This is a genomic window from Geodermatophilus arenarius (assembly GCF_042654585.1).
In the GTDB taxonomy this organism is placed as follows: domain Bacteria; phylum Actinomycetota; class Actinomycetes; order Mycobacteriales; family Geodermatophilaceae; genus Geodermatophilus; species Geodermatophilus arenarius.
This window is the reverse complement of record NZ_JBHSGR010000007.1, coordinates 88,733-144,362: the sequence shown is the minus strand read 5'-3', so window position 1 is coordinate 144,362 and position 55,630 is coordinate 88,733. Positions and strand designations below refer to the sequence as shown.

The window sequence follows — 55,630 nt, the reverse complement described above, 5'->3', positions numbered from 1 at the left end:
TCGGCACCCCACTCGCCCGGCGCCTCGAGCAGGGTGAGCGCCAGGACGTCGGCGGCGACGACGACGGCCGCGCCGGCGGCGTGCGCGGCGTCGGCCAGCGCCCGGTGGTCGCGGACCGCGCCGCTGGCGCCCGGGTAGGACACCAGCACGCCGAACGCGCCGGCCTCGGGCAGGTCGGCCGGCCAGCCGGCGGACAGGTCGGCGACGTGCAGCCGGATGCCCAGCGGCTCGGCGCGGGTCTGCAGCACCGCGAGGGTCTGCGGCAGCGTGTCGGCGTCGACGACGAACACCGCGTCGGGCTTCGCGCGCCCGGCGCGGCGCACCAGCGTCATCGCCTCGGCCGCGGCGGTGGCCTCGTCCAGCATCGACGCGCCGGCGACGGGCAGGCCGGTGAGGTCGGCGACCATCGTCTGGAAGTTCAGCAGCGCCTCGAGCCGGCCCTGGCTGATCTCGGGCTGGTAGGGCGTGTAGGCGGTGTACCAGGCGGGGTTCTCCAGCACGTTGCGCTGGATGACCGCCGGGGTGACCGTGCCGGAGTAGCCCAGCCCGATCATCGGGACGGTGACCTGGTTGGCCGCGGCCCGCTCGCGCAGCTCGGCGAGCACGGTGGCCTCGTCGGCGGCCGGGGGCAGCGAGAGCTCGTCGCGGTCGCGCACCGCCTCGGGGACGGTGGCGTCGACCAGCGACTGCAGCGAGTCGTGGCCGACGGCCTCGAGCATCGCGGCGGTCTCGTCCGCCCGGGGGCCGATGTGCCGGCCGGCGAAGGAACCCGCGGGGCTCAGGGAGCGCAACGACGGGAGGGAGTGAGCAGCGTCCGCCACTGCCACGACGCTACCAGCGCCTCCCGCGCGGGAACGGCGGACCGCCCACGGCCGCCGGGCGGGGCGTTCCCCCGGACGCGCGGGAGGGGCGTCCCGCGGGGTGTGGGACGCCCCTCCCGGACGTGCGGGTCGGCTACGCGGTCTGGGCGCGGCGACGGCGGCGCAGGGCCAGCTCGTCGTCGGCCGCGTGCAGCGGCGCGCCGTCCAGCCGCTCCGCGGGCAGCTCGGCCAGCTCGCCGGACAGCTCGCGCAGCGCGCCGGACACCGCGATGCCGAAGACGCCCTGCCCGCCGGCGAGCAGGTCGACGACCTCCTCGGCCGAGGTGCACTCGTAGACCGTCGCCCCGTCGGAGAACAGCGTGACGTTGGCGAGGTCCTTGATCCCGCGGTTGCGCAGGTGGTCGACGGCCTTGCGGATGTTCTGCAGCGACACCCCCGTGTCGAGCAGCCGCTTGACCACCTTCAGCACCAGGATGTCGCGGAACGAGTACAGCCGCTGTGTCCCCGACCCGGTGGCGCTGCGCACCGAGGGGGCGACCAGACCGGTACGGGCCCAGTAGTCCAGCTGGCGGTAGGTGATCCCGGCGGCGGCACACGCCGTCGGGCCGCGGTACCCGACGAGGTCGGTGTCGACCTCGTCGTAGTCCGTCGCCCCCACGGCGGCGTCGCTGAAGAGCTGACCCTGGGAGCCCTCGCTCTGGTCGCTCACGTCAGCGTCCTCCTTCGAGTCCCGCCACGGGCGCGGCGGAGCGTCCCGGAGTGCTCCCGCTTCCCCACGGGTCACACCGGTGTTGTCCGCGACCGTAAGCCGGGCCCCCAGGGCGGTCAACTGACGCGGGCGGCGTGTCGCCCCACTCACCCCGAGAGAGTGGTATCGGCAGCTCCGCGCCGGACTCCAGCGTTCTGTGACTGGTGTGACGAGCGAGGCACACGGGGTCCCACCCGTCCCGTGGGTGCACGCGCGGCAGCCGGGACGCCGCTCCCCGGCGGCGTCCCGCGCCCACCGGGCGTCAGGCGCCGCCGGAGCCGGAACCGGCGCCGAAGTCCTCGGGCGAGATCTGGTCGAGGAACTCGCGGAACTTCTCGACCTCGTCCTCCTGCTCGTCGGGGATCTCGATCCCGACCTCGTCGAGCAGCTCCTCGGCGCCGTAGATAGGGGCGCCGGTGCGCACGGCCAGGGCGACGGCGTCCGACGGGCGGGCGCTGACCACCCGGTCGTCACCGAAGTCCAGCTCGGCGATGTAGATGCCGTCGCGCATCTCGGTGATGTTGACCGCCTCGAGCGTGGCGCCGAGGGTGCGCACGACCTCGCGGAGCAGGTCGTGGGTCATCGGCCGCGCGGGCCGCACGCCCTGCTGCTCGAACGCGATGGCGGCGGCCTCGACCGCGCCGATCCAGATCGGCAGGTACCGCTCCCCCTGCGTCTCCTTCAGCAGCAGGATCGGCTGGTTGCCGGGCAGCTCGACCCGGACCCCGACGACTCTGAGTTCCTGCACGGTGTTGCTCCTCAGCTGCGGCGGTACGGGGAGGCGCCGGTGCGCGGTGACGGACGGCCGGTCCGGCGGCTGGGTCCACCGTACGCCGGACTCACGGGCGCAACAGGTCGCGCAGTCGCGCCTCCAGCAGCGCCCGGTGCAACTGCGCCGACAGCGCCGCGAGCTCGGCCAGCTGCTCGGTGGCGCGGGCCCGCGCGTCCTCCGAGCGGGAGCGCAGCACCGGCGCGAGCAGCTGCTCGACCAGGGCGGCCTCCCGTTCCGCGCCGGTGCGGAACACCCGCAGGTGGCGCGGCTCGATGCCGTGCCGGGCCAGCCCCGCGGCCGCCCGCGCGACCGGCAGGTCGCCGGCCGGGTGCCGCCCGTCGGCGTCGGGGACGAGCAGCCCGAACTGGACGCAGTCGCCCAGCTGGGCCGGTGTCAGCCCGGCCGCCGCGGCGAACGCGGCGGCCTCCATCGGCCCGGACGCCGCCGCGGCGTCCCCGTCCGGCCGGAGCTCCTCCGGCACGGCCGGGGCGGCCGGGTCCGGCACCGGCTCCCCGCGGTCCAGCGCGTCCAGGTGCTCCTTGATGACCCGCAGCGGGAGGTAGTGGTCCCGCTGGGCGGTGAGCACGTACCGCAGCCGGTCGACGTCGGCCCGGGAGAACTTCCGGTACCCCGACGGCGTCCGCTGCGGGGAGACCAGGCCCTCGGCCTCGAGGAACCGGATCTTGCTGATGGTCACGTCGGGGAAGTCGTCGCGCAGGGCGCCCAGCACCGCCCCGATGGTCAGGCGGGGGGTGCGGGCGTCGGGCGCGCCGTCCCCGGACGCGCCGGCGGGCGCGGAACGCAAGGGATCAGCGCCCCGCTGTCAGCGGGCGGCGGGCTCGCCGGTGCGCGGGCCGGTCAGGTAGACGAGGCGGAACTTGCCGATCTGCACCTCGTCGCCGCCGGACAGGGTCGCGACGTCGACCGGCTCCCGGTTGACGTAGGTGCCGTTGAGGCTGCCGACGTCGTGCACCGAGAAGCCGCCGCCCTCGCGGTGGAACTCCACGTGCCGGCGGCTGACGGTCACGTCGTCGAGGAAGATGTCGCTGTCGGGGTGCCGGCCGGCGGTGGTGACGTCCTGGTCGAGCAGGAAGCGGCTGCCGGCGTTGGGACCGCGCTTGACCACGAGCAGCGCCGACCCGGCGGGCAGGGACTCGACCGCCCCGGCGTGCGCGTCGGCCGAGGGCTCCGCGGCCTCCGGGACGTCGCCGGTGTCCTCGCCGCCGACCTTGGGGATGACGCTCGTCGACTCCCCGACGCGCTCCTGGGAGAGGGCGGCGCCGCACTGCGCGCAGAAGCGACTGCCCTCGGGGTTGTCGTGGCCACAACGAGTGCAGTGCACGTCTGTCTCCTCCGGTGCAGGGGGCACCGCCGCGGGCATGGGGTCCTGCCGCGGGCGGCCGGCGGACGACGGCACCGGACGGTGTCGTCGCGGGTCGGCCGCCGTGCGGGGCACGGCGGGCCGTTGGTCATGGAACCAGCGGTGGTCCCGAGGGTCAACCGGACGCCGGGGAGGTGTCACAGCTGTCCCACGGGGCCGTCGAGGGCCCGTTCCCAGGGGCAGCATAGTGATCGTCCCCGGGCGCCCGGGCGGCCCGGGGGGTGGTCAGGACGCGTCGACCAGCGCCTGGTAGGCGGCCGCGTCGAGCAGGTCGGCGGTGGGGTCGCCGCCGTCGCCGGCCACGGTGATCTCGACCAGCCAGCCGGTGCCGTAGGGGTCGGCGTTGATGGTCTCCGGGGCGTCGCCGAGGGCCTCGTTGACCGCCGAGACGGTCCCGGCCACGGGCGAGTAGACGTCGGACACCGACTTGGTCGACTCGACCTCGCCGATCGGGTTGCCGGGGCCGACCTCCTCCCCCACCTCGGGCAGCTGCACGAACACGATGTCGCCGAGCGCGTCCTGCGCGTGGTCGGTGATGCCGACCCGGACGACCGTGCCCGCCTCCCCGCTGCCCTGCACGAGCGCCCACTCGTGCTGGTCGGTGTAGCGGCGGTCGTCGGGCGTGCTCATGCGGTGTCGTCTCCAGGTCGGTCCGTGGCCCTCCTGCAGGGGCCCGCGCCGAGCGCCAGCGAGGCGTGGGGGGCAGGAGGGTCCTCAGTCGGTGTCGGGCTGAGCGTATTGAGGCTCGTCGAGCGGCCGCAACGCGTCCACCACGACGCGGTCGCGCTGCTCGATGTCGACGCTGCCGCCCTGCCGGCCGACCCGGTCCACGACGCCGCCGGGGATGCTCATCGCCGTCTGCAGGTCCTGCGGGGAGCCGATGACGACGACCTCGTAGGGGGCGCTCACCGCCCGTCCGTCGACCTGGAGGGCGCCCGGCACGCCGGTGACGGCGGTGGAGACGCCGACCCGCACGCCGTCGATCTGCATGGTCTCCGCCCCGGCGCCGCGCAGCTCCTGGATCGCGTCGAGCAGGTCGGCGACCCGCACCTGCGCCTCGGGGTCGCGGATGGTCATGACCAGGCCCGGCCCCTCGGCGGCGACGGTGCCGTTGAGGACGGCCAGGGCGTCGGCGCGCTCGTTGGCGTCCTCGAGGGCGGCGGCCGAGCGGCTGTCGGTGTCGGACAGGTCGCGCAGCGCGCTGCGCTGGTCGGCGATCTGGGCGCGCAGCCGCTCCTCCTCGAGGTCGAGGTCGTCGAGGATCGCGACGAGCTCCTCCTCGCGGGCGCCCTCGAGCGCCTGGCCGGTGTCGGTGCTGCGCACCTGCACCGCGATCGCGAAGCCGAGCAGCAGGGTGAGGACGCCGATCAGCAGGCCGGCGACCAGGCGCTGCCGGGGGCGCCGCGGGGCGGCCGGGGCCCGCTCCGGGGTGGCGGCGTCCTCCCCCGCAGGCGGCTCCCCCGCGGTCGGCTCCCCGGCGGGCCGCGCGGCGGGCTCGGGGAGGTCGTCGGCGGGCTCGGGGACCTCGCCGGCCGCGGCGGTCCCCGCGGCCGGGGCCTCGGCGGGGCCGGCGTCGGCGACCTCCGGCCCGGCGTCGGCCGGGCCGGGCGGGCGGGGGTCGTCCCCGGCGGGACGCGGGGTGCCGCTCATGCCCGGAACAGGTGCCGGCGGATGGCCGCGGCGTTGCCGAAGATGCGGATGCCGAGGACGACGACGACCGCCGTGGACAGCTGGGCGCCGACGCCGAGCTGGTCGCCGAGGAAGACGATCAGCCCGGCGACGACGACGTTCGACACGAACGAGATGACGAACACCTTGGCGTCGAAGATGCCGTCGAGGCGGGCGCGGGCGCCGCCGAACACCGCGTCGAGCGCGGCGACCACCGCGATCGGCAGGTAGGGCTGCAGCCACAGCGGGACGGTGGGGTCGAGGACGAGGCCGAGCGCGATGCCGACGGCCAGGCCGATGACGGGGATCACCGCTCAGTCCCCCGTGCCGCCGGCGGCGGCCTCGGCCGGGGTGCCGGCGAAGGGCACGGCGGAACGCAGCTCGGGGACTCCCCCGGCGGGAACGGACAGCTCGTCCTCCTGGGCGAACTCGAAACGCAGGCCGTAGGTCTCCGAGATGACCGCCAGGGCGTTGACCTCGGGACTGGCCAGGAACCGGGCCCGGAGCTCGTCCGGGTCCCCGATGGCGCTGACGCGGTAGGGGTTGGTGACCGGGCGGAAGTCCACGAGGACCGCCTCCCCGGCGAAGCGGATGGCGGTGGTCGGGCCCAGCCGCTGGCCGTTGATCGACACCGCCTCGGCGCCGGCGGACCACAGGGCGTTGACCACCAGCTGCAGGTCGCCGTCGCGGACGTCGCCGCTGCCGTCGTCGTCGGTGCCGCCGACCGGGTCGGCGTCGGCGTCGGGCTCGGCGTCGGCCAGGGTGACCAGCAGGCCGGGGCCGGTCACCGCGTCGAGGCCGGCGGCGAGCTCGGCGGCCTCGAGGGCGTCGATGGCCCGCCGGCCGACGGTGCTGGCGGCCAGCGCGTCGTCGCGGGCGTCGGCGACCCGGCCGCGCAGGTCCTCCAGCTCGGCGGCGAGGTCGTCGGTGCTGGCGGACTGGGTGCCGATCTCCTCGACCAGCCGGGCGCGGACCTCGTCCTGCCCGGCGGCCCGCGCGGCGGCCTGGTGGTAGGTCACCGAGAACAGCAGCCCGGCCAGCGCCATCGTCACCGCGACCGCCAGCGCGCCCAGCCGGCGGCGGCGCGGCGGCGCGTCCCCCGGGCCGGCGGCGCGGGCCCCCGCAGCGCGGGCCTCGGCAGCACGGGCAGCACGGGCCTCGGCAGCGCGGGCGTAGGCGGGGTCGAGGGTCTCGGCGAGCACCTGGTCCAGCAGCGAGGCGCCCATGGAGCGCACCCCGCCGCGGGCCGGCGGGGCCGGCCGGGGAGTCGGTCGGGTCGCGGTCACGGCGCCGGGTGGGCCGGCGCGCCCGCCCCGGACCGGGCCGTCCCCCGCGACAGCGCCCGCTCGGCGCGGACGATCCCGGCCACCTGGACGACGTAGAGCACCCCGGCCAGCACGTAGAGCACGCCGCCCCAGATGGTGAACGCGTAGGCGAACGGCTGGACCCAGGCCAGCCAGGCGCCGGTGGCGTCGTCGGCCAGCAGCAGCAGCGGGAAGGCGTAGAGCAGGTTGAACGTGGCCGCCTTGCCCAGGTAGTGCACCTGCAGCGGCTCGTAGCCGTGGGAGCGCAGGACCAGCAGCATCAGCCCGAGCACCACCTCGCGGCCGACGAGCACGGCGACCACCCACAGCGGGACGACGTCGCGGAACACGAAGGCGACGAGCGTGGCGACGATGTAGAGCCGGTCGGCGGCCGGGTCGAGCAGCGCGCCGAGGCGGCTGGACTGGCCGAGCACCCGGGCGAGCTTGCCGTCGGCCCAGTCGGTGACGCCGGAGACCATGAGCACGACCACGGCCCAGCCGTCCTCGTGCGGGCCCAGCAGCAGCCAGAGGAACAGCGGCACGCCGAGCAGCCGCAGCACCGACAGGGCGTTGGGGACGGTCCACACCCGGTCGGGCAGCTCGTTGCGGTCGGGCACCCGGCCCACACCCGCGTCCGGCCCCACGACCGCGCCCGCCATCGACCCCGGTCCCGGGGACGCCGGGACGGCCGACGACCCCTGCGACGACGTCACTGCTCCTCCACCCCGCTGCACACCGTGCCCGAGGCTAGTCGACGGACCCCGCTCGTCCCCGCCACGCGCAGGCTCGTGGCGGGGACGTCCGGCCGGGGGCCGGCGGCTACGCCGGGACGGCGACCAGCGAGGCGGGAGCCGGTTCGTGGCCCAGCGGGCGCCGGCTGAAGGAGCCGGTGCCGTGGCTGACCGAGCGCAGCGCGCCGGCGTAGCCGAGCAGCTCCACCTCGGGCACCTCGGCGCGGACGGTGGTGCGGTCCCGGTCGGGGTCGGCGTCGCTGCCGGTGACCCGGGCCCGGCGGGAGGACAGGTCGCTCATCACCGCGCCGACGTGCTCGCCGGGCACGACCACCTCGACCTCGCACCACGGCTCGAGCACCTTGGTGCCCGCGGCGGCCGTGAGCTCGCGGACCGCCAGCGCCCCGGCGGACTGGAAGGCCGCGTCGGAGGAGTCGACCGAGTGCGCCTTGCCGTCGACGAGGACGAAGGCGACGTCGACCAGCGGCCGGTCGTCGTGGACGCCCTTGGCGCACTGCGCGCGGATGCCCTTCTCGACGCTGCCGTGGTACTGGCTGGGCACCGCCCCGCCGACCACCCGCTGCTCGAAGGTGATGCCCGACCCCGGCGGCCCGGGCTCGGCCTCCACCACGACGACGGCGTACTGGCCGTGGCCGCCGGACTGCTTGACCAGCCGCCCGGTGGCCTTCGCCGGCGCGGCGAGGGTCTCGACCATCGGCACCCGCACCGGGACGGTGGTCACCGCGACGCCGTGCCGGGTGCGCAGCCGCTCCAGCAGCACCTCGCCGTGGGCCTCTCCCACGCACCACAGCAGCAGCTGCCCGGTGTCGCGGGAGCGCTCGACGCGCACCGTCGGGTCCTCGGCGGCCAGCCGGGCCAGCGCGGGCCCGAGCCGGTCCTCGTCGGCGCGGGAGGCGGCCTCGACCGCGACCGGGTGCTGCGGCACCGGCAGGTCCCAGGGCGGCACCAGCCGCGGGTCGCCGGGCGCGGACAGGGTGTCGCCGGTCTCGGCGGTGTTCAGCCGGGCGACGGCGCAGACGTCGCCGGCCGGGCAGGCGGCGACCGGGCGCAGCGCCGACCCGAGCGGGGAGGACACCGCGCCGATGCGCTCGTCGGCGTCGTGGTCGGGGTGGCCGCGGTCGGCGCCGCCGTGCCCGGAGACGTGCACCGGGGTGTCCGGGGTGAGGGTGCCGGAGAAGACCCGCAGCAGGGAGACCCGGCCGAGGTAGGGGTCGGTCGTCGTCTTGACCACCTCGGCGACCAGCGGGCCGTCGGGGTCACAGGCCAGCGCCGGGGCCTTCGAGCCGTCGGGGCGGGTGACCGGCGGGCAGCCGTGCTCCGCGGGGCTCGGGAAGCCGTGCACGATCAGGTAGAGCAGGGCGTCGAGGCCGATGCCCTGCAGCGGGGCGGCGCAGAGCACCGGGTGGAAGTGGCCGCGGGCGACCGCGGTGCCGAGGTCGGTCATCAGGTCGCCCTGGACCAGCTCGTCACCGGCGAGGTAGCGCTCCATGAGCGCCTCGTCCTCGCTCTCGCCGATGATCCCCTCGATCAGCTCGCTGCGGAGCCGCTCGGCGTCGGGGGCCTGCGCGCCGGGTTCGAGCAGGTTGACCACGCCGCGCACGGTCCCGTCGGGCGCCCGGTCGACGAGGTGGACCGGGTACACCCCCTCCCCGAGCGCCGTACGGCACAGCCGCACGGTCTCCTCGACGTCGGCCCGGGCGCGGTCGAGCTGGGTGACGACGACGGCGCGCGGCATGCCGACCGCGGCGCACTCCTCCCACAGCTGCACGGTGGTCGCGTCGACGCCGCCGACGGCGGAGACGACGAACAGCGCGGCGTCGGCGGCGCGCAGCCCGGCGCGCAGCTCGCCGACGAAGTCGGGGCTGCCGGGGGTGTCGAGCAGGGTGATCCGGGTGCCGTCGTGCTCGACGGTGGCCACGCCGAGGGTCACCGAGCGCTGCTGGCGGACCTCGACGTCGTCGCTGTCGAGGCAGGTGGTGCCGTCCTCGACCCGGCCGGCGCGCACGAGGGCGCCGGTGGCCACGAGCAGCGCCTCGGCGAGGGTCGTCTTGCCGGCGCCGGCGTGGCCGACGAGGGCCACGTTGCGCACCCGGGCCGCCTCGCGCGGCTCCGGCGCCGGGACGACGTCCCTACCCACGGCGGCCGCCGGGCCGGTCGTTGTCCTGGAGGGGGATGCGCACGGGGACCTCCCGGGCTCACGGGATGTGGTGTGCACCACACCCTGCCCCCGGACGCGCGGGCCGGGCAAGCCCCTGCCGGGCCTCAGTCGGCGGCGGTCCCGGTCGCGGTCCCGGCGGCCGCACCGACGGTGACCTGGACGGTGCACCCGGCCCACCCGGCGGGGGTGACGTCGGCGACGGCGGCGGTCACGTCGTCGCGGGTGCCCGCCGCCAGCGCGGCCATGACCAGCCGGGAGGCGGCGGCCGCGGGGCGCCGCTCGGCGGCGAGGACGCGCTGCAGGGTGGCGGCCGGGACGACGCCGGACAGCCCGTCGGAGCACAGCAGCAGCCGGTCGCCGGGCTCGGCGCGGACGGCGATCAGGTCGGCCCGGCCGGGGTCGGCCGAGCCGCCGAGGGCGCGCAGCAGCACCGAGCGCATCGGCGAGGCGGCGGCCTCCTCGGGGGTCATGTCGCCGGAGTCGACCAGCGCCTGCACCAGCGAGTGGTCGGTGGTGAGGCGGGTGAGGACGCCGGCGCGCATCAGGTGGGCGCGGCTGTCGCCGACGTGCGCGACCACCAGCCGGCCGTCGCGGGTGAGCTCGGCCGCGGTGCAGGTGGTGGCCATGCCGGTCAGCGCGGGGTCGGCCGCGGCGGCCGCGCGCACCGCGGCGGCGGCGGCGGCGAGGGCGGCGGCCAGGCCGGCGTCCGGGGCGGCCCCGGTGCGGTCGGCGCGGGCGGCGGCCGCGCGGGCGACCACCTCCTCGACGACCAGGCGGGCCGCGGTGGCCCCGCCCCGCCCGCCGCCCACGCCGCCGGCGACCGCGAGCAGCGCGGGACCGGCGGACCCGGCGTCCTGGTCGGCGCCGCGGGGGCCGGCCAGGGAGACCGCGGCGGGGTCGAGGACCAGCCGGTCCTGCCCGGCCCCGTCCGGCGGCGGGACCCGGCGCCCGCCCGGCGCCTCGGCCGCGGGGAACCACGGCAGCGGCGTCGAGGGGGCGGTCACGGGCGACAGCATGGACTGCCGTGCCCGGTTTCCGGAGGGGAACGGCGCGCGCCGCCCCCGGTGCCGGCCGGCCCCGACCCCGTCCCGCGGTGCCCGGCCCCACCCCGCAGCGCGAGGCCGGGCACCGCGAGGCGGGGCCGGGCCGGGAGACTGGGGCGGTGACGAGCGCGACGGGCGGGCACGCGGCCGGGCGGGACCAGGAGAGCAGCCGGGCGCACGCGGTGCCGCGGGAGGCCGCCGACGGGCCGCCGCCGTGGGTGGCCGCGTGCGGGACGCCGGTCGCCGTCGTCCAGGGGGCGTGGGACGGCCGGCGCGGGCTCGGCTCCGACGACGTCTGCCCGGAGTGCCGCCGGCTGGTCCCCGCCTGAGGCGTCCTGGCTCACCGCCGCGCGTCCCGGCTCACGGTCGGCGCCGAGCCAGGACGCAGCACGATCAGGCCGGCTGGTCATGCGCGGACGCCGCCGGCTCCCTCGAGCGCGTCGTCGTCCTCGAACTCGGTGACGGTGGCGCCGGGCAGCCGCACCGTGAACACCGTCCGCCCGGGCCGGCCGGCCACGCCGACGGTGCCGCCGTGCCCGGCCACCACGGCCGCGACGATCGCCAGCCCGAGGCCGGTGCTGCCGGAGGCCCGCGAGCGCGCGGAGTCGCCGCGGGCGAACCGCTCGAAGACCCCGGCCCGCAGGTCGGCGGGCACGCCCGGGCCGTCGTCGGCGACCTCGAGCACCGCGGTGCCGTCCTCGGCGCGCAGCCGGGTGGTCGCCGTCGTCCCGGCCGGGGTGTGCGTGCGGACGTTGGCCAGCAGGTTGGCCAGCACCTGGTGCAGCCGGGCGGCGTCGCCGGGGACGAGCACGGCCGCGCCGGGCAGGTCCACCCGCCAGCGGTGCCCGGGGCCGGCGGCGTGCGCGTCGCTGACGGCGTCCACGACCAGCCCGGTGAGGTCCACGGTGCCGACGGTGAGCTCGCGGCCGGCGTCGAGGCGGGCGAGCAGCAGCAGGTCGTCGACCAGGCCGGACATGCGCACCGCCTCGGCCTCCACCCGGCGCAGCGAGGCGTCGGCGTCCTCGGGCAGCCCGCCGCGGCGGCGCACCAGCTCGGTGTAGCCGCGGATGGAGGTGACCGGGGTGCGCAGCTCGTGGCCGGCGTCGGCGACGAACCGGCGCAGCCGGGTCTCCGACGCCTGCCGCGCGGCGATGCCCGACTCCACCGAGTCCAGCAGCCGGTTGAGCGCCGCGCCCACCCGGCCGACCTCGGTGCGCGGGTCGGTGTCGGCGGCCGGCACCCGGTCGGGCAGCCGCACCTCGCCGCTGGACAGCGGCAGCGCGGCGACCCGCCCGGCGGTGGCGGCGACCCGGTGCAGGGGGCGCAGCGTGCGGCCCACCACCAGCGCCCCGGCGACGCCGGCGGCGAGCAGACCCAGCAGCCCGGCGACCACCTCGACGGCGACCAGCCGGACCAGCGCGGCCTCGGCCGAGGCCAGCGGCAGGCCGGTGACCAGCACCTCGCCGTCGCCGGCGGGCGAGGCGACCACCCGGTAGTCCCCCAGCGGGCCGAGGCCGACGGTGCGCGCGGCCCCGTCGGCCGGGACGCCGGCCAGCGCGGCGGCCTCCGCGGCGGTCAGCGCCTCGCCGTCGCCCTCCCTGCCGATGACGGCGGCCTCGGTCACCGCGCCGTCGACGACGCGTGCGCCGAGCGTGCCGTCGCCCTGGCCGGGGACGAGCAGGAAGTCCGGCCCGCCCCCCGGATCGCCGTACCCGGGCGCGCTCGGGCCGCCGTCCGCGTGCGCCGAGCGGGTCACGGCGGCGGCCAGCCGGTCGTCGACCTGACCGAGCAGCTCACCGCGGACCGCGGCGGTCGCCGCCACCCCCACCACGACGAGCACGAGGGCCAGCGGGACGAGGAAGACCCACAGCAGCCGCGCCCGCAGCGAGCGGGGCCGGGCTCGCCCGGGGAGGGCACGCGTCGTCACGGCGACCACGGTCCGCGCCGCGGCTGCGCGTTGCCTGGACGCCGGGCGGGAGTCGGCTGTGCCCGGCGCGCCACGCCGTGCCGCCCGCCGTCCCGCCTGTCACAGTCGGGGGCGATGACGACGGGGACCACGGGCCTGACCCCTCCCGCGGCGCCGGTGGGCCTGACCGCCGCCGAGGCCCGCGCCCGGCACCGGCGCGGTGAGGGCAACGTCGCGGTCAGCGCGTCCTCGCGCAGCTACGCGGTCATCCTGCGCACCAACGTCTTCTCCTTCTTCAACGTCATCCTGTTCACCATCGGCGCGGCGCTGCTGGCGCTGGGCCGGTACAGCGACGCGTTCACCAGCGTCGGCCTCGGGCTGGTCAACGCCGCGATCAGCGCGGTGCAGGAGATCCGCGCCAAGCGCAAGCTCGACCGGCTGCAGCTGCTCGCGCGGGGCACGGTGACGGTGGTCCGCGACGGCGCCGACACCGAGGTGCCGCCGGAGGAGGTCGTGCTCGGCGACGTGCTGCGGCTGCGCCCGGGCGGGCAGGTCGTCGTCGACGGGCCGGTGCTCGCCGGGCGGCTGGAGGTGGACGAGTCGCTGCTGACCGGCGAGTCCGAGGCGCTGCCGAAGGAGCCCGGGGACGACCTGCTGTCGGGCTCGTTCGTCGTCGGCGGCGAGGGCGCGCAGCTGGCCCGCGAGGTCGGCGCGGCGTCCTACGCCGGCCGGCTGACCGCCGAGGCGCGCCGGGTCTCCACCGACCGGACGCCGCTGCAGCGGCGGATCGACTTCGTCGTCCGGCTGGTCATGCTCCTGGTGCTGCTGATGAGCGTGACGATCCTGGCGCAGGCCGCGCTGGAGGGCTTCACCCTGGTGCGGACCGTGCAGACCACCGCGGTGCTGTCCGGGCTGGTGCCCTACGGGCTGTTCTTCCTCGTCGCGGTCGCCTACACCGTCGGCGCGGCCAGGAGCGCCGGCCGCGGCGCGCTGGTGCAGCAGGTGAACGCCGTGGAGTCGGTGAGCAACGTCGACGTCGTCTGCACCGACAAGACCGGCACGCTCACCACCGGCCGGCTGTCGCTGGCCGGGGTGCGGCCGGTCGGGCCGCTGCCGGCCGGCGAGGTGGAGCGGCTACTGGGGTCGATGGCCCGCAGCACCGCCGCGGGCAACCTGACGACGGCGGCACTGGCTCAGGCGCTGCCCGGCGACCCGGTGCCCGTCGCCGAGGAGGTGCCGTTCTCCTCCGCGCTGCGGTGGAGCGCGCTGCGCACCGCCGACGGCGTGCTGGTGCTCGGCGCCCCGGACACGCTGGCGCCGCGGCTGACCGGCGAGCCGCTGGGCGTCCCCGTGCGGGAGCTGACCGGGCGCGGGCTGCGGGTGCTGGTGCTCGCCCGCGCCGACCGGGACGCACCGCTGCGCGACGGCGCCGGCCGGTCGCGGCTGCCCGCCCTGGAGCCGCTGGCCGTCGTCGCGCTGGCCGACGAGCTGCGCCCCGGCGTCGTCGACACCCTCGCCCGGCTCACCGCGGACGGCATCACGGTCAAGGTGGTCTCCGGCGACGACCCGGCCACGGTGGCGGCGCTGGCGCGGCAGGCCGGCCTGGAGCCCGGCGAGCCGGTGGCCGGCCCGGCACTGGAGGGCCTGTCGGAGGCGCAGCTCGACGAGGTCGTCGCGCGGACGACGGTGTTCGGGCGGATCGCCCCGGAGCAGAAGGAGCGGCTGGTCGACGCGCTGCGCCGGGCCGGGCACCACGTGGCGATGGTCGGCGACGGCGTCAACGACGCCCGCGCGCTGAAGCGGGCGCACGTCGGCGTGGCGATGGCCGGCGGCAGCGCGGTCACCCGTGACGTCGCCGACATCGTGCTTACCGGCGACTCGCTGGCCGCGCTGCTGCCGGCGGCGCACGAGGGCCGCCGGATCATCACCGGGATCAGCACGTCGATGCAGGTGTTCCTGGCCCGCGTCGGCACCCAGGGGCTGGTCATCCTCGCCGTCACCATGCTCGGGCTCGGCTTCCCCTACTCCCCGGCCAACGTGGGGCTGACCCTGCTCACCGTCGGCGTCCCGACGCTGTTCCTCACCGCGTGGGCCCGCCCGACCCCGCCCGACCCGCACCTGCTCACCACGCTGTGGCGGTTCGTCGTGCCGGCGGTGCTGGTGACCGCGGCCGGCGGGGTCGCCGTCTACGCCCGGCACTACACCGACCTGCTGCAGGGGTTCACCGACGACGCCGTCCCCTCGTTCGTCGTCGACGCCTTCGAGGACTACACCGGGGTGTCCTCCGACGACGTCGGCTTCGCCGAGGCCGCCGCGACCATCGGCGCGCAGACGGCGCTGTCGACGTTCGTCTCCTACGCGGCGTTCCTGCTGATCCTGTTCCTCAAGCCGCCCACCCGGTGGTTCGCCGCCTGGACCCGTCCCGACGGCGACCGCCGCCCCGCGTGGCTGGTCCTCGCGCTGGTGGTCGTGTTCTCCGCCGGGCTGTTCTGGCCGGCGTTCACCACCTACTTCGGGCTCACCGAGGCCGCCGACCCGGTCTTCGAGACCGTGGTGCCGGCGCTGCTGCTCTGGTTCGCGGCGCTGACCGCGGCCTACCGGTTCCGGCTGCTCGAGCGGGCGCTGGGCCTGACCGGGGTGGTCAGCCCGCTGCAGCCGCCGGGGTCACGGGACCCAGGAGCCCGGCGAAGGTGAGCGCGGCGGCCCGCGGCCGGTCGACGACGAGGACCTCGCCGGGCGCCGGGTCCGCGGCGCGGTAGCGGTCCCAGCGGCCGGCGTGCCGGCGCATCCGGCCCTCGGGGATGCGGCGGCCGCGGGCACGCTGGCCCTCGGCGGCGTCGTCGGCGGAGACGTCGAGCAGCACCAGCCGGACCGCGCGCCCGGCCCGGCGGGCCGCCCGCAGCACCACCGGGCGCCACCAGCGGCTGGTCCACGGGTCGGTGAGGACGACGACCGGCGCCGGACCGGCGAGCACGCGGAGGACGCGCAGCCGGTGCGCGGTGTGCACCAGCGGGCGCACCAGGCGGTAGGGCACCCGGGAGCCGGTGCGCCACCGGGCGGCGACGTCCTCGGAGTCCACCGCGGCGACGCCCGGGACGCCGTCGCCGAGCACGCGCCGCACCAGCGTGGTCTTGCCGCTGCCGGGCAGGCCGCCGACGACGACGAGCGTGCGGGCCGGCGCCGGGGGGCGGCCGTCGGGCCGCGCCGACGGCAGCGTGGTGGTCACGGGTCTCCTCCTCGGGGCGCCGCCGTCGCGGGGTGTGCACTCCGGCGGAGCGGCGGACGGTACCGGTGCGGCGTGCCGCGGAGCGGCCCGCGTGCGCGGGGACCGGCGTGCGCGGGGACCGGGGTGCAGTGCGGCGCCGCCCTCCCCAACGGAGGACGGCGCCGCGAGGTGCCGGGACGGTCAGTCGCCCTCGTCGTCGGGGCCGCCGCGGCCGCCCCACCAGGGTCCGTCCCCGTCGGCGGACTGCACGAACTCGGTGACCCCCGCCTCCAGGTCGGCCAGCCGCTCGTCGGCCTCCTCCTGGGTGAGGTGGCCCTCCTCGACGGCGGTGGCGATGCGTTCCTCCGCCGCCGCGACGAGCGCGGCGACGAGGTCCTCGACGGCGACGCCGCGGTCCTCGGCGACCGAGGCGAGGGTGGCGCCGTCGGCCTCCAGGGCGGTGCGCAGCTCCTCCTCGGACAGGCCCAGGGTCTCGGCGACGACCGGGAAGCCGCCGCCCCAGCCACCGCCCCAGCCACCGTGCCAGCCACCCCGGCCACCGTGCCAGACCCCGGCGTCGCCGAGGGTGGCGGCGACCTCGTCGGCCTGTTCCTGGGTGATCGACCCGTCGTCGACCAGGCCGGACAGGGCGTCGCGGATGCGCTCCTCGGCCGAGGTGACCGAGTCCGTGGTGGTCGTGTCGTCGTCGGCCACGGCCGGGACGGCGAAGGCCAGGCCGCCCACGGCCAGGGCACCGGCCGCGGTGGCGAGCAGGATCTTCTTCCGCACGGGCACACTCCTCGCTCGGGTGACCGGTCGATCCGGCCCTGGTCCCGAGGATCGGGCACGAAGCTGTGACCCGGCTGTCAACCGCCCGTGCCGCGACTGTGGACCGCTGCGTCCGGGTCCGCCGCCGGGCCCGACGGGCCGGTCGGGGTGGGTCCGGACCCGTCTGACCTGCACCGCGTCGCCGGCCGGTCCGGCAGGGGAAACACGGACGTTCCCCGCACGACCCCGATCGGGTCCACCCTGTGCCCGTGCGCGCCGTCCGCCCCTCGCCCGGACGCCCGCGCCGGGGCCCGCTGGAGCGGCTGGTCCTCGGCGCGCTCACGATCGTGCTCGCGTCGGTGCTGGTGGTGACCACGGCGGGACTGCTGGCGGTGGTCCTCTGGGCCCCGGAGGGCGCCTCGCGTCCGGAGGTACCGGACGCGCAGCGGGCCACGGTCGCGCCGGACCCGGGGACGCCGGCCGAGATCCGCGGCATGGGCGTCGTCGGGGAGGCCGCCGCCCCCGTCCCGCCGCCGGTCGCCGTCGACGACACCGCGGTGCTGGCCGCCGTCGACGCGGCCGCGGGCGCGGCGGACGGCACGGTCGCGGTGGCGGTGCTCGACGCGTTCGGCCGGCCGCTGGTCACCGGTCCCGCCGCCGGGGACGCCCTCCTGTCGGCGTCGGTGGTCAAGCTGCACGTCGTCGGCCGGCTGCTGGCCCTCGGCGCGGCCGGCGCGCTCGACCTCGGCGAGGACGACCTCGCGCTGATGGAGCGGGCGATCGTGACCTCCGACGACGGCGCGATGAGCACCCTGTGGGACCGCTACGACGGCGCCGCGCTGGTCACCGCCACCGCCGCCGACGCCGGCCTGACCGCCACCGCCCCGCCGCGGGTCGCCGGCCAGTGGGGCGAGGCCAGGCTCAGCGCGGCCGACGTCGCCGCCCTGCTCGCCGGGCTGGCCGACACGCTCGGCGAGGGGCCGGCCGCGACGCTGCTCGGCTGGATGCGGGAGACCGCGCCGACCGCGGCCGACGGGTTCTCCCAGACCTTCGGCCTGCTGGCCGGCGGCCCCGGGATCGCGGCCAAGCAGGGCTGGATGTGCTGCGTCGACGGCCGGCGGCAGCTGCACTCGGCCGGGGTGCTGCCCTCGGGCACCGCCGTCGTCCTGCTCGGCGACTTCCCCGCCGCGACGTCGTGGGGACGGGCCCGCGCCGCCCTCGACTCCGCCGCCGCGGCGGTGCTGGCCGCGTTGGGCTGAGGTCCCCAGGGAGCTCACAGGCCGGCCCCAGCCCCTGCGGAGGGTGCGGGGGCAGCGTGCCGTCATGGACCGCGACACCGCGCCCTGGCTGTTCGACCCCGCAGCGACCCGCGCCCTCGTGCTCGCCCGGCGCTCCCCCGGCGGCGGGCCGGTCGGCGACGTCGTCTCCGACGTGGTCTGGGGCGAGGTGGTGCGCCTGCTGCGCTGGGCGGCCGCCGGCGGGTCCGGGCCCCCGGAGCTGCGGCCGGGCACCTGGTGGCGGCTGGCCGCCGAGAGCGCGGCCCTCCTGCGCCGGCTGCCGGCGCTGAGCGCGGAGATCGACCAGCCCTGGTCGGTGGTCCCGCCCGCGCCCGCCGAGCCCGGCGTCGACCCGGCCGGGCGGATCGGCCAGGTCGCCCGCCGGCTCACCGACCGGCTCCGCTCCGGGGAGCCCGTCCCCCTGCGCGTGCTCGCCGCCGAGGTCGACGCACTCGGTGAGGCGGCCGTCCAGGCGATCGCGGCGCACTCCTTCGGCTCCTAGACGACCGTCGCATCACGATATATCGTTACTGTCATCCGATACGTCAGGAGGCGGTCACGGTGCACGACCCACGATCCGAGGGATGGCGGCCCGGCGGCCGCGGGCACGGGCGCGGCCAGCGGCCGCGCGGGTCCCGCCCGAGCGGGCCCGGCGGCGGGGGCTCCGGGCCCTCCGGCTTCGGCTTCGGCGGCCCGGGCGGGACCGGCGGCGGCGCCGGCTTCGGCGGCCCGGGCGGACCCGGTGGCCCCGGCTTCGGCCCGGGCTCCGACCCGGCGGCCGGGTCGCAGCGCCGCGGCGGCCGCGGCCGGGTCCTCGGCGGCGACGTCCGCGCCGCCGTCCTGCTGCTGCTGGCCGAGCAGCCCATGCACGGCTACCAGCTCATGCAGGCGGTCGCCGAGCGCAGCGGCGGGCGGTGGACGCCCAGTCCCGGCGCGATCTACCCGACCCTCAGCCAGCTCGAGGACGAGGGCCTGGTCACGGTGACCGCCGACGCCGGCCGCAAGCTCGCCACCCTCACCGACGCCGGCCGCAGCGCCGTCGAGGAGCTGCGCGGCACCGGGAACGACCCGTTCGGCGGCGGCACCGCGGGCGCCCCCACCGCGGACCTGCGCGGCCTGCTCGACCAGCTGCACGGCGCGGTCCGCCAGGTGGCGCGCACCGGCACCGAGGCCCAGCTCACCGCCGCGGCCGGCGTCCTCGCCGAGGCCCGCCGCGCGCTGTACCTGCTGCTCGCCGAGGGGCCCGACGGCACGCCGCACGCCGGCACGCCGGAGACCCCGCAGGCCTGACCTCCCCACCTCCGGTGCTCCCGTCGCGGCGTCCCGCGGCGGGAGCACCGGCGCGCCGGGGGTCGCCTCGTCCTGCCCCGGGACGTCGGGACGTGCACGAGGCGTGGCCGGGGCCCGTCTCGCCGTGCGCTTCTGTGCCGCTCCCGCCCGATCGCGGCGGTAGTTGGGGATAACGGTCGGGGGGACGGCGCGGGCGCCCGCCGGCTCCACGAGGGGCGGCACGCCTGCCGCGCGCCTGCCGCGGCCGGTCGGGCCGTGCTCGAGCCCGGACGCGACCGGGCAGGCGCGCGGGGCCACCCGCGGCCGCCGGAGGGGTGGGCGGCGCCGGGCGGGCACGCCGGAGGGGCGTCCGCCGCCGACCTGCGCGGGGGGCCGTCCCGCGAGGGAACGGCCCCCCGCTCCTACGCCTCGGCCGGCTCGGGGACGACGGCGCAGGTGCCCGCCGGGTAGAAGACGCCGGTGTGCCCGTCGGCGTCCCACTGGACGACGTACGGCGGCGCCCCGCCCTGTCCGCGGACCTCAAGCACCCGTCCGGTGCGGTCCGGCTCCCCCTGGTGGGTCGAGCGGACGACGATCCTGTCCCCCACGCGCGCTTCCACGGCGACCTCCCGGCGGTGGCTGGCCCTGTTCACAGCTCGTCCTGGCGAGCCCAGCCTCCCGCTGCCGCCGGGACGGGACAAGGCCCTCAGGCCGCCCCGTCGAGCACCTCGCGCAGCCGGGCCGCGAACGCCGCGGGCTCCCCGGTCTGGCCGTACTCACCGCCGAGGAAGCCGGCGTGCCCGCCGGGGAAGACGACCGGGGCGGTCCCCAGCGCCTCGGCGACGCCCACGCCGCCGCGGTGCGCGAGCTCTCCCTCGGACCCGGCGCCGACGGCGACCACGACCCGGGTGGGCGCGGCCCGCAGCGCCGCGACGTCGTACTCGTGGTGGGTGCACGAGACGAGGTTCTGCCCGAGCAGGACGTCGTCGCGCGAGCCGTCGTCCTCGGTGGGCAGGCCGAACAGGGCGGGGTCGGGTGCGGGGCCGGCGAGGTCGGGCGTCACCGGGCCGCGGTGGGCGACCAGCCGGATGAAGGCCGCCATGCCGGCGCCGAAGCCGGACCGCCGGTAGGCCTCCGCCACGGCGTGGGTGGCGGCCGAGGCCTCCGCGGCGTCGGGCACGTACCGCACCGACGGCGGCTCGTGCGCGACCAGCGTGCGCACCTGCCCGGGGTGGCGGGCGACGAGGGTCAGCGCGTTGACCGCGCCGCCGCTGCTGGCGAAGACGTCGACCGGACCGCCGCCGACCGCGGCGACGACGCGGGACAGGTCGTCGGCGTGCTCCTCGGGCGTGCTCGTCGCGGCGCCGTCGGTGCGGCGGCTGCGCTCGGAGCCGCGCGGGTCGTAGGTGACCACCGTGCGGTCGGCGAAGTACCCGGCCAGCGTGCCGAAGCCGGCCGCGGCCATGGGCGAGCCGACCAGCAGCAGCACCGGCGCGCCGGCCGGGCCGGGGCGGACGTCGTAGGCGAGGACGGCGCCGGGCACCTCGAGGGTGCGGGTCTCGAGCGCGGGGGCGGTGCTGGTCATCTGGGGCCTCCCGGGAGCGGTGGTGTCGAGGGGTGGACCGTCGCGGCGGACGGAAGTCATCGGCGCGCCGCCCCCCGGCGATGCGTACGGGCGTCCGCATGGATGTGTACGCTCGTCCGCATGACCTCGCTGCCCGCCCCGGACGACGGCCGGACCATGCGCGAGCGGATGCTCGCCGGCGACCTCTACGTCGCCGACGACCCCGAGATCGGCGAGGAGAGCGCCACCGCCCTGGACCTGGTGGCCGCCTACAACGCCACCTCGGTCCGCCAGCGGCCGCTGCGCCGGGAGCTGCTCGGGCGGCTGCTCGGCTCGGTCGGCGAGGGCACCGAGATCCGCCCGCCGCTGTACGTCGACTACGGCAGCCGGATCCGCGTCGGCGCCCGCTGCTTCGCCAACGTCGGCCTGGTCGCCCTCGACGTCGCGGCGATCACCATCGGCGACGACGTGCAGATCGGGCCGAACGTCCAGCTGCTCACCCCCACCCACCCGGTGGAGCCCGGGCCCCGGCGGGACAAGTGGGAGGCCGCGCGGCCGATCACCATCGGCGACAACGTGTGGCTCGGCGGCGGGGTGATCGTGCTGCCCGGCGTCAGCATCGGCGCGGACACCGTCGTCGGCGCCGGGTCGGTCGTGACGCGGGACCTGCCGGCCGGCGTGGTCGCCGTCGGCAACCCGGCCCGGGTGGTCCGCGAGCTGGACCGGGGGTGAGCACCCCCGTCCGGCGGCCGCGGCGGCACGACCCCGGCCGCCGCGACCGGCTGGTGGCCACGGCGCTGGACGTCATCGCCGACGCCGGCGTCACCGGCGCCACGCACCGGGCCATCGCCCGCGCCGCCGACGTGCCCCTGGGGTCGATGACCTACCACTTCGCGAGCCTGGACGAGCTGCACGCCGCGGCGTTCACCCGGCACGTCGAGGAGGTGGCCGCCCGGTTCGACGCGCGCATGTGCGCCGCGCCCGACCGGGCCGCCGCCCTGGACGCGCTGGTCGAGCACCTCACCGGCGACCTGCTCGGCTCCGGCCGGGACCTCGTGCTCGCCGTCGAGCTCTACGTCGCCGCCGCCCGCCGGCCGGCGCTGCGCGCGGTCACCCAGGACTGGATGCAGCGCAGCCGGGCGAGCCTGGAGCGCCACTTCGACCCGGTGACCGCCCGCGAGCTCGACGCCCTGGTCGAGGGGCTGGTGCTGCACAGCGCCCTGTCCACCGACCCGATGGACCGCGCCCAGATCCGTGCCGCCATCCTCCGCTTCGCCGCCTGACCTGCCCTGACCTCCGCCCCCTGACCGCCCGCCCCTCCAGACAGGACACCCGTGTCGGACACCCTCCCGGTCACCGCCCCGCCCCGGCTGCGCGCCGCCCGCGCCGCCGTCGCCGCCTGCTTCTTCGTCAACGCGGTGCTCTTCGCCGACCTCGTGCCCCGGCTGCCCGAGGTCAAGGACCGGCTGGGCGTCTCCAACGCCGAGCTCGGCGCGGCGCTGGCCGCCCTGCCGCTCGGCGCGCTGGTGTCCGCGCTGGCCTCGGCCGCGCTCATGCGCCGGTTCGGCTCGGCGCGGGTGGCCTCCTGGGGCCTGGTGGCGCTGGCCGCCGCCGTCTGGGGGGCCGCCCTCGCGCCCTCGTGGTGGCTGTTCGCCGGGGCGCTGTTCGTCGCCGGCGCGCTGGACGCGGTCGTCGACGTCGCCCAGAACGCGCACGGCCTGCGGGTGCAGCGGGCCTACGACCGGTCGATCCTCAACTCCTTCCACGGCCTCTGGAGCATCGGCGCGGTGGCGGGCGGGCTGCTGGGCTCCGCCGCGGCGGGCCTGCGCGTCCCGCTCGGGGTGCACCTGGGCGTGGTCGCGGCCGTCTTCGCCGTCGTCGCGCTGGTGGCGCACCGGTCGATGCTGCCCGGTCCCGACCAGGAGGAGGTGCCCGACGACGCCGTGCCCGCGGGCGGGCGGGGGACGCTGCGGGCGGTCGCGCTGCCGCTGGCGGCGCTCGGCGTGCTCGCCGCGTGCGGGGCGTTCGTCGAGGACGCCGGCTCCTCGTGGAGCGCGCTGTGGCTGCGCACCGAGGTGGGGACGGGCGCGGCGGCCGCGGGGCTGGGGTTCGTCGCGCTGTCGCTGGCGATGACAGTCGGCCGGCTGACCGGTGACCGCGTCGTCGACCGGTTCGGGCAGCGCCGGGTGGCCCGTGTCGGCGGCGCGATGGTGGCCGCCGGCATGGGGCTGGCGCTGGCGGTGCCGTCGCTGGCCACGACGCTGGCCGGGTTCGCCCTGGCCGGGCTGGGCGTCGCGACGCTGGTCCCCGCCGTCTACGCCGCGGCCGACGACCTCCCGGGGCTGCGGCACGGCGTGGGGCTCACGCTGGTCAACTGGCTGCTGCGGATCGGCTTCCTGGTGTCCCCGCCGCTGGTGGGCGCGCTCGCCGACGCGACCAGCCTGCGGGTCGGGCTCCTGACCGCCGTCGTCGCCGGGGTGGCCACGGTGCTGTGCGGCCGGGTGCTGAAGGCGTCGGTGAGCCGCACGACCTGAGGGCGCGGCATCCGGTGGTGCACCACCGGGGTCCCGGCGGCCGGGCCAGGGAGCGGAGCTCGGAACCTGGCCCGGTGCCCCGGCGAGGAGTCCCCCTCTACTCGGCCGGGGCGGAGCACGTGCACCCAGGGTGCACGCCCGGTGCACGGTCCGCATCCCGGGCTGTCGGTACCGGGGGTCAGGATCGGCCGGTGACCGCCTTCTTCCTCCCCCGCGCCACCGACGACGACCAGGCCGAGCGGCTCTACGAGGCCCTCGCCGAGTTCGCCGGCTGCGAGCCCGCGCCGCCGGGCGCGCGGGTGCGCTCGGTCGCCTTCGACCAGGACGGCGCCCGATGGGTGGCCGAGGTGGGCCGCGAGCTGCGCGGGCGGCGGACGACGCGGCTGCTGCGCCGCGGCGAGCTGCTCGAGCACACCGAGGAGCTCACCGACCCCGCCCGCGTGCTCGCCGTCTACCCGGGGACGCCGTACCACGTGGTCACCGACGCCCAGCCGATCACCGGCACCGCCTCGGGGTGGGCCAACCCGTTCCCGGTCACGCCCGGCGAGGTGGTCCTGTTCGACCCCCGCTGAGCGGGGCGGCCACCGGGGTGCCGCGCTCACGACAAGATGTCGCTATGTCCTGACAAAGCCTTGACGCCGGAAGGTGTCGCGGCGCACAGTCGGGTCCCACGGGGCACGACGCACAGGACGGAGCGGACCGTGGACGACACCCCCGACGCAGTCGCCCCCGACGTCGTGGTGATGGGGCGCAGCGGCGTCGACGTCTACCCCCTGCAGATCGGCGTGGGGCTCGAGGACGTCGAGTCCTTCGGCAAGTACCTCGGCGGCAGCGCGGCCAACGTCGCCGTCGCCGCGGCCCGCCTCGGGCACTCCCCCGCGCTGGTCAGCGGTGTCGGCGACGACCCGTTCGGCCGCTTCGTGCGCCGGGCGCTGCGCGAGCTCGGGGTCGACGACCGGTTCGTCGTCGTCGACCCCCACCACGCCACGCCGGTCACCTTCTGCGAGGTCTTCCCGCCCGACCACTTCCCGATCTACTTCTACCGCCGCCCGACCGCGCCGGACCTGCAGATCCGGCCGGAGGACCTCGACCTCGACGCGGTCCGCGGCGCGCGGCTGCTGTGGGCGACGGTCACCGGCCTGTCCGAGGAGCCGAGCCGCTCGGCCCACCACGCCGCCTGGGCGGCCCGCGGGCGCCGCCGGCACACCGTCCTCGACCTCGACTACCGGGCGGTGTTCTGGCCCTCCCGGGAGGCGGCCGCCGAGCAGGTCCGCGCCGCGCTCCCCTCGGTCACCGTGGCGGTCGGCAACCGCGAGGAGTGCGAGGTCGCCGTCGGTGAGACCGACCCGGACCGGGCCGCCGACGCGCTGCTGGACGCCGGCGTCGAGCTGGCGGTCGTCAAGCAGGGCCCGGAGGGGGTCCTCGGCGCGACCCGCGACGAGCGGGTCGTCGTCCCGCCGACCCCGGTCGAGGTCGTCAACGGCCTTGGCGCCGGGGACGCCTTCGGCGGCTCGCTGATCCACGGGCTGCTCACCGGCCTGCCGCTGGAGCAGCTGCTGCGCGAGGCCAACGCCGCCGGCGCGATCGTCGCCTCCCGGCTGGAGTGCTCGACCGCGATGCCCACCGCGGCGGAGGTGGCCGCCCACGTCGCCGCCGCCCGCCCGGCCGTCCCCACCCCCCGCCTGGAGGGCACCCGTGTCTGACACCGCCGTGCACCTGCCCGCCGTCGGGACCGCGCCGGTGTGCGCCACCTACGCCGAGGTCACCGAGCTGCGCAGCCGCTCCCCGCAGGCGGTCGCGCAGGCCCTGGCCACCCGCCGCCGGCGGCCGGCCTTCCTCCCCGACGACGGCCGGCTGATGCTGATCGCCGCCGACCACCCCGCCCGCGGCGCGCTGTCGGCGCAGGGCCGGCCCACCGCGATGCACAGCCGCACGGAGATGCTCGACCGGCTGCGCGCCGCGCTCGCCCGACCCGGGGTCGACGGGCTGCTGGCCACCGCCGACGTCGCCGAGGACCTGCTGCTGCTCGGCGCGCTGGAGGACAAGGTGGTCGTCGCCTCGATGAACCGCGGCGGCCTGGCCGGCTCGGTGTTCGAGATCGACGACCGGATGACCGGCTACGACGTGCAGGGCGTGGTCGACGCCCGGTTCGACGCGGCCAAGATGCTCAACCGCGTCGACCTCGACGACCCCGCCACGGTCGTCTCGCTGGAGACCGCCGGCCGCGCGGTCACCGCGCTGGCCCGCGCCGGGCTGGTCGCGATCCTGGAGCCGTTCCTGTCCCGGCGAGTCGACGGGCGGGTGGTCAACGACCTGTCCCCCGACGCGGTGATCAAGAGCGTGCACGTCGTGCAGGGCCTGGGCGCCACCTCCGCCTACACCTGGCTGAAGCTGCCGGTGGTCGCGGAGATGGAGCGGGTGGCGGACGCGACCACGCTGCCCACGCTGCTGCTCGGCGGGGACCCCTCGCGCCGGCCGGAGGAGACCTACGCGCAGTGGCGCGACGCGCTCGCGCTGCCGCCGGTGCGCGGCCTGGTGGTCGGCCGCACGCTGCTCTACCCGCCCGACGACGACGTGGAGGCCGCGGTGGACACCGCCGTCGCCCTCGTCCACGGAGGGAGCCGGCCGTGACCGCCACCGCCCCGCGCACCACCGCCCCGAGCACCACCGGCTCGCGGACCACCGCCCCCGGCTCCACCGCCCCCGGCTCCCGCTCCCTGCACCTGCCCGCCGGGTCCGCCGCCGCCGGCCCGTACGCGCTGGAGGTCACGCCCGAGTCGGCCGGCTGGGGCCACACCGGGCTCCGCGTCCTCGAGCTGCCCGCCGGCGGCCGGCACGTCCTGGACACCGGGCCCGACGAGGTCGTCGTCGTCCCGCTGGAGGGCGGGGTCACCGTCGCCTGCGACGGGGAGGTGCTCCCCCTGGCCGGCCGCAGCTGTGTCTTCGCCGGGCCGACGGACTTCGCCTACCTCCCGCTGGGGGCCACCGCCGAGCTGACCAGCCGCAACGGCGGCCGGTTCGCCCTGTGCAGCGCCCGCGCGCGGCGCCGGTACCCCGTCCGCTACGGCCCGGCCGCCGCGGTGCCGGTCGAGCTGCGCGGCGCCGGCCGGAGCAGCCGGCAGGTGCACAACTTCGCCACCGCCGACGTCCTCGAGGCCGACTCGGTCATCGCCTGCGAGGTGCTCACCCCCGGCGGCAACTGGTCGAGCTGGCCGCCGCACAAGCACGACGAGACCTCCGCGGTGGAGACCGAGCTCGAGGAGGTCTACTACTTCGAGGTCGCCACCGGCCCCCAGGGCCAGCCCGGCCTGGCCTACCACCGCGTGTACGGCACCCCCGAGCGGCCGGTCGACGTGCTCGCCGAGGTCCGCGACCGCGACGTCGTCCTGGTGCCGCACGGCTGGCACGGACCCTCGATCGCCGCGCCCGGCCACGACCTCTACTACCTCAACGTCATGGCCGGCCCCGGCCCCGAGCGGGCGTGGCGGATCGTCGACGACCCCGCGCACGCCTGGGTCCGCGGCACGTGGGCCGACGAGGACGTCGACCCCCGGCTGCCGCTGCCCACCCACCGCCCCGACCCGGAGGGAGCGTCCCCCTCGTGAGCCAGACCCCGCCGCAGGCCCGTCCCGGGACCGCCCGGATGACCGTCGCCCAGGCCGTGGTGCGCTTCCTCGCCCAGCAGTCCACCGAGCGCGACGGGCACCGGCAGCGGCTGTTCGCCGGCTGCCTGGGCATCTTCGGCCACGGCAACGTCGCCGGCCTCGGCCAGGCGCTGCTGCAGGCCGAGCTGGAGTCCCCGCGGGCGCTGCCCTACGTGCTCGGCCGCAACGAGCAGGCGATGGTGCACACCGCCGTCGGCTACGCGCGCGCGAAGGACCGGCTGCAGACCTGGGCGGTGACCACCAGCATCGGGCCCGGGGCGACCAACCTGGTCACCGGCGCGGCGCTGGCCACGGTCAACCGGCTGCCGGTGCTGCTGCTGCCCGCCGACACCTTCGCCACCCGCGCCGCCGGCGCGCTGCTGCAGGAGCTCGAGCGCCCCGACAGCGGCGACGTCTCGGTCAACGACGCCCTCCGCCCCGTGTCGCGGTGGTTCGACCGGGTGGAGCGGCCCGAGCAGCTGCCCGCCGCGCTGCTCGGTGCGATGCGGGTGCTCACCGACCCCGCCGAGACCGGCGCGGCCACCGTCTGCCTCCCGCAGGACGTGCAGGCCGAGGCGTTCGACTGGCCGGTGGAGCTGTTCGCCCCGCGCACCTGGCACGTCGGGCGCCCGCAGCCCGAGCCGGCCGCCCTGCAGCGCGCCGTCGAGGTGGTCCGGACGGCCCGCCGGCCGTTGCTCGTCGCCGGGGGCGGCGTCGTCTACTCCTCCGCCACCGCGGCGCTGGACGCGTTCGCCACGGCCACCGGCATCCCGGTCGCGCAGACCCAGGCCGGCAAGGGCGCGCTGCCCTTCGACCACCCCCGGTCGGTCGGCGCGATCGGCTCCACCGGCACCACGGCGGCCAACGCGCTGGCCCGCGAGGCCGACGTCGTCATCGGGGTCGGCACCCGCTGGCAGGACTTCACCACCGCCTCGCGCACCGCCTTCGCCGACCCGGGCGTGCGGTTCGTCAACGTCAACGTCGCGGCGGTGGACGCCGCCAAGCACGCCGGCGTGACGGTGCAGGCCGACGCCCGCGAGGCGCTCACCGCGCTGACCGGGGCGCTGGCCGGCTGGTCGGTCGACGACGCGTACCGCGCCCGCACCGCCGAGCTCGCCGCCGCGTGGGAGGCCACGGTCGAGGCCGCCTACCACCCGGCCGCACCCGGCAGCGGGGGCCGGCTCACCCAGAACGAGGTCATCGGGCTGGTCAACGAGGTGTCCGCGCCGCGCGACGTGGTGGTGTGCGCGGCCGGGTCGATGCCCGGGGACCTACACAAGATGTGGCGGGTCCGGGACCCCAAGGGCTACCACGTCGAGTACGGCTACTCGTGCATGGGCTACGAGATCCCCGGCGGCATCGGCGTCCGCATGGCCAGCCCGGACCGTGACGTGTTCGTCATGATCGGCGACGGCTCCTACCTGATGATGCCGACCGAGCTGGTCACCGCCGTCCAGGAGGGCGTGAAGGTGGTCGTCGTCCTGGTGCAGAACCACGGCTTCGCCTCGATCGGCGCGCTCTCGGAGTCCCTCGGGTCGCAGCGGTTCGGCACCCGCTACCGGTACCGGTCGGGCTCCGGCCGGCTCGACGGGGACGTGCTGCCGGTCGACCTGGCCGCCAACGCCGCCAGCCTCGGCGTCGACGTCCTCTCCGCCCAGGACGGACCGAGCCTGGAGGCCGCCCTCCGCAAGGCCAAGGCGAGCGACCGGACGACGGTCGTGCACGTCGAGACCGACCCGCTCGTCGACGCGCCCTCCAGCGAGTCGTGGTGGGACGTGCCGGTCAGCGAGGTCTCCACGCTCGAGAGCACCCGGCGCGCCCGCGCCGTCTACGCCGAGGAGAAGGCGCGCCAGCGCCCGTACCTCACTCCTGCCCAGCCCTGATCCCCGCCAGGAGGAGCACCCATGACAGAGCAGCACGGCCGCGCGCGGATCCGGGTGGGCTCGGCTCCCGACTCGTGGGGCGTCTGGTTCCCCGACGACCCGGAACAGGTGCCGTGGCAGCGCTTCCTCGACGAGGTCAGCGCCTGCGGCTACGAGTGGATCGAGCTGGGTCCCTACGGCTACCTGCCCACCGACCCGGCGCGGCTCTCCGACGAGCTCTCCGCGCGGGGCCTGCAGGTGTCCGCCGGCACCGTCTTCGAGCACCTGCACCGGCCCGACTCCTGGGACGCGGTGTGGAGCCAGGTCAAGGACGTCGCCGCGCTGACCCGGGCCACCGGAGGCACCCACGTGGTGGTCATCCCCGACACCTTCCGCGACCAGAAGACCGGCGCCGACGTCGAGCCGCGCGAGCTCACCCCCGAGGCGTGGCGGGCGAAGACCAGCGGGGTGGACCGGCTGGCCCGCGCGATCCGGGAGGAGTACGGGCTCACGATCGCCTACCACCCCCACGCCGAGAGCCACGTCGGCTGGCAGCGCGACATCGAGCGGTTCCTCGCCGACACCGATCCCGGGTACGTGCCGCTGTGCCTGGACACCGGGCACGTCAGCTACTACCGCGGCGACAACCTCGACCTGATCCACCGCTACCCGGAGCGGATCGGCTACCTGCACCTCAAGCAGGTCGACCCGCAGGTGATCGACGAGGTGCTGGAGAAGGACGTGACCTGGCCGGACGCGGTCAGGATGGACGCCTTCGTGGAACCGCCCCACGGCGTGCCCGCCTACCCGCCGCTGTTCGAGGCGATCGAGGAGCTCGGCCTGGACGTCTTCGCGATCGTCGAGCAGGACATGTACCCCTGCCCGCCCGACCGGCCCCTCCCCATCGCCCGGCGCACCCACCGGCACATCGCCGGCTGCCGACTGCCGTCGCTGCAGATCGGCGCCCCGAGGACCCCCGCACCCGGATCGGAGGCCCGGGCGTGACCACCACGGAGACGCAGGCCGGTGTCCTCCCGGCGATGGCCGACGTCCCGGCACACGGGCTCCGGGTCGCCGTGCTCGGGGTCGGCATGATGGGCGCCGACCACGTCGCCCGCCTCCACAGCCGCATCTCCGGCGCGGAGGTGGTCACGGTCAGCGACGCCTCCGCCGAGAAGGCCGAGCAGGTGGCCGCCGGCGTGCCCCGCTGCCGGGTGGTCGGCGACCCGCTCGCCGCGATCGCCGACGACGGCGTCGACGCCGTCCTCGTCGCCACCCCCGGGCAGTTCCACGAGGAGCAGGTGCTCGCCTGCATCGAGCACGGCAAGCCGGTGCTGTGCGAGAAGCCGCTCACGATGGACGCCGACAGCTCCATCGCCGTCGTGCGCGCGGAGGACGCGTACACCGCCCGCACGGGCCGGCGGCTGGTGCAGGTCGGCTTCATGCGCCGCTTCGACCCCGAGTACGCCCAGCTCCGGGCCCTGGTCGCCGAGGGCGGGCTGGGCGAGCCGCTGATCGTGCACTGCGCCCACCGCAACGCCGCGGTCCCGCCGCACTTCACCAGCGAGATGATGGTCAACGACTCGGTGGTCCACGAGGTCGACGTCGCCCGGTTCCTCCTGGACGAGGAGATCGCCGCGGTCACCGTGCTGCGGCCGCGGGCGACCCGGCACGCGGTCGCGGGCCAGTCCGACCCGCTGCTGGTCCTGTTCGAGACCACCGGCGGCCGGCTGGTCGACGTCGAGGTCTTCGTCAGCACCGGGGTGGGCTACGAGGTCCGCACCGAGGTGGTCGGCGAGGACGGCAGCGCCGTGATCGGCCTCGACGCCGGGCTGCTGCGCACGTCCGGCGGGGCGGCGGGCCCGTCCCGGTCGGCCGGCATCGCGCCGGACTTCCGCGTGCGCTTCGGCCGGGCCTACGACGTCGAGCTGCAGCGGTGGGCCGACGCCGCCCGCCGCGGCGGGATCGACGGCCCCGGCGCGTGGGACGGCTACGCGGCCCAGGCGGTGTGCGCGGCCGGCGTCGAGGCGCTGCGCACCGGACGGCGCACCGAGGTCCGGCTGGAGCAGCGGTGAGGATCGCCCTGGACCCGCAGATGCTGCGGACCACGCCGCTGCTGGAGCTGCCCGACGTCGTCGCCGCGATGGGCTACGAGTGGATCGAGCTGTCCCCGCGGGAGGACTTCGTCCCGTTCTTCAAGCACCCCCGCGTGGACCTGGCCACCGTCCGCGCGTTCCGGTCACGGCTCGCCGACGCCGGCGTCGGCGTCACCTCGGTGCTGCCGGTCATGCGCTGGTCCGGGCCCGGCGAGGACGAGCGGCAGGCGGCGGTGCGCTACTGGAGGCGGGCGATCGAGATCACCGTCGAGCTCGGCGTGGACACGGTGAACTCGGAGTTCAACGGCCGCCCCGAGGCGCCGGAGCTCGCCGAGGCGATGTTCTGGCGGTCGATGGAGGAGCTGCTGCCCGTCCTCGAGCGGGAGGGGCTCCGGCTGGCCCTCGAGCCGCACCCGGACGACTTCATCGAGCTCGGCCACCCCGCGGTCGACATGGTCCGCGGCATCGACTCGCCGTGCGTGTCGTTCCTCTACTGCACGCCGCACACCTTCCACCAGGGCGACGACGCCGCCGGGATCATCGCGCACGCCGGCGACCTGCTCACCCACGTGCACGTCGCCGACTCGATGGACCACCGTGCCTCCGACGGGCTGCGCTACATCACCAACCCGCCCGGTAACACCACCCGCGTCCACCAGCACATGGAGATCGGCCGCGGCGACGTCGACTTCGACGAGGCCTTCGCCGCGCTGGCCGGCACCGGCTTCGACGGGGTCCTCACCACCTGCGTGTTCGGCTGGGACGACCAGGCCCGCGAGTCCGGGACGCGCATGCTCGAGGCCATCCGCGAGCTGGTCGCCAAGCACTTCCCCGACGACGCCGGCCGCGGCGCCGCCCGACCCGACACCGGCGCGTCGGAACGGCCGAACTTCCCGCAGACACCGCTCCCCGACGACACCGCTCCGTGACACCCACCCCGGGAGTAGCAGCCATGCCCACCTCCATCCCCCACTGGATCGACGGCGCCCGCCGCGAGGGCGCCAGCGGCCGCACCGCAGAGGTGACCGACTCGGCGACCGGTGAGGTCCTCGGCGAGGTCGCCCTGGCCTCGACCGAGGAGGTCGACGCGGCCGTCGCCGCGGCGACCGCGGCCTTCCCCGCCTGGCGCGACACCTCGCTGGCCAGGCGCACCGCGGTCCTGTTCCGCTTCCGCGAGCTGCTCAACGCCCGCAAGCCCGAGCTGGCCGCGATCATCACCGCCGAGCACGGCAAGGTGCTCGACGACGCGCTCGGCGAGGTCTCCCGCGGCCAGGAGGTCGTGGAGTACGCCTGCGGCGTGCCCTCGCTCGTGCGCGGCGGGTTCACCGAGAACGCCTCGACCGACGTCGACGTCCACTCCGTCCGCCAGCCGCTCGGCCCGGTGGCGGTCATCAGCCCGTTCAACTTCCCGGCGATGGTCCCGATGTGGTTCTTCCCCATCGCGATCGCCACCGGCAACACCGTCGTCCTCAAGCCCAGCGAGCAGGACCCCTCCGCGTCGCTGTGGATGGCCCAGCTGTGGCAGGAGGCGGGGCTGCCCGACGGCGTCTTCAACGTGCTGCAGGGCGACAAGGTCGCGGTCGACCGGCTGCTCGAGCACCCCGGGATCAGGTCGGTGTCCTTCGTCGGATCCACCCCGATCGCCCGGTACGTGTACGAGACCGGCACCCGGCACGGCAAGCGGGTGCAGGCCCTGGGCGGAGCCAAGAACCACATGGTCGTCCTCCCCGACGCCGACCTGGACCTGGCCGCCGACGCCGCGGTCAACTCCGGGTTCGGCTCGGCCGGCGAGCGCTGCATGGCCATCAGCGCCGTGCTCGCCGTCGGGGGGATCGGCGACGACCTGGTCGCCCGGATCGCCGAGCGCACCCGGACGCTGCGCACCGGCGACGGGCGCAAGGGCTGCGACATGGGCCCGCTGATCAGCAAGCGGCACCGCGACCGGGTCGAGTCCTACGTCGAGGCCGGTGAGGAGGAGGGCGCGAAGCTGGTCGTCGACGGCCGGCAGGTGCAGCCCGACGGCGCCGAGGACGGCTTCTGGCTCGGCCCGACGCTGGTCGACCACGTCGAGCCGGGCATGAGCGTCTACACCGACGAGATCTTCGGCCCGGTGCTGTCGGTGCTGCGGGTGGACAGCTACGAGCACGCCGTCGAGCTGGTCAACCGCAACGAGTACGGCAACGGCACCGCGATCTTCACCAACGACGGCGGCGCCGCCCGGCGGTTCCAGCACGAGGTCGAGGTCGGGATGATCGGCATCAACGTGCCGATCCCGGTGCCGATGGCCTACTACTCCTTCGGCGGGTGGAAGAACAGCCTCTTCGGCGACTCCCACGCCCACGGCGCCGAGGGCGTGCACTTCTTCACCCGCGGCAAGGTCATCACCTCCCGCTGGCTCGACCCGAGCCACGGCGGCCTGAACCTGGGCTTCCCGCAGAACGCCTGAGCGCGCCCGGTCAGTGGGAGGGGGCGTGCCGGCCGAGGGTGTCCACGGGGGTCGCGCCGGGGCGGGTCCACTGGGGCACGGGGCGGCTGGTCGGGCCCCAGGCGGCGTTCCCGTCGGCGTCCGAGCGCCAGTACCAGCAGATCGGCGCGCCGTGCCCGCCGACCGGTGAGCCGACCTGCGGGGCCGCGGGCCAGCCCTCGGGGACGTCCTCCCACGCCTCGCGGCGGCCGTAGGGCGTCATGTCCAGCAGGCCGAGAGTCCCGTCGGCCGGCTCGTTGCCCCGGCCGGTCGTGGAGTAGGTGAGGAAGACGCGGTCGCCGTCGCGCAGGTAGCAGGACAGGTGCCCCTCCTCCGTGGCGATCCGCTCCTCCGCGCCCCGCACCGAGTACCAGGGCTGGGCGTACCCCATGAACTCGACGAAGGGCGCCACTTCGTCCCAGGGGCCCGAGGTCAGGACGGCGGACGAGACGCCGCGGGCGTGGAGGTAGACGGCGTCCCGCAGGTGCCACAGGTTGAAGGTGCAGCCCTCGCACTGCCCTTGGTGCGGCGCGCCGTCGTACCACATGGAGTGGTAGACGAGGAGCTCGGCGCGGCCCTGGAACAGGTCGGGGAACGGGACCGGGCCGTCGGGTCCGACGACCTCGGCCGCGCCGTCGACCTCCACCATCGGCAGCCGGCGGCGGGCCGCGGCGATGGCGTCGCCCTCGCGGGTGTGCGCCTTCTCGCGGACCAGGAGCTCGTCCCGGGCGGCCTGCCAGGTGGCCCGGTCGACGACGGGCGGGCGGCCGGTGGGCGCGGGGGCGGGGCGGTCCGGGACGGTCGTCATGGCGTCCTCCGGGGGGATCTCGTCGCCGGCGGTTCCCAGGGAGGACCCCCGCCCCGGCCGGAACTCATCGCGGCGGGAGCCCCCGTCACCGACGGGCCAGGGCCACCGCGGCGGCGAGGTCGCCGCGCCACGGGTCGCCGTGGCCGGGGACGAGCAGGTCGGCCGGCAGCGCGGCGAGCGCGCCGAGGGCGTCCCGGGCGCGGTCCGGCGAGGCGGAGAAGAACCCCGGCAGCAGCTGCGGTCCGCGCACCCGCGACGTCGGGTGCCCGGTGACCAGCGCGTCGCCGGTCGCCACCACCCCGTGCCGGGGGAACAGGTAGGCGGTGTGGCCCGAGGTGTGGCCGGGCGTGGGCACGGGGACCGGCCCGCCGGGCAGGTCCAGGGGGCCGCCGCCGGGGAGCGGTCGCGCCGCGGCGACGACGGGGTGCGCGGTCGCCCCGGCCCGCACGATCGACAGCGCCCACCGGGCGACCCGCGGCCGCCAGGCCCGGACGGCGACGTCGAGCGGCGTGGCCTGCTCGCGGCGCTCCCCGCGGGCGTTCGGCAGCTCGTCCGGGTGCACGAGCACGGGGGTGCCCGGCGTGAGGGCGGACAGCCCGCCGACGTGGTCGACGTGGGCGTGCGTGACCAGGACGGCGCGCACGTCCTCCGGCCGGGAGCCCAGGGCGCGGACGGCGTCGGCGAGGCCCGCGGCGTCGCCCGGGTACCCGGCGTCGACCAGGGTCAGGTCGCGGCCGTCGCGGACCAGCACCCGGTTGACCGCGGTGCTCGGCACGCAGAAGACGTCCTCGGTGACCTCGTGCACCGGCGCTCCCTCCCTCGCCCGGACGGTAGCGCCGCGGGGCTTGCCCGGCCGCCCGGCGGGGTGTCGACTGGCCGGGCCGTCGGAGGGAGGGAGCCGGTGGGACGCCGACCCCGGAGCGGGCTGCAGGAGGAGCTGCTGCGGCTGCTGCGCCCGCCGGACCCGCGGCGGGAGCAGCTGCTCAGCGAGCGGGTCGCGCCCACGCTGGCCGCGGTCGCCGACCGCATGGCGGGACGGCCCGCGGACGAGGTGGCCGCCGCGCTGGGGGCCGCGGTGCGGGAGGCCGGCGGCACGCCGGACCGGGCGGCGCTGCGGGAGCTCGCGGCGCAGGTCGAGGCCGGCGAGAACCCGTTCGCCTGAGGGCCCGGACGGTGGGACGCTCGGTCCGGAGGGGTGCTCCCCCGTTCCTCCGCCCCGGCCGAGGGAAGGCCCGATGTCCGACGCGGCGATCCGCCGGCTGAGCGCGGCCGGTGTGGGGGCGTGCCTCCTGCTGGCCGGCTGCGCCGGTGACCCGGGCGCCTCCCCCGCCCCGGCGGCTCCGGCGACGCGCGTCCCCGACTGGCGGAACACCACCTACACCGTGACCTGCGACGGCGTCGTCCCGGACGGGTTCGCGGCGACCCTGCGGGACGGGTCGGCGCGGGTGCCGGCCGCCGCGGGTCCCTACGACTGGTTCGACGTCTCCCTCGGCGCCGCGGTGAGCGGGGACGTCGACGGCGACGGCCGGCCGGACACCGTCGTCCTGCTGCGGTGCTCCCCGCAGCCGTCGAACGGGATCGTCGAGGAGGTGCACGTCCTCGACGCCGGCGGCCGCCGGCTGGCCGTGCTGCCGAGCCCGCGCACGCTGCCGCGGGCCGACGTCCTGCCGCCGGTCTACGACCCGGACGGGCTCTCGGTCGAGGACGGCCGGGTGGTGGCGGTCATGCGGGTGTACGAGCCGGGCGACACCCACGCCGGCGGGCCGTCCGGGCGGATGACCGTCCGCTGGGAGTGGGACGGCGGGGAGCTCGAGCGGCTGCCCTAGCCCGCCCGCCGGACGGGTCAGGCGCGGGCGAACAGCGCCCGGTGCGCCTGGCGGCCCAGGATCTCGGCGGCGAGGCTCTCGCCGGAGCCGCGGCCCTCGAGCAGGGCGGTGAGGTCGTCGCGGTCGGCGGTCGTGGCGTAGTCGGCCAGCTCGCGCTCGAGGGCGCGGCGGGACCGCTGCCACACGGAGCCGCGGCGGGAGGGGGTGAGGAGGGTGGACATGGCGGTTCTCCGAGCTGCGTCTGCGTCGTCTTCTCTGTACCGACTCCATCGTCCTCGCGCGCGGCGCGGCGGTGCGGCATCCGGCCTGTGAGTGTGCGCACCGTGACCGGGCACACCGGCCGCCGTCAGCGGCCGACGAGCGTCGTCTCGAAGTCGTAGCGGGACGCGCGGTAGACGTGCCGGCCGAGCTCCACCGCGCCGCCCTTGTCGTCGAACGCCGTCCGCTCCATGGTCAGCAGCGCCGCCCGCGGCGGCTCCTGCAGCAGCCGCGCCTCGTCGGCCCGGGCCAGGCGCGCGCCGATCCGCTGGTGGGCCACCCGCAGGTGCACCCCTTGCGCGCGCAGGTACTGGTAGAGCCCCCGCTCGGTGAGGTCCTCCACCGACGGGTCGAACCGGCCGGGCAGGTGGTTGGTCATCAGCGCCAGCGGCTCGCCGTGCGAGCGGCGCAGCCGGCGGACCACCACGATCTCCTCCCCCGGCGCGAGGTCGAGCTCCCCGGCGACGTCGGCCGGCGCGGGCCGCCGTTCCAGGGACAGCACCTCGGTCGTCGGCGCCTCGCCGGCGCGGGACAGGTCGTCGTAGAGGCTGGTGAGCTCCACCGACCGGCGGACGTGCGGCTGGATCACCTGGGTGCCCACGCCGCGCTTGCGGACCAGCAGGCCCTTGTCCACCAGCTCCTGCACCGCGCGGCGGACCGTCGGCCGGGACAGCCCGTAGCGCTGGGCCAGCAGCAGCTCGTTCTCCAGCCGCGAGCCCGGGGGCAGCGAGCCGCCGGTGATCGCCCCCTCGATGGCCTGCGCCAGCTGGAAGTACAGCGGCGTGGGACTGGAGCGGTCGATGTCGAAGGTGAGCACGTCTGCCTCCCGGGAAGCGAGCACCGCGGGTCGGTCCGGAGACCCGCTTCCCGCGTCCCCGATGATCGCACCCGGGCGGGCACCTCCTGTCGTCCCCACATCGGGGCAGCCGGACATCAGGACGTCCGGACAAACACGTCAGCCGTAGGCGGCGCGGAACGCCTTCAGCGCGTCGTCCGGGTCGCCGGACGCCCAGCCCTCCAGCGCGACGACGCCGTCGTAGCCGAGCCGGTCGAGCGCGGCCGCGACCGCCTCGTGGCGGATCTCGCCGGTGCCCGGCTCGCACCGCCCCGGGACGTCGGCCACCTGCACCTCGCCGACCAGCGGCAGCGCCCGCTCCACCAGCGCGACCAGGTTCCCCTCGCCGATCTGCGCGTGGTAGAGGTCGAGGTTGAGCCGCAGGTGCGGGCTGCCCACGGCCTCGACCAGCGCGATGGTGTCCGCGGCCCGGGCGAACGGGGTGCCCGGGTGGTCCACGGCGGTGTTGAGGTTCTCCAGGGTGAACACCCGCCCGACCCGCTCGCCGAGCCCCGCCAGCCGGGCCAGCGTGCGGGCGGCGGTCAGCCACATCGCCGGGGTCACGACGACCGCGGGGACGACGGGCAGCCCGCGGGCGTCCAGCCCGGTGCCGTGCACGTTGAGCCGGGGGCAGTCCAGCCGCTCGGCGGCCGCCAGCGACAGCTCGGCGGTGCGCAGCAGCTCGGCCGCGCCGTCGTCGTCGGCGAGGGTGCCGGTGACGTAGCCGGTCATCGAGGAGAACGTGGCGCCGGTGCCGGCGAGCGCGTCGAGGTCCTTCGCCGTCCAGTCCCAGATCTCGACCTCGAGACCGGCGGCGGCGATCCGCCGCACCCGCTCGGGGAACGGCAGGTCGAGGAACAGCATCTCCGCCGACGCCGCGAGCCGGTACCGGCTCACTTCTCCACCTCGTCGGTCCGCACCGGCCGGCCCGCCCGGACCGACTCCGCGGCGGCCAGCGCGATCGCCAGCGCCGCGCGGGCGTCCTCCCCGGTGACCGGGGGCGGCGTCCGGCCGCGGACGGCGTCGACGAACGCCGCGAGCTCGGCGGTGTAGGCGCCGGCGAACAGCTCCTGGTCGCTGCGGACGGTCTCCGCCACCCGGCCGCCGGGGCCGGAGAACACCATGCCGGTGCGGCGGCCGTCGCCCATGGTGGCCATGCCGCCGGAGCCGAGCACCTCGCCGCGGACGTCGTAGCCGTAGGACGCCTCGAAGCAGGCCTCGGCGACCCCCATCGCGCCGTCGGCGAAGCGGACGACGACGACCGCGGTGTCCAGCAGCCCCCGGTCCCGCCAGGCCGGCTCGACCAGCGCGTCGGCGACGGCGTGCACCTCCACCGCCTCCGCGCCCGGGTGCAGGAACCGCAGCGTGTCGAAGTCGTGGATCAGCGTCTCCAGGAAGACGGTGTCCGGCCGCACCCGCGCCGGGACGAAGCCGCCCGGGTCGCGGGTCAGCGAGCGCAGCAGCCGCGGCGTGCCCAGCATGCCGTCGTCCAGGAGGGCCCGGGCGGCGGCCCAGTCCGGGGCGAAGCGGCGGTTGAAGCCCACCTGCAGCACCACGCCGGCGGCGCGGGCGGCGTCGATGGCGCGGTCGGCGTCGGGCAGCGTCACCGCCATCGGCTTCTCGCAGAACACGTGCCGGCCGGCGGCCGCGGCGGCGACCACGAGGTCGGCGTGCGCGCGGGCCGGCGCGGCCACCACGACGGCGTCGACCTCCGGGTCGTCCCACACCTGCGCCGCGTCGGTGTAGGCCCGGCCCGCGCCGAGCACCCCGGTCAGGTACTCGGCGGCGCCCTGCGCGGGGTCGGCCACGGCCACCAGCCGCGCGGACGGCAGCCGCCGGGCCAGGGTCTGCGCGTGGAAGGCGCCCATCCGCCCCGACCCCAGGAGGGCGACGCCCAGCGGGCCGGCGGTCACAGGTCCAGCACCAGACGCGGGCCCGCGGCGCGGGAGACGCAGATCATCATGCAGTCGCCGGCCTGCCGCTCGTCGTCGCTGAGCACGGAGTCGCGGTGGTCGGGGGTGCCGGCCAGCACCGCCGTCTCGCAGGTGCCGCAGGTGCCCTCCGCGCAGGAGGACAGCACCCCGACCCCGGCCGCCTCCACCACCTCCAGGATCGAGCGGTCCACCGGCACGGGCAGGGTCAGCTCGCTGCGCCGCAGCACCACCTCGAACGGCTCGTCGCGCACCGGCCCGGTCCGCGGGCGCGGCGCGAAGCGCTCCACGCGCAGCGACCGCGGGGGCCAGCCGGCGACCGCGCGCTCGACCGCCGCGAGCAGCGGCTCGGGGCCGCAGCAGTAGACGAGGGTGTCCGGCTGCGGGGTGCCGAGCAGCGCGGGCAGGTCGAGCAGGCCGGTCTCGTCCTGCGGGCGGACCGACACCCGGTCGCCGTGGGGGGCCAGCTCGTCGAGGAAGGCCATGGAGGCGCGGCGCCGGCCGCCGTAGACCAGCCGCCAGTCGGCGCCGGCCGCCTCGGCCGCCCGGACCATCGGCAGGACCGGCGTGATGCCGATGCCGCCGGCGATGAACAGGTACCGCGGCGAGGGCGCGAGCGGGAAGTTGTTGCGCGGGCCGCGCACCCGCACGGGGTCGCCCTCCCGGAGGGTGTCGTGCACGTACCGGGAGCTGCCGCGCCCGTCGGGGTCGCGCAGCACGCCGAGCCGGTACGCGGAGTGGTCGGCGGGGTCGCCGCACAGGGAGTACTGCCGGGTGGGCGCCCCGTCGAGGACCAGGTCGACGTGCGCGCCCGGCTCCCACGCCGGCAGCGGTGAGCCGTCGGCCGCACGCAGCACCAGCTCCACCACGCCGTCGGCGACCTCGCGCTTGGCCGCCACCCGGGCCGGCGCCTCGAACTCGGTGGCGGCGAGGGTGACGCTGGTGGTGCGGTGCCGGACCTCCTCCACGTGCGGGCGGTGCCGGGCGGCCCCGCCGAAGCTGATCGGCAGGTTCTTCCAGACGTACATGTTCGGGGAGCTCGGGTAGAAGACCGGCGGGCCGGCCAGCTCGTAGTCGCCGAGCACCGGCAGCGCCTCCTCCAGCGCGATCCGCGCCTCGAGCCGGGCCAGCGGGGCGCCCAGGCAGCCGTGCACGCCCTCGCCGAAGCCGAGGTGGCGGCCGCGGGGCCGGGTGACGTCGAACGCGTCGGGGTCGGGGAACTGCCGCTCGTCGCGGTTGGCCGCGCCCATGACTAGGACGACGCGGCCGCCGGCCGGGATCGTCACGCCGTGCAGCGTCACCTCGCGGGAGGTGGTGCGGGCGGTGAGCTGCAGCGGGGTGACCAGCCGCATCGCCTCCTCGACCGCGGCCGGGATCAGCGAGGGGTCGGCCCGCAGCAGCGCCCGCTGGTCCGGGTTCTCGGCCAGCAGCTGGAACAGCGTCCCGGTCAGCCCGGCGGTGGACTCCACGCCGCCGAGGAACAGGATCATCATCAGGCCGCTGACCTCGGACTCCGTCGTCACCCGCTCCGGGACGAACGGCACGCCGTCGACGTCGGCCTGCACGAACCGCGTGACCAGGTCGTCGCGGGCGGCGCGGCAGCGGTCGTCGAGCAGGTCGATGAAGAACTGCTGCACGCCGGCGGTGGCCGCCCGCGCCACGGGGGTGAGGTGCGGGGTGCCGGGCACGCGGTCCTTGAGCTCGTGCGTCCAGTGCTCCAGCTGCTCGCGGCGCGCCTGCTCGAGGGGGTCGGGGTCGTGCCGGCCCGGCAGGCCCATGAGGTGGAAGAACACGTCGAAGGGCATCGGCCAGGCCAGCTCCTGGGCGATGTCGACCGTGCCCCGCCCGCCGGTGCCGCGGTCCCGCCAGGTGCCGACCAGCCCGCGGACGACGGCGCGGATGCCGTCCTCCCGGTCGGCGATCCGGCGGGGCACGAAGTACGGCTGGACGACCGAGCGGACCTGGTCGTGCCGGGGGTTGTCCATGCTCCCGATCGACCCCGGCGGCGCCTGCTCGAGGCGGCTGTCGTCGATGTCCATGCCCTCGAAGCTGCGGAAGGTGTCCGCGTCGAGCGCGGCCGCCCGCACGTCCTCGAAGCGGGTCAGCACGTACCAGCCCCAGCGCTCGCTGTGCCACACCGGTGCCTCGTCGCGCATCCGGCGGTACAGGCCGAAGGGGTCGGACGTGTAGAAGTCCGGCCGGAACGGGTCGTAGTCGATCGCGGTGGCGGTGCGGGGGGCGGTGGTCGTCACGGCGGGCTCCCTGCGCGGTGCGGGCGGTGCCGTCGCCGGTCCGGCCGGGCCGACGCGGACGTGCGGCGTCGCCCGGCCGTCCGGCTGCGGCGGGAGGTGGGCACGGCCGGGTCCTCCCCGCGCGGGACGGCGCGGGGGGACCCGGGCGCGGTCAGCGCTTCAGCTCGTGCGAGAGCTCGGCGAGCTCCTGGCCGCCGGCCATCTCGCCGGTGAGCTCCTCGAGGGTGACCTCCGAGCGCTTCTTGTCCAGCACCCGCCGGCCCAGCTTCAGGATCACGAAGTGGTCCCCGACCATGAAGGCGTGGTGCGGGTTGTGGGTGATGAAGACGACCCCGAGGCCGGCGTCGCGGGCCGCGGCCGTGTACTTGAGGACGACGCCGGACTGCTTGACGCCGAGCGCCGCGGTCGGCTCGTCGAGGATGAGCACCCGGGCGCCGAAGTACACCGCCCGGGCGATCGCCACGCACTGGCGCTGACCACCCGACAGCGTGCCGATCGGCTGGTTGATGTCCTTGACGACGATGCCCATCTTCTGCAGCTCGGTGTCGGCGATCTCCCGCATGGCCTTGATGTCCAGCGGCGCCATCGGGTACTTGCCCTTGCGGATCTCCGAGCCGAGGAAGAAGTTGCGCCAGACCTCCATGAGGCCGACCACCGCGAGGTCCTGGTAGACGGTCGCGATGCCGGCGTCGAGCGCCTCCCGTGGCGAGCTGAAGTGCCGCTCCTGGCCGTCGACCCGCAGGGTGCCCTCGGTGTGCGGGTGCAACCCCGAAATGATCTTGATGAGCGTCGACTTGCCGGCGCCGTTGTCCCCGAGGACGCAGGCCACCTCGCCGGCGTTGACCCGCAGGTCGATGCCCTCGAGGGCGCGGATGGCGCCGTAGGACTTGCCGACGCCCTCCATCTCGACCAGCGGCGTGCCGGCCTTCAGGTCCGGGGCGGCGTGCTCCGCGATGGTGTCGGTCATCGTCACTTCCTCCGCGAGGCGTAGTTCTTGACGTACAGGTTGACCAGCACGGCGAGCAGGAGCATCACGCCGAGGAAGGTCCGGAACCAGTTCGGGTCCCAGCCGGCGAAGACGATGCCCTGGGTGGTCATGCCGAAGATGAAGGCGCCCAGGGCCGAGCCCACCGCCGAGCCGTAGCCGCCGGTCAGCAGGGCACCGCCGACGACCGCGGCGATGATGTAGATGAACTCGTTGCCCACGCCCAAGCCGGACTGGACCGAGCTGAAGTTGAACAGCAGGTGCATCCCGAGGAACCAGGCCAGGAAGGCGACCCCCATGAAGAGCCCGATCTTGACCTTGGGCACGGGGACGCCGACCGCGCGGGCGCTGGCCTGGTTGCCGCCGGCGGCGAAGATCCAGTTGCCGGCCCGGGCGCGCAGCAGCAGCCACGAGGCGACGGCCACGAACAGCAGCCACCACAGCACCGTGATCTTGACCGTGATGAACCCGAGGTCGATGTCGCTGGCGAACACCGCCCGTGCCGAGTCGAACCCGTCGATGTCGCTGACGTTCGGCGTCGCCACCGTCCCGGTGACGATCTTGGTGACGCCGAGGTTGACGCCCTGCAGGACGAAGAAGGTGGACAGGGTGATGAGGAAGCTCGGGATGCCGGTCCGCACCACCAGGTAGCCGTTGACGAACCCGATGACCAGCGCGACCGCGAGGCTGAACAGGACGCCCACCCACATGTTCAGGCTGAGCTGGTAGGTGAGCATCGCCGCGGCCAGGGCGGAGGTGGTCACCGCGACGCCGGACGACAGGTCGAACTCCCCGCCGATCATGAGCAGCGCGACGCCGACCGCGACGATGCCGATCGTCGAGCTGGCGTAGAGCACGGTGGCGAAGGCGGGCAGGCTCCGGAAGGGTGCGGCGACCGCGTAGAAGAAGACGAAGATCGCGATCGCGGCGGCCAACGCGCCGATCTCGGGACGCGCCAGCAGCCGGGAGACCACCGACCGCTGGGGGCGCGCCTGGACGGCGGACGACGGCGGCGCCGCCGAGGGGGGTGTCGCCACGGATGAGCTCATGTCTGCACTCCAGGGGGAGGGCGGGGGGAGCCGGGCGGCCCCGGCTCCCCCCGAGCGGGGTTACCGGGTGTTGTTGGCCGCGTACTCGACGATCGGGCCGATGTTCTGCTCGTCGACGATCGACGGGCCGGTGAGGACGGGGCCGCCACCGCCGATGTCGTTGCCGTTAGTGATGTTCAGCCACAGGGCGGTGACGGCCATGTAGCCCTGCACGTAGGGCTGCTGGTCGACGGAGAAGGCGATGTCACCGTTCTGGATCGACTCGGCCACGTCGGAGTTCAGGTCGAAGGTGACGACCTGGGCCTGGCTGCCGGAGTCGGCCTTGGCCTGCTGCGCCGCCAGGGCGATCGGCGCACCCAGCGTGACGATGTGGGTGATCGCGGGGTCCTGCTGGAGCTTGGCCCCGATCGTCTGCTGCACCGCGGGCAGGTCGGCGCCGGGCACGTTGATGTTCTCGGTGTTGGCGAAGGTCTTCGCCACGCCGGCACACCGGGTCTCGAGCGCGACCTGACCCTGCTCCTGGATGACGCAGAGGGCCTTGCCGCCGCCCTCCTGGCCGATCCGGGTGCCGACGGTCTGGCCGGCGAGGTCCTCGTTGGACCCGAAGTACATCGGCACGCCGTAGTCGGCGTAGTCGTCGATGCCGGAGTTGAAGGCGACGACCGGGATGCCGGCCTCCATCGCCGACTGCGCCGCCGGCCCGACGGCGTCGGGGAAGGCGAGGGTGACCGCGATGCCGTCGACCCCCTGGTCCACGGCGTTCTGGACGAGGGTGGCCTCCTCACTCGAATCCGGGTCGTTCGAGTAGTTGAGCGTGAGGCCGTGGGCCTCGGCGGCGGCCTCCGCGCCGGCGCGGATCTTGTCCCAGAAGGTGTCCCCCGGCGTCTCGTGCGTGATCATCGCGATCGTGTAGTCGCCCTGGTCCGCACCGCCGCCCTCGTTCTGGGCACCGCCCTCGCTGCTGCACGCACTCGCGACCACGACCGTCGCGCTCACCGCCACCGCCAGCTGCAGCGACCTGCGGGTCCTCCTCATGGGCGTCTCCTCGTCGGGATGGCCACCCTCCTGGCGGCCGTCGGCCGGTCCAGACGCCGGACCCCCCGTCACGACGACGTCCTTATGTCTGGACATAGTGACATGTGGAATGTGACATGGGGCACCAGAGGCGTCAAGGGTCCGGCGTGCCCCCGACCGGGACCGCCCGGTCCGCGGGGACCGCCACCCGCTCCCCCCGGGCGGCGGACTCCGCGATCGCGTCCAGGACGTCCGCCGCCCGCACCGCGTCGGCCAGCGTCGCGCCGTGCGGCTCGCCGGTCGCGGCCGCCAGCAGCGCGTCGCGGGCCTCGACGACCTTCAGGTCGTCGAAGCCCATCGGGTTGCCGGGCCCGGGCTGGAAGGCCGCGTACTCCCCCGCCCCGGGACCGACCAGCACGGTCGCGACGGGCTGGTCCTGCGCGAGCGGGCCGCGGCTGACCTGCAGCTCGCCCATCCGGCGGAAGTCCCACGCCAGGCGCCCGGCGCTGCCGTGCACCTCGAAGCCGTAGGCGTTCTGCTCCCCCGCCGCCACCCGGCTGGCCTCCAGCGCCACCCGCGCGCCGGAGGACAGCCGCAGCAGCGCCGCGACGTGGTCGTCGTTCTCCACCGGCCCCGGGACGCCGCCGGCCGCCAGCGCGTGCCCCGACGTCGGCCCGGCCGGTCGGGGCCGCAGCGGCACGAACACCGCCGTGTCGGCGAGCACGGACTCGACCTCGTCGCCGAGCAGGTGGCGGACCAGGTCGACGGCGTGCGAGCCGAGGTCGGCGAGGACCCCGCTGCCGCCGCGGGCCCGCTCGTACCGCCAGGTCAGCGCCCCCTCCGGCGCGGCGGCGTAGTCGCTGAGGAAGGCGACGCGGGCGTGGGTCACCCGGCCGATCTCGCCGGCGGCGACCATCTCCCGCGCCAGGGCGACCGCGGGCACGTTGCGGTAGCTCAGCCCGACGACGCCCTGGACGCCGGCCGCGGCGGCCGCGCCGGCCACCGCGCGGGCGTCGTCGGCGGTCAGGCCGACCGGCTTCTCGATCCACAGGTGCCGGCCGGACCCCGCGACGGCGACGCCGATCTCCCGGTGCAGCCAGTTGGGCGCGGTGACCGACACGAGCTCCACGCGCGGGTCGGCGAGCACCGCCCGCCAGTCCGTGGTGGCCGTGGCGAAGCCGTAGCCGGCGGCGGCGGCCTCGGCGCGGCCGGGGACGTCGTCGGCGACGGCGACCAGCCGCGGGACGACGGGCAGGCCGGGGAAGTGGTGGCCGACCCGGGCGTGCGCCCGGGCGTGCACGGTGCCCATCCAGCCGAACCCGACGACCGCGACCCCGACCGGACGCCCGGTCCCCGGCCCGTTCCCGCCCACGGCACGCCCCCCTCGGCCCCGTGAGTGGGAGCGAGCGTAGGCCCGGACCGGCCCGCGGGGACCGCTCCGTGCCGTGGGGTCGGGAGCCGCCGGGTCAGGCGCGGAAGAACAGCCGGACCGTGGTGCCGGCCGGCCCGGTGCAGACGGCGGCGTCGTCGGCCAGGCTCCACGCCAGCCACATGCCGCGCGCGCCGTCGGCGGGGTCCGGGGGCACGTAGCCGAGCGTCGCGTCGGCCAGGCCGGGCCCGGCGTCGGCCACCTCGACGACGAAGGCGTCCCCGTCGGTCCAGGTCGACAGCTCCGCGAAGGGGGCGGCCCCCAGCGCGTTGACCAGCAGCTCGTGGGCGGCCAGGACGACGTCGCCCAGCCGCGCGCGCCGGCCGGCCGGCAGCAGCACGCTCAGCGCGCGGCGGCCCTGCCCCGGCGACGTCACCGGCAGGACGGGCGCGGCCTCGGGACGCGGGGTCCAGGCCGGCTGCGCCCGGTGCAGGAAGCAGGCCGGGTCCTCGTACGCCGGCTGGGGTGCCGGGGCGGCACCGTCCCAGGTGAGCGGGTGGGTGCGGGCGACGGCCGCAAGGACGTCGGCGGGCAGCCGCTGGGCGTCGTGCAGGCAGAGGCTGTAGTACGGCATCGTGTCGTAGCAGCGGTTGGCCACCGCCTCGAAGCGGCTCCACTCCCGCCCGTCCTCCCGGGCCAGCCACACGGGCTCGGCGGCCAGCCGCCAGCTCGGCGCCTCGGCGCGGAGGGCGCGCAGGTCGCGGTCGTAGGCCTGCAGCGTGCCGTGGCCGCCGCGCCACCAGGTCTCCGCGGCGGCGAAGACCGCCAGCCGGCCGAGGTCGGTCCCCAGCTGCCCGGCCAGCAGGCTGCGCACCCGCTCCCCGGCGACCACGAGCACCGGCTCGTCCCGGCGGAAGCCCTCGAGGACGAAGGGCACCACCCGCTCGACCAGTTCGGCGTCGGAGGAGAAGACGAACCCCTCGTGGGCGAGGCCGGTGCCGTCCCAGTCGCCGGTCGGGTGCAGCCAGGTCACGGCTGCTCCGGGGCCAGGCCGAACAGCTCCAGGCAGCGCCGCACGTTCCGGCGCGCCGCGACCGGCCGCAGGTCGATCCCGCGGGCGGCCAGCTCCCGTGCCGCGCCGGCCAGCGCCCGGGCGCCCGCGACGTCGAGGAAGTCGAGGTCCGCGAGGTCGAGCACCAGCTCGCCGGGGGTGTCGCCGGCGACGTCGACCAGCGCGGTCGCCACGTGCGCGGCCTCGGTGAGGTCCACCTCGCCGTGCAGCGACAGCCGGGGTCCGCGGCCGGACAGGTGCGCCAGCGGCAGCCGGTCGCCGAGGTGCTGCAGCGGGTGGAGGACGGCGACCGGCCCGAGGACCTCCGGGCCTACCGACGCGTCGTAGAGACACAGCGCGGTCATGGGGACCGCGGCCATGAGCTCGTCGGCGAGCTGCTCGTAGGCGTGCAGCAGGCGGCGGCCGGCCCGCCCGCCGCGGACCAGCTCGGTGACGTCCGCGGCCACCCGCAGGCCGGTGCGCCCGCCGGCGAGCGCCGCCCGCGTCGCGGCGCGGTAGTGCTCCACCTGCTCGGCCGGGGTGAGGCCGCCCGCGGCCGTGTAGCTGTCGCCGGTCGTCTGCAGGTCGAGCCGGCCGGCGGCGAACAGCTCGTCCCGGTGCGGCAGCCCCGACACCGCGGCCAGCAGGGCGGACCGCGAGGGGCCGACCACGACCAGCTGCTCGTCGCGCCGGTGCCCCTCCTCGAGGAAGGGCACGACCGCCGCGGCCAGGTCGGCGCCGTCGCCGAAGGACCAGCAGGCGTGGTCCCCCGGCCGGAGTCCGGTCGGGGTGCCCAGACCCTGCGGGGTGGTCACCCCGGTGACGCTACCCACCCGCGTCGCCGGTGTCAGGACCCGGACGGATCCGTTCCGGGGGCGCTCGCGGAGGCCCTGGTCAGGCGCGCACGAGGCGGACGGCGTCGACGGCGGCCAGCGCCCCGAGCTCGTCGGCGACCATCCAGACGTCGGCGATCCGGCCGCCGTCGAGGGTGAGGACGTCGACCACCCGCAGCCGCACGTCCCGGCCGGTGGGCGGGAGCGGGCCGGCCGCGGTCTGCAGCGGCCCCACCTGCCGGCCGCCCATCCGGAAGGCGACCACGACCCGGTCGCCGTCCTCGACCACGGCGACGACCTGCCGCTCCACCCGCTCGAAGGTGCCCTGCACCGCCCGGGCGCGGGCGACCAGGTCGGCGGCGGTCAGCGGCCGGCCGTTGACCGTGACGGGGTCGGTGTAGACCGCGCGGAAGGCCTCCTCCGCGGCGGGTCCGCCGGGCAGCGGGTCGGTCCACAGCCGCAGCAGCCGGTCGACGTCGAAGGTCATCGGCCCGTCACCGCCGGGTGCGCAGGATCGTCCCCAGGAGCACGCCGACCAGCAGCACGATCGTCAGGATCGGCCACAGCGGCGACGAGACGTCGACGGTGAACAGGTCGACGGTGACCCGGTCGCGGTTCTGCGGGATGAACGCGACCGTCACGACGGCGAGGACCGGCGCGAGGACCTGTGCTGGCCGGACCCGGCGCCGCGCCGGGCGGGACGACGGGGCGGCGGGTGGGGTCCTGGCGGGTGTCGTCGTGGCCATGGGGTCCTCCGCCGGTCGGGAGTGGCACGGTCGAGGCCGGACGCGCCACCGTCCCGTCGCGGCGGCGGGCCCCGCCTCACCCCGGGCGGACGAGGCGGGCCGTCGGGGACCGCGGCCCGTCCCGACCCTCCGCACCCGGGCCCGGGTCCGGGCACGCGCCGCCCGCTCGCCGAAGCCGCTGTGACCGGCGCCGGTCAGGTCCGGACGACCAGGGTGTGCGCGGCCATGTCCCCGAGCCGCTGCCGGCGGGGGTTGGACAGCACGACGACGAAGGCCACCAGGTAGCCGAGGAGACCGTCGACCACCCGCAGCACGGTGCGGATCGCCGCGGCGGCGTAGCCCGGCGGCGTGGCGCCCGTCCGCTCGTCGACGACCCGGATCCCGGTCGCCATCTTGCCCAGCGTCTGCCCGAGCGCCCCCTCCATGAGGACGAAGTAGGCGAGGGCCGCCACGGCGTAGAGCACGCTGGCCCAGGGCGGGGCGTCGGACACCCACTCCCACGGGCCCACCTGCTCGATGGAGTCGGTGCCCGCGGCCAGCAGGGTGAAGGCGGCGCCGACGACCACGCTGTCGATGAGCGTGGCGAGGACGCGCCGGCCGGTGACGTGGACGTCGGTGGTCGCGGCGTACGGGGCGGAGAGCGCCGTCATGGCTGCCTCCTGCGTCGGGTGCGGGACGGACCGCCCCAGCCTCGCGGGGTGGCCCGTCCCGTCCCCACGCCCGGACGGCCCGGGCGCGCGGGGCCCTTCGGCCCCGGGTCAGTCGCGCACGCGCAGCAGGACCTTGCCGGTGGCGCGGCGCTCGTCGAGCTCGGTGACCGCGGCCGCGGCGTCGGCGAGGTCGTGCACCGTGCCGAGCACCGGCCGGAGGCGGCCCTGCTCGAGCAGCGGCAGCAGGTCGGCCCACTGCTCGCGCACGAAGCCGGGGTCGCCGGTCCAGAACGCGCCCCAGCCGACGCCGACCACCGACACGTTGTTGAGCAGCAGCCGGTTGACCTTGACGGTCGGGATCTCGCCGCCGGTGAAGCCGAGCACCAGCAGCCGGCCCTCGCGGCCGAGGCTGCGCAGCGAGTCGGTGAACCGGTCCCCGCCGACCGGGTCGGCGACGACGTCGACGCCGCGGCCGCCGGTGAGCTCCTTCACCCGCTCGCGGAACCCGTCGGCGAGCACGACCTCGTCGGCGCCGGCGGCGCGGGCCACCTCGCCCTTGGCCTCGCTGGACACCACCGCGAGCACCCGCGCGCCGTAGGCCTTGGCGAGCTGGACGCCCGCCGTCCCCAGCCCGCCCGCGGCGCCGTGCACGAGCACCGTCTCGCCCTCGCGCAGCTGCCCCCGCCGGCGCAGCGCGAAGTGCATGGTCAGGTAGTTCATCGGCAGCGCGGCGCCCTGCTCGAAGGAGACGCCGTCGGGCAGCGGGAAGACGAAGCCCGGGTCGGCCGCGGCCACCTCGGCGAAGCCGCCGAAGCCGGGGAAGGCCGCCACCCGCTGCCCGGCGGCGAGCCCGCTGCCCTCCGGGGCACTGCGCACGACGCCGGCCACCTCGCTGCCGGGCACGAACGGCACCGGCGGCTTGAGCTGGTACTCGCCGCGGCTGAGCAGCACCTCGGGGAAGGTCACGCCGGCGACGTGCACGTCGATCACGACCTTGCCGCCGGCGTCGGGCTCGGGGACGTCGGCGACGGAGATGGCCGAGGGGCCGTCGAGGCTGGTGATCTGCGCGGCGCGCACGGGTCCTCCTGGAGGGCTCGGGAGACGGTGCGGCGAGTGTGTCAGAGCACGCCCGCGGCGCCGCCGGCCCGAGCCGGGTCCCCGCCGGCCCTACGACCCCGCCGTCCCGACGGGCACGTCCAGCTGCACCTGCCCGGCCTCCTGGAAGGCGAACGTGACCTGGACGGTGTCCGTGGTGGTGATGTCGGCGGTCACGTCGTCGAGCTGCATCCGGACCTGGCCCCGGGTCGCGTCGACCGAGCCGTCGGCGGGCAGGTCGATGCCGTCGGGGCTGCTGTCGCCCTGCTCGTCGAGCAGCGTGACCGACCCGGCCGCGGGCGTGCTCACCGAGACCAGCCGGTCGTCGGTGTCCCCGTCGTTGGTCAGCGCGCCGCGGAGGGCGACCGAGTCGCCGGCGGCGATCGTCGCGTCGGCGTCGAGGTACACGTCGCTGAGGGCCACCTGCCCGACCGAGCCGTCGACGCCCGGGGTGTCCGGCGTCTCCCGGGCGGTCTCCGCGTCCTGCCCCGTGCCGCACGCGGCGGCGAGGAGGACGAGGACCGCGGCGCCCGTCGCCGTCCCGAGGGGTGCGCGTGCTCCGGTCCGCTGCTCCACGGGCCCTCCTGACGCCGGCACGGACTGTGGCGTACCGGTCATCGTGCTCCGCGTGACCGCTCGCGCCCAGCGGGTCGCGCGCGGGTCCGGGCTCAGGCGCCGGGTGTGGCCTGCAGGTCCTCCCGCCGCCGGACGCGCACCGCGCGGAACGGCCGCCCGTGCGCCGGCTCCTCGACCCAGTCCACGGTGACCACCTGCCCGGCGCGCAGCGTGCCGCCGGCCGGGTCGACGGCGGCGGCGTCGGCCCAGCAGTCGCCGGGCAGGCCGGGCACCTCCACGACGGCGCCGCGCGCCTGCTCGTCCCAGCGGACCACGGTGCCGGTGGACGTCCCCCTGCGCGTCATGCAGCGAGGGTGCGGGCCGCGGCGCCCCGTGGCAACGACGTGCTCCCGCGCACATCCCGGACGGATGCGACCCGCGCGGGCGTTGTACCCGTCGTGAGCACCCCGAGCACGACCACCGAGCGGGCCCTTGACGCGGCCGGCCCGCTGACGGAGGCCGTCCTCGCCGACGGCACCCCGGCCCTGGTCTGGCCGCTGCTGGACACCGACGGCGAGGCGCTGCGGGCCGGCTACGCCGAGCTCTCGCCCGAGTCGCGGCGTTCCCGCTTCCTCACCGACCTGCCCGAGCTGTCCGACTCCCTCCTGCGGCTCCTGGTCGACGGCGTGGACGGCGTCGACCACGTCGCCGTCGTCCTCACCGCCTTCCCCGTCGACGGCGGCGCCCGCCCGGTCGGCGTGGCCCGGCTGGTGCGGTGGCCCGGCGAGCCGGAGACGGCCGACGTCGCGGTCACCGTGCTCGACTCCTGGCAGGGCCGCGGTGTGGGCCGCGCGCTGCTGGACGCCGTGCTGGCCCGCCGGCCCCGCAACGTCGTCCGGCTGCGCACGACCGTGGCCGCGCACAACCGCGCCTCGCTGGGGATGCTGCGCCGGGCCGGCCGGCTGACCGCGCGGCACGAGGGCGGGGGCGAGCTCACCGTCGAGGTGACCGACCTGCCCCCGGTCCCCTGACCCCGGGCGCGCAGCAGGCGCCGCTCGGCGCGCGCCGCGACCTGTCCGGTCCGGGCGACGCGCGGGCGGGCACCCCGGACGAGCCCGCGCGCGCCGGCCCGCCCACAGCGGCGGCGGTGCGCGCGACACTGGCCGCGCCGTCGCCGTCCGTCGACCGAACCGGTGGTGGACCGTGGAGAGGACCGACCGGCCCGTCGTCCCCGACGGGCTCCCCCGGCTCCGCGCCGGGTGGCACGCGTCGCCGGAGCAGGGCGCCTGTCTCATGGAGTACGTCTCGGTGCTCGCCGGGACCTCCTTCGACGACCACCCCCGCTGCACCGACCCCACCCTGGCCGCGCTGGCCCGGCTGGTGAACGACGCCTCCACCGACGACGGGCGGCCGCTGCTGGCCGCCTTCGCCCCCGCCCTGGCCGGCACCGCCCGCTTCCGGGACGCCCGCCGCACGGCCGCCGTCGTCGAGGGGGCGCTGCGGGCCGCCGACGCCGCGACGGAGCACCCGGCCCTGCTGCGCCGGCACCTCGCCCGCGCCGGGCGGCGGTGCGTCCGCGTCGCCGGCACCGGGCCGCGGGCGGGCCTCGCCCGGTGGCTGGACCCGCTGTACCGGCAGGGGCCGGGGCGCCACCGCCTGGAGGCGGCGGTCGCCGCGCTGTGGGACCTGCCCGGACCGCGGCGGGACGCCGCCCTGCGGGCCACGCTGGCCGCGGCCGTCGCCGCCGCCCGCGCGCCGGTGACCGGCGGGCCGGTCCCGTCAGCTCACGCGCCGGGTCCCCGGCCCGACCAGCTCCAGGCGTAGCGGCCGTCGTCGGAGGCGGTGCCGGCCTCGCCGAGCTCGAGCGGGCGGAAGGTGTCGACCATGACCGCCAGCTCGTCGAACCGCTCCGCGCCGAGCGACCGCTCCACCGCGCCGGGCTGCGGGCCGTGGCTGTGCCCGCCGGGGTGCAGCGAGACCGACCCCCTGCCGATCCCCGAGCCCCGGCGCGCCTCGTAGTCGCCGTCGACGTAGAACATGACCTCGTCGCTGTCGACGTTGGAGTGGTAGTAGGGCACCGGCACGGCCAGCGGGTGGTAGTCGACCTTCCGCGGCACGAAGTTGCAGATGACGAAGTTCGCGCCCTCGAACACCTGGTGCACCGGCGGCGGCTGGTGCACCCGCCCGGTGATCGGCTCGAAGTCCGCCACGGCGAACGCGTAGGGGTAGAGGCAGCCGTCCCAGCCGACGACGTCGAAGGGGTGCTCCGGCGTCACGTGGACGGTGCCGGCCAGCCCGCCGGGCCCGGGGCCGCGGTGCTTGACGTACACCTCGACGTCGGTGCCCTCGGCCAGCAGCGGGGCGTCCGGGCCGCGGAGGTCGCGCTCGCAGTAGGGCGCGTGCTCGAGGAACTGCCCGTAGCGGGACAGGTAGCGCCTGGGCGGCGCGATGTGGGAGTTGGCCTCGATCGCGTAGGTGCGCAGCGGTTCGTCGCCGGTGGGGACCCAGCGGTGGGTGGTGGCCCGCGGGACCACCACGTAGTCGCCCGCGCCGGCCTCCAGCGCGCCGAACACGGTCTCCACGGTGGCGGTGCCGCGCTCGACGAACACACACTCGTCGCCGACCGCGTTGCGGTAGTACGGGCTGGGCAGCGACGAGACGGCGTAGGAGAGGCGGACGTCGGCGTTGCCCAGCACCAGCCGTCGGCCGGTGACCGGGTCGACCCCCTTGGGCTCCTCCCCCGGGAACAGGTCGTGCAGCCTGAGGTGGCGCGGCACGAGCGGTGCGTTCGGCGTCAGGGTCTGGTCGGGCAGCTCCCACGGGCGGGCGTCGACCAGCGCCGAGGGCAGGCCGCGGTGGTAGAGCAGCGAGGAGTCGCTGGAGAAGCCCTCCTCCCCCATCAGCTCCTCGGCGTACAGGCCGCCGTCGGGACGCCGGAACTGCGTGTGCCGCTTGGGCGGGACCTCGCCCACCCTCCGGTAGAACGCCATGGTGGCCTCCCTGGTGAGGGACTGGAACCGCCACCCTTCAGGGGCCCGCGCCGAGCGGAGCGAGGCGTGGGGGGAAGGGTGGCCCTCCTAGAAGTTGCCGCGCTTCTCCTGCTCGCGCTCGATGGCCTCGAAGAGTGCCTTGAAGTTGCCCTTGCCGAAACCGAGCGAGCCGTGCCGCTCGATGAGCTCGAAGAACACCGTCGGCCGGTCGCCGGTGGGCGTGGTGAAGATCTGCAGCAGGTAGCCGTCCTCGTCGCGGTCGACGAGGATCCCGCGGGCCTGCAGCTCCTCGATCGGCACGCGCACCTCGCCGATGCGGGCGCGCAGCCCCGGGTCCTCGTAGTAGGAGTCCGGCGTCGCGAGGAACTCGACGCCCTCGGCGCGCATCGCGTCGACGGTGGCGACGATGTCGTCGGTGGCCAGCGCCACGTGCTGGGCGCCGGGACCGCGGTAGAACTCGAGGAACTCGTCGATCTGCGACTTCCTCCTCCCCACCGCCGGCTCGTTGAGCGGGAACTTGACCCGGTGGTTGCCGTTGGCGACGACCTTGCTCATCAGCGCGGAGTAGTCGGTGGCGATGTCGTCGCCGATGAACTCCGCCATGTTGGTGAAGCCCATGACCCGGTTGTAGAAGTCGACCCAGCGGTCCATGGCGCCGAGCTCGACGTTGCCGACGACGTGGTCGACGGCCTGGAACAGCCGGCGCGGGCGGCCGGGCCGCGGCCGGTGGGACGACGTCCGGGCGACGTAACCGGGCAGGTAGGGGCCGGTGTAGCGGGAGCGGTCGACGAGGGTGTGCACGGTGTCGCCGTACGCCCCGATGGTGGCCAGCCGGACGGTGCCGTGCTCGTCGGTGAGGTCGTGCGGCTCGGCGACGACGGTGGCGCCCTGGGCGCGGGCGTGGGCGACGCACCGGTCGACGTCGGGCACGGCGAGGGCGATGTCGACGATGCCGTCGCCGTGCGCGCGGTGGTGGTCGGCGCGGGGGCTGGCGGGGTCGTAGGCGCCGGTGACGACGAAGCGGGCGGCGCCGGAGCGCAGCACGTAGGCGCGGTGGTCGCGGTTGCCGGTCTCGGGGCCGGAGTAGGCGATCAGCTCCATGCCGAAGGCCGACTGGAGGAAGTGCGCCGTCTGCACGGCGTTGCCGACGACCCACACCAGCGCGTCCCAGCCCGAGACCGGGAACGGGTCGGCCGACTCGTCGTACTGCACCAGGCCGACCAGCTGCTCCAGCTGCCGCAGGTCGAGTCCGGCCAGGCGTTCCTCGTCGTTGAGGGTCTGCTCGATCGACACCGGAGGCCTCCTCTGCGCGGGGACGTGGGGAGAGCCCACTGCGGGAGGCCGTGCTGTGCAACCCTGACCGCAGGTGCTGGTCCGGCTGCACCGCTGGCCCAGCGGACCGGCCTGTCGACTGGGCAGACTGCACAGCTCGCGCCCCGGGAGGACGCATGACGCTCGACGCGCTGGACGTCGCGGTGCTGGAGGCGCTGCGGGAGCACCCCCGTGCCGGCGCGCTGGAGCTGTCCCGCCTGCTCGGCGTGGCCCGGGCGACGGTCACCGCCCGCGTCGCGCGCCTCGAGCGGTCCGGCGTCGTCACCGGCTACGGCCCGGACGTCGACGTCGCCGCGGCCGGGTTCGGTGTCCAGGCGTTCGTGACGCTGGAGATCGCGCAGGGCGCGATCGAGGCGGTCCGCGCCGACCTCGAGGCCATCCCCGGTGTGCTGGAGGCGCACGCGACGACGGGCAGCGGCGACGTCCTGTGCCGGGTGGGCGCGGCGTCGCACGAGGCGCTGCAGCAGGTGCTGGTCGAGCTCAACCGGTCGCCGTCGGTGGTCCGGTCGACCAGCGTCGTCGCGCTGTCGGAGCTGGTGCCGCGGCGGACCCTGCCGCTGCTGCGGACCGGGGCCGCCCCGGACGCCGGCCGCTCGCGGATGCCCCGCGCCTGAACGGGGGCCCGGACGCGCGGCGACGTCAGGCGGTGGCCTCCCCGGGCGCCGCGGTCCAGGAGAGCGGGCGTCCGGTGCCGGTGCGGACCACCGTCACCGGGCACGGCGCGTGGTGGACCAGCTGGTCGCTGGTCGACCCGAGCAGCAGCCCGGCGAAGCCACCGCCGCCCCGGGCGCCGACGACGAGCAGGTCCGCGCCCC

At 76.6% G+C, this 55,630-nt stretch carries 61 protein-coding genes (2 of these 61 cut by a window edge); 22 read left to right on the top strand and 39 right to left on the bottom strand.

Features of this window, described 5'->3' with window-relative positions; genetic code table 11:
- The 12 genes from gcvP to ACFO3M_RS08630 all read right to left on the bottom strand — a co-directional run.
- Positions 1-821: the 5' end (the start) of an aminomethyl-transferring glycine dehydrogenase gene (gene gcvP / locus ACFO3M_RS08685; RefSeq protein ID WP_387988178.1), read on the bottom strand. It extends 2,167 nt beyond the left edge of the window; only the first 821 of its 2,988 coding nucleotides appear in the window; the start codon lies at positions 819-821; its stop codon lies beyond the left edge, outside the window.
- 133 nt (positions 822-954) lie between these two features.
- Positions 955-1,530: a MerR family transcriptional regulator gene (locus ACFO3M_RS08680; RefSeq protein ID WP_456902460.1), complete on the bottom strand. Its 576-nt coding sequence runs from the start codon at positions 1,528-1,530 to the stop codon at positions 955-957.
- A gap of 301 nt (positions 1,531-1,831) precedes the next feature.
- Positions 1,832-2,317, bottom strand: coding sequence for a bifunctional nuclease family protein (locus ACFO3M_RS08675; protein ID WP_387988177.1), 486 nt, complete (start codon positions 2,315-2,317; stop codon positions 1,832-1,834).
- 91 nt (positions 2,318-2,408) lie between these two features.
- On the bottom strand, positions 2,409-3,146 hold the full coding sequence (gene ftsR / locus ACFO3M_RS08670) for a transcriptional regulator FtsR (RefSeq protein ID WP_387988176.1): 738 nt from the start codon (positions 3,144-3,146) through the stop codon (positions 2,409-2,411).
- Between the two features lie 18 nt (positions 3,147-3,164).
- Entirely contained in the window at positions 3,165-3,683 is a 519-nt protein-coding gene (gene odhI / locus ACFO3M_RS08665; RefSeq protein ID WP_387988175.1) for an oxoglutarate dehydrogenase inhibitor Odhl, read from the bottom strand.
- 264 nt (positions 3,684-3,947) lie between these two features.
- Positions 3,948-4,352, bottom strand: coding sequence for a glycine cleavage system protein GcvH (gene gcvH / locus ACFO3M_RS08660; protein ID WP_387988174.1), 405 nt, complete (start codon positions 4,350-4,352; stop codon positions 3,948-3,950).
- A gap of 84 nt (positions 4,353-4,436) precedes the next feature.
- The gene (locus ACFO3M_RS08655) at positions 4,437-5,372 is read right to left on the bottom strand and encodes a DUF881 domain-containing protein (protein ID WP_387988173.1); all 936 of its coding nucleotides are present in this window, start codon (positions 5,370-5,372) and stop codon (positions 4,437-4,439) included.
- Positions 5,369-5,701 carry a small basic family protein gene (locus ACFO3M_RS08650; RefSeq protein WP_387988172.1) on the bottom strand — a complete coding sequence of 111 codons (333 nt, stop codon included), beginning with the start codon at positions 5,699-5,701 and terminating at the stop codon, positions 5,369-5,371. Before ACFO3M_RS08650 ends, ACFO3M_RS08655 begins: the two co-directional genes overlap by 4 nt.
- 3 nt (positions 5,702-5,704) lie before the next feature.
- A complete protein-coding gene (locus tag ACFO3M_RS08645) occupies positions 5,705-6,616 on the bottom strand; it encodes a DUF881 domain-containing protein (RefSeq protein ID WP_387988171.1) in 912 nt (303 codons plus the stop codon).
- A 56-nt stretch (positions 6,617-6,672) separates the two neighbouring features.
- Positions 6,673-7,407 (bottom strand): CDP-alcohol phosphatidyltransferase family protein, encoded by a 735-nt coding sequence (locus ACFO3M_RS08640; RefSeq protein WP_387988170.1) that lies wholly within the window; start codon positions 7,405-7,407, stop codon positions 6,673-6,675.
- A 106-nt stretch (positions 7,408-7,513) separates the two neighbouring features.
- A complete protein-coding gene (locus ACFO3M_RS08635) occupies positions 7,514-9,583 on the bottom strand; it encodes an elongation factor G-like protein EF-G2 (protein WP_387988169.1) in 2,070 nt (689 codons plus the stop codon).
- A gap of 125 nt (positions 9,584-9,708) precedes the next feature.
- Positions 9,709-10,608, bottom strand: a complete 900-nt coding sequence (locus ACFO3M_RS08630; protein WP_387988168.1) for a PP2C family protein-serine/threonine phosphatase — start codon at positions 10,606-10,608, stop codon at positions 9,709-9,711.
- Between the two features lie 158 nt (positions 10,609-10,766).
- Between ACFO3M_RS08630 and ACFO3M_RS08625 the strand changes: the two genes are divergently transcribed.
- Entirely contained in the window at positions 10,767-10,976 is a 210-nt protein-coding gene (locus ACFO3M_RS08625; protein WP_387988167.1) for a hypothetical protein, read from the top strand.
- 77 nt (positions 10,977-11,053) lie between these two features.
- Here ACFO3M_RS08625 and ACFO3M_RS08620 read toward each other — a convergent pair whose 3' ends face one another.
- Complete coding sequence (locus tag ACFO3M_RS08620) at positions 11,054-12,574, bottom strand: sensor histidine kinase (protein ID WP_387988166.1); 1,521 nt, start codon at positions 12,572-12,574, stop codon at positions 11,054-11,056.
- 114 nt (positions 12,575-12,688) lie between these two features.
- Here ACFO3M_RS08620 and ACFO3M_RS08615 point away from each other — a divergent pair, with 114 nt between their 5' ends.
- Positions 12,689-15,247: an HAD-IC family P-type ATPase gene (locus ACFO3M_RS08615; protein ID WP_387988165.1), complete on the top strand. Its 2,559-nt coding sequence runs from the start codon at positions 12,689-12,691 to the stop codon at positions 15,245-15,247.
- Here the strand turns inward: ACFO3M_RS08615 and ACFO3M_RS08610 are convergent.
- Entirely contained in the window at positions 15,195-15,779 is a 585-nt protein-coding gene (locus ACFO3M_RS08610) for an AAA family ATPase (RefSeq protein WP_387988164.1), read from the bottom strand. The two genes, ACFO3M_RS08615 and ACFO3M_RS08610, sit on opposite strands and share 53 nt — an antisense overlap.
- 180 nt (positions 15,780-15,959) lie before the next feature.
- Positions 15,960-16,547, bottom strand: a complete 588-nt coding sequence (locus tag ACFO3M_RS08605; RefSeq protein ID WP_387988163.1) for a hypothetical protein — start codon at positions 16,545-16,547, stop codon at positions 15,960-15,962.
- Between the two features lie 248 nt (positions 16,548-16,795).
- Between ACFO3M_RS08605 and ACFO3M_RS08600 the strand changes: the two genes are divergently transcribed.
- From ACFO3M_RS08600 to ACFO3M_RS08590, 3 genes are all read left to right on the top strand, one after another.
- The gene (locus ACFO3M_RS08600) at positions 16,796-17,785 is read left to right on the top strand and encodes a serine hydrolase (protein ID WP_387988162.1); all 990 of its coding nucleotides are present in this window, start codon (positions 16,796-16,798) and stop codon (positions 17,783-17,785) included.
- Positions 17,786-17,849: 64 nt separating this feature from the next.
- On the top strand, positions 17,850-18,305 hold the full coding sequence (locus tag ACFO3M_RS08595) for a hypothetical protein (RefSeq protein ID WP_387988161.1): 456 nt from the start codon (positions 17,850-17,852) through the stop codon (positions 18,303-18,305).
- A 59-nt stretch (positions 18,306-18,364) separates the two neighbouring features.
- Positions 18,365-19,093, top strand: coding sequence for a PadR family transcriptional regulator (locus tag ACFO3M_RS08590; RefSeq protein ID WP_387988160.1), 729 nt, complete (start codon positions 18,365-18,367; stop codon positions 19,091-19,093).
- 401 nt (positions 19,094-19,494) lie between these two features.
- Here ACFO3M_RS08590 and ACFO3M_RS08585 read toward each other — a convergent pair whose 3' ends face one another.
- On the bottom strand, positions 19,495-19,692 hold the full coding sequence (locus tag ACFO3M_RS08585; protein ID WP_387988159.1) for a DUF1918 domain-containing protein: 198 nt from the start codon (positions 19,690-19,692) through the stop codon (positions 19,495-19,497).
- A gap of 86 nt (positions 19,693-19,778) precedes the next feature.
- Positions 19,779-20,657: an alpha/beta fold hydrolase gene (locus ACFO3M_RS08580; protein ID WP_387988158.1), complete on the bottom strand. Its 879-nt coding sequence runs from the start codon at positions 20,655-20,657 to the stop codon at positions 19,779-19,781.
- A gap of 120 nt (positions 20,658-20,777) precedes the next feature.
- Here ACFO3M_RS08580 and ACFO3M_RS08575 point away from each other — a divergent pair, with 120 nt between their 5' ends.
- The 12 genes from ACFO3M_RS08575 (at position 20,778) to ACFO3M_RS08520 (ending at position 33,218) form a co-directional block, all read left to right on the top strand.
- Positions 20,778-21,368, top strand: coding sequence for a sugar O-acetyltransferase (locus ACFO3M_RS08575; protein ID WP_387988157.1), 591 nt, complete (start codon positions 20,778-20,780; stop codon positions 21,366-21,368).
- On the top strand, positions 21,365-21,919 hold the full coding sequence (locus tag ACFO3M_RS08570; protein WP_387988156.1) for a TetR/AcrR family transcriptional regulator: 555 nt from the start codon (positions 21,365-21,367) through the stop codon (positions 21,917-21,919). Before ACFO3M_RS08575 ends, ACFO3M_RS08570 begins: the two co-directional genes overlap by 4 nt.
- 51 nt (positions 21,920-21,970) lie before the next feature.
- Positions 21,971-23,170 carry an MFS transporter gene (locus ACFO3M_RS08565; RefSeq protein ID WP_387988155.1) on the top strand — a complete coding sequence of 400 codons (1,200 nt, stop codon included), beginning with the start codon at positions 21,971-21,973 and terminating at the stop codon, positions 23,168-23,170.
- A gap of 191 nt (positions 23,171-23,361) precedes the next feature.
- Complete coding sequence (locus tag ACFO3M_RS08560; RefSeq protein WP_387988154.1) at positions 23,362-23,742, top strand: hypothetical protein; 381 nt, start codon at positions 23,362-23,364, stop codon at positions 23,740-23,742.
- 129 nt (positions 23,743-23,871) lie between these two features.
- The gene (gene iolC, locus ACFO3M_RS08555) at positions 23,872-24,873 is read left to right on the top strand and encodes a 5-dehydro-2-deoxygluconokinase (protein WP_387988153.1); all 1,002 of its coding nucleotides are present in this window, start codon (positions 23,872-23,874) and stop codon (positions 24,871-24,873) included.
- Entirely contained in the window at positions 24,866-25,801 is a 936-nt protein-coding gene (locus ACFO3M_RS08550) for a class I fructose-bisphosphate aldolase (RefSeq protein WP_387988152.1), read from the top strand. Before iolC ends, ACFO3M_RS08550 begins: the two co-directional genes overlap by 8 nt.
- Positions 25,798-26,775, top strand: a complete 978-nt coding sequence (iolB, locus tag ACFO3M_RS08545) for a 5-deoxy-glucuronate isomerase (RefSeq protein ID WP_387988151.1) — start codon at positions 25,798-25,800, stop codon at positions 26,773-26,775. Before ACFO3M_RS08550 ends, iolB begins: the two co-directional genes overlap by 4 nt.
- On the top strand, positions 26,772-28,697 hold the full coding sequence (gene iolD, locus ACFO3M_RS08540; RefSeq protein WP_387988150.1) for a 3D-(3,5/4)-trihydroxycyclohexane-1,2-dione acylhydrolase (decyclizing): 1,926 nt from the start codon (positions 26,772-26,774) through the stop codon (positions 28,695-28,697). The genes iolB and iolD overlap by 4 nt, the downstream gene beginning before the upstream one ends.
- A 21-nt stretch (positions 28,698-28,718) precedes the next feature.
- The gene (locus tag ACFO3M_RS08535) at positions 28,719-29,681 is read left to right on the top strand and encodes a TIM barrel protein (RefSeq protein ID WP_387988149.1); all 963 of its coding nucleotides are present in this window, start codon (positions 28,719-28,721) and stop codon (positions 29,679-29,681) included.
- Positions 29,678-30,751, top strand: coding sequence for a Gfo/Idh/MocA family protein (locus ACFO3M_RS08530; RefSeq protein ID WP_387988148.1), 1,074 nt, complete (start codon positions 29,678-29,680; stop codon positions 30,749-30,751). Before ACFO3M_RS08535 ends, ACFO3M_RS08530 begins: the two co-directional genes overlap by 4 nt.
- Complete coding sequence (locus ACFO3M_RS08525; RefSeq protein WP_387988147.1) at positions 30,748-31,701, top strand: sugar phosphate isomerase/epimerase family protein; 954 nt, start codon at positions 30,748-30,750, stop codon at positions 31,699-31,701. Before ACFO3M_RS08530 ends, ACFO3M_RS08525 begins: the two co-directional genes overlap by 4 nt.
- A 23-nt stretch (positions 31,702-31,724) precedes the next feature.
- Entirely contained in the window at positions 31,725-33,218 is a 1,494-nt protein-coding gene (locus tag ACFO3M_RS08520; protein WP_387988146.1) for a CoA-acylating methylmalonate-semialdehyde dehydrogenase, read from the top strand.
- A gap of 10 nt (positions 33,219-33,228) precedes the next feature.
- Here ACFO3M_RS08520 and ACFO3M_RS08515 read toward each other — a convergent pair whose 3' ends face one another.
- Together ACFO3M_RS08515 and ACFO3M_RS08510 are read right to left on the bottom strand one after the other, a co-directional pair.
- Entirely contained in the window at positions 33,229-34,044 is an 816-nt protein-coding gene (locus ACFO3M_RS08515; RefSeq protein WP_387988145.1) for a DUF899 family protein, read from the bottom strand.
- 85 nt (positions 34,045-34,129) lie between these two features.
- Complete coding sequence (locus ACFO3M_RS08510; RefSeq protein ID WP_387988144.1) at positions 34,130-34,849, bottom strand: MBL fold metallo-hydrolase; 720 nt, start codon at positions 34,847-34,849, stop codon at positions 34,130-34,132.
- A 96-nt stretch (positions 34,850-34,945) separates the two neighbouring features.
- Here ACFO3M_RS08510 and ACFO3M_RS08505 point away from each other — a divergent pair, with 96 nt between their 5' ends.
- The gene (locus tag ACFO3M_RS08505) at positions 34,946-35,206 is read left to right on the top strand and encodes a hypothetical protein (RefSeq protein ID WP_387988143.1); all 261 of its coding nucleotides are present in this window, start codon (positions 34,946-34,948) and stop codon (positions 35,204-35,206) included.
- Positions 35,207-35,279: 73 nt separating this feature from the next.
- Positions 35,280-35,870: a hypothetical protein gene (locus tag ACFO3M_RS08500; RefSeq protein ID WP_387988142.1), complete on the top strand. Its 591-nt coding sequence runs from the start codon at positions 35,280-35,282 to the stop codon at positions 35,868-35,870.
- A gap of 17 nt (positions 35,871-35,887) precedes the next feature.
- Here the strand turns inward: ACFO3M_RS08500 and ACFO3M_RS08495 are convergent, their stop codons facing one another.
- The 17 genes from ACFO3M_RS08495 to ACFO3M_RS08415 form a co-directional block, all read right to left on the bottom strand.
- Positions 35,888-36,091, bottom strand: coding sequence for a hypothetical protein (locus ACFO3M_RS08495; protein WP_387988141.1), 204 nt, complete (start codon positions 36,089-36,091; stop codon positions 35,888-35,890).
- Positions 36,092-36,216: 125 nt separating this feature from the next.
- A complete protein-coding gene (locus ACFO3M_RS08490; RefSeq protein ID WP_387988140.1) occupies positions 36,217-36,945 on the bottom strand; it encodes a GntR family transcriptional regulator in 729 nt (242 codons plus the stop codon).
- A 138-nt stretch (positions 36,946-37,083) separates the two neighbouring features.
- Complete coding sequence (locus ACFO3M_RS08485) at positions 37,084-37,860, bottom strand: TIM barrel protein (protein WP_387988139.1); 777 nt, start codon at positions 37,858-37,860, stop codon at positions 37,084-37,086.
- Positions 37,857-38,876 (bottom strand): Gfo/Idh/MocA family oxidoreductase, encoded by a 1,020-nt coding sequence (locus ACFO3M_RS08480; RefSeq protein WP_387988138.1) that lies wholly within the window; start codon positions 38,874-38,876, stop codon positions 37,857-37,859. The genes ACFO3M_RS08485 and ACFO3M_RS08480 overlap by 4 nt, the downstream gene beginning before the upstream one ends.
- Complete coding sequence (locus ACFO3M_RS08475; RefSeq protein ID WP_387988137.1) at positions 38,873-41,146, bottom strand: cytochrome P450/oxidoreductase; 2,274 nt, start codon at positions 41,144-41,146, stop codon at positions 38,873-38,875. Before ACFO3M_RS08475 ends, ACFO3M_RS08480 begins: the two co-directional genes overlap by 4 nt.
- Before the next feature lie 151 nt (positions 41,147-41,297).
- On the bottom strand, positions 41,298-42,113 hold the full coding sequence (locus ACFO3M_RS08470) for an ATP-binding cassette domain-containing protein (protein WP_387988136.1): 816 nt from the start codon (positions 42,111-42,113) through the stop codon (positions 41,298-41,300).
- Positions 42,114-42,115: 2 nt separating this feature from the next.
- Positions 42,116-43,168: an ABC transporter permease gene (locus ACFO3M_RS08465; RefSeq protein ID WP_387988135.1), complete on the bottom strand. Its 1,053-nt coding sequence runs from the start codon at positions 43,166-43,168 to the stop codon at positions 42,116-42,118.
- A 72-nt stretch (positions 43,169-43,240) separates the two neighbouring features.
- Positions 43,241-44,215, bottom strand: coding sequence for a substrate-binding domain-containing protein (locus tag ACFO3M_RS08460; protein ID WP_387988134.1), 975 nt, complete (start codon positions 44,213-44,215; stop codon positions 43,241-43,243).
- A 133-nt stretch (positions 44,216-44,348) separates the two neighbouring features.
- Positions 44,349-45,566, bottom strand: a complete 1,218-nt coding sequence (locus tag ACFO3M_RS08455) for a Gfo/Idh/MocA family protein (protein WP_387988133.1) — start codon at positions 45,564-45,566, stop codon at positions 44,349-44,351.
- A gap of 94 nt (positions 45,567-45,660) precedes the next feature.
- On the bottom strand, positions 45,661-46,596 hold the full coding sequence (locus ACFO3M_RS08450; protein ID WP_387988132.1) for an anti-sigma factor RsbA family regulatory protein: 936 nt from the start codon (positions 46,594-46,596) through the stop codon (positions 45,661-45,663).
- Positions 46,593-47,429 (bottom strand): MEDS domain-containing protein, encoded by an 837-nt coding sequence (locus ACFO3M_RS08445; protein ID WP_387988131.1) that lies wholly within the window; start codon positions 47,427-47,429, stop codon positions 46,593-46,595. The genes ACFO3M_RS08450 and ACFO3M_RS08445 overlap by 4 nt, the downstream gene beginning before the upstream one ends.
- Before the next feature lie 79 nt (positions 47,430-47,508).
- Complete coding sequence (locus ACFO3M_RS08440) at positions 47,509-47,934, bottom strand: ester cyclase (RefSeq protein ID WP_387988130.1); 426 nt, start codon at positions 47,932-47,934, stop codon at positions 47,509-47,511.
- A 7-nt stretch (positions 47,935-47,941) separates the two neighbouring features.
- The gene (locus ACFO3M_RS08435; RefSeq protein WP_387988129.1) at positions 47,942-48,088 is read right to left on the bottom strand and encodes a LapA family protein; all 147 of its coding nucleotides are present in this window, start codon (positions 48,086-48,088) and stop codon (positions 47,942-47,944) included.
- Positions 48,089-48,387: 299 nt separating this feature from the next.
- Complete coding sequence (locus ACFO3M_RS08430) at positions 48,388-48,843, bottom strand: RDD family protein (RefSeq protein WP_387988128.1); 456 nt, start codon at positions 48,841-48,843, stop codon at positions 48,388-48,390.
- Between the two features lie 108 nt (positions 48,844-48,951).
- Positions 48,952-49,920, bottom strand: a complete 969-nt coding sequence (locus ACFO3M_RS08425; RefSeq protein ID WP_387988127.1) for an NADPH:quinone oxidoreductase family protein — start codon at positions 49,918-49,920, stop codon at positions 48,952-48,954.
- Positions 49,921-50,010: 90 nt separating this feature from the next.
- Entirely contained in the window at positions 50,011-50,514 is a 504-nt protein-coding gene (locus tag ACFO3M_RS08420; protein ID WP_387988126.1) for a copper chaperone PCu(A)C, read from the bottom strand.
- Between the two features lie 92 nt (positions 50,515-50,606).
- The gene (locus ACFO3M_RS08415; protein WP_387988125.1) at positions 50,607-50,858 is read right to left on the bottom strand and encodes a hypothetical protein; all 252 of its coding nucleotides are present in this window, start codon (positions 50,856-50,858) and stop codon (positions 50,607-50,609) included.
- 93 nt (positions 50,859-50,951) lie between these two features.
- On the opposite strand from ACFO3M_RS08415, the gene ACFO3M_RS08410 reads away from it, so the two are divergent.
- Positions 50,952-51,524 carry a GNAT family N-acetyltransferase gene (locus ACFO3M_RS08410; protein ID WP_387988124.1) on the top strand — a complete coding sequence of 191 codons (573 nt, stop codon included), beginning with the start codon at positions 50,952-50,954 and terminating at the stop codon, positions 51,522-51,524.
- A 172-nt stretch (positions 51,525-51,696) separates the two neighbouring features.
- Entirely contained in the window at positions 51,697-52,317 is a 621-nt protein-coding gene (locus ACFO3M_RS08405; RefSeq protein ID WP_387988123.1) for a hypothetical protein, read from the top strand.
- Here ACFO3M_RS08405 and ACFO3M_RS08400 read toward each other — a convergent pair.
- The gene (locus ACFO3M_RS08400) at positions 52,278-53,483 is read right to left on the bottom strand and encodes a homogentisate 1,2-dioxygenase (RefSeq protein WP_387988122.1); all 1,206 of its coding nucleotides are present in this window, start codon (positions 53,481-53,483) and stop codon (positions 52,278-52,280) included. The two genes, ACFO3M_RS08405 and ACFO3M_RS08400, sit on opposite strands and share 40 nt — an antisense overlap.
- A gap of 87 nt (positions 53,484-53,570) precedes the next feature.
- The gene (gene hppD / locus ACFO3M_RS08395; protein WP_387988121.1) at positions 53,571-54,776 is read right to left on the bottom strand and encodes a 4-hydroxyphenylpyruvate dioxygenase; all 1,206 of its coding nucleotides are present in this window, start codon (positions 54,774-54,776) and stop codon (positions 53,571-53,573) included.
- Positions 54,777-54,931: 155 nt separating this feature from the next.
- Between hppD and ACFO3M_RS08390 the strand changes: the two genes are divergently transcribed.
- Positions 54,932-55,429, top strand: coding sequence for an Lrp/AsnC family transcriptional regulator (locus ACFO3M_RS08390; RefSeq protein WP_387988120.1), 498 nt, complete (start codon positions 54,932-54,934; stop codon positions 55,427-55,429).
- 25 nt (positions 55,430-55,454) lie between these two features.
- Here ACFO3M_RS08390 and ACFO3M_RS08385 read toward each other — a convergent pair whose 3' ends face one another.
- Positions 55,455-55,630 carry the 3' end of a universal stress protein gene (locus tag ACFO3M_RS08385; protein ID WP_387988119.1) on the bottom strand. The gene runs 310 nt beyond the window's last position, so only the last 176 of its 486 coding nucleotides appear in the window; its start codon lies off the right edge, out of view; it ends in the stop codon at positions 55,455-55,457.

Coding starts and splice junctions, on each gene's coding strand:
- gcvH (WP_387988174.1), bottom strand. CDS start 4,352: ATGAGCACGCCCGACGACCGCCGCTACACCGACCAGCACGAGTGGGCG.
- ACFO3M_RS08655 (WP_387988173.1), bottom strand. CDS start 5,372: ATGAGCGGCACCCCGCGTCCCGCCGGGGACGACCCCCGCCCGCCCGGC.
- ACFO3M_RS08645 (WP_387988171.1), bottom strand. CDS start 6,616: ATGGGCGCCTCGCTGCTGGACCAGGTGCTCGCCGAGACCCTCGACCCC.
- ACFO3M_RS08615 (WP_387988165.1), top strand. CDS start 12,689: ATGACGACGGGGACCACGGGCCTGACCCCTCCCGCGGCGCCGGTGGGC.
- ACFO3M_RS08595 (WP_387988161.1), top strand. CDS start 17,850: ATGGACCGCGACACCGCGCCCTGGCTGTTCGACCCCGCAGCGACCCGC.
- ACFO3M_RS08580 (WP_387988158.1), bottom strand. CDS start 20,657: ATGACCAGCACCGCCCCCGCGCTCGAGACCCGCACCCTCGAGGTGCCC.
- ACFO3M_RS08575 (WP_387988157.1), top strand. CDS start 20,778: ATGACCTCGCTGCCCGCCCCGGACGACGGCCGGACCATGCGCGAGCGG.
- ACFO3M_RS08535 (WP_387988149.1), top strand. CDS start 28,719: ATGACAGAGCAGCACGGCCGCGCGCGGATCCGGGTGGGCTCGGCTCCC.
- ACFO3M_RS08520 (WP_387988146.1), top strand. CDS start 31,725: ATGCCCACCTCCATCCCCCACTGGATCGACGGCGCCCGCCGCGAGGGC.
- ACFO3M_RS08515 (WP_387988145.1), bottom strand. CDS start 34,044: ATGACGACCGTCCCGGACCGCCCCGCCCCCGCGCCCACCGGCCGCCCG.
- ACFO3M_RS08500 (WP_387988142.1), top strand. CDS start 35,280: ATGTCCGACGCGGCGATCCGCCGGCTGAGCGCGGCCGGTGTGGGGGCG.
- ACFO3M_RS08495 (WP_387988141.1), bottom strand. CDS start 36,091: ATGTCCACCCTCCTCACCCCCTCCCGCCGCGGCTCCGTGTGGCAGCGG.
- ACFO3M_RS08470 (WP_387988136.1), bottom strand. CDS start 42,113: ATGACCGACACCATCGCGGAGCACGCCGCCCCGGACCTGAAGGCCGGC.
- ACFO3M_RS08460 (WP_387988134.1), bottom strand. CDS start 44,215: ATGAGGAGGACCCGCAGGTCGCTGCAGCTGGCGGTGGCGGTGAGCGCG.
- ACFO3M_RS08440 (WP_387988130.1), bottom strand. CDS start 47,934: ATGACCTTCGACGTCGACCGGCTGCTGCGGCTGTGGACCGACCCGCTG.
- ACFO3M_RS08430 (WP_387988128.1), bottom strand. CDS start 48,843: ATGACGGCGCTCTCCGCCCCGTACGCCGCGACCACCGACGTCCACGTC.
- ACFO3M_RS08415 (WP_387988125.1), bottom strand. CDS start 50,858: ATGACGCGCAGGGGGACGTCCACCGGCACCGTGGTCCGCTGGGACGAG.
- ACFO3M_RS08400 (WP_387988122.1), bottom strand. CDS start 53,483: ATGGCGTTCTACCGGAGGGTGGGCGAGGTCCCGCCCAAGCGGCACACG.
- ACFO3M_RS08390 (WP_387988120.1), top strand. CDS start 54,932: ATGACGCTCGACGCGCTGGACGTCGCGGTGCTGGAGGCGCTGCGGGAG.